This is a genomic window from Streptomyces sp. NBC_01012, assembly GCF_045162755.1.
Classification (GTDB): Bacteria; Actinomycetota; Actinomycetes; order Streptomycetales; family Streptomycetaceae; genus Streptomyces.
In genome coordinates, this window is the sequence record NZ_CP108688.1 from 6,799,229 (window position 1) to 6,856,899 (window position 57,671).

Below are 57,671 nucleotides of genomic sequence, written 5' to 3' on the forward strand. Positions count from 1 at the left end.
CGCAGGTCACCCACGGTCAGCGTGGCAGGACGCCCGACGTTTCCGAGCACGGTCAACGCGCCGAGAGCAGGGGGCGGGTGCGGGGATCCGTGCTGTGCACTGAGTCGGTCCACGAATCCCCCCGGTCGGACGGCCCCGCGGGGCGGCTGTCAGAAGGTATGCCCAGCAGCCGCCCCGCGGAACCGTGACTGCGAGGCAATACCCCTTCCGCGCCTGGCTCCTGGGAGCCCGAGCGGGGGATCAGGTCACTTTCGGCGGTCCAGGGCGAGCCAGACGCGGTCGCGGGTCAGGGGGAGTTCGGTGAACCGGATCCCGGTGGCGTCCCTGAGGGCGTTCGCGAAGGCCGGCGCGACCGGGTTGAAGGGGCTCTCGCTCATCGACTTCGCCCCCAGCGGCCCGATCGCGTCGGAGGTCTCCATGAAGTGCACCTCGGTGCGGGGGATGTCCGCGTACTGCGGCAGCCGGTACTGCCGGAACGCCGCAGTGGTCACCTTCCCCCGGCCGTCCAGGCGTACGTTCTCGAAGAGCGTGGCACCCAGGGCCTGCGCGATGCCGCCCTCGACCTGGCCGCGGCACTGCATCGGGTTCATGACCTTGCCCGCGTCCGCCGCGTGCACACTGCGCAGCACCCTGATCTCGCCGGTCCCGGGATCGACGGCCAGCCGGAACCACTGCGCGTTGAACGCGACCGAACGCGGCGTCCCTCCGAAATGGCCGTCAGCCACGAGGTCCTGACCCGCCGCCTTCGACGCCGCGTACAACTCCTTCAGCGGCACACGCCCGCCCCGGTGCTCGACGGCACCCTCCACGAGCCGGCAGTCCTCACGTCCCGCGCCCAGATGCGCCGCCGCGAAGCCCGTGATGCGCTTCGCGAGGGCCTGGGAGGCGCGCAGGGTCGCCTTGCCCGCCACCACCGTGCCCGTGGAGCCGAAGGCCCCGGTGTCGTGCTTGACGACATCCGTGTCCGACTGGCGCACGCTGATCAGGTCCACGGTCGTGCCCAGCTCACCGGCGGCGATCTGGCGGTGCACCGTGGTGGTGCCGTTGCCGAACTCCGCCGTCCCCACGGCCAGATCGTAGGTGCCGTCGGGTTTGAGCCCGATCCTGGCATCCGCGATGTGCCCGCCCGGCGGCCCCGTAGCGATCATGGACAGGGCCGTTCCCTCACCCACGAGCCAGCCACGCGGCGCCGCCTCGGCGGGCTCCCGCTGTGCGGTGCGCACGATGCCCAGGCACTGGTCGAGCCCGTAGCTGGCGATGTGCAGGTCCTCCTCCTCGCCGCCGGGGCCGACCATCGCTTCACCGGGGCCGATGATGTTCCGCTCCCGGAAGGTCAGCGGGTCCATGCCGAGCAGACGCGCCAGCTCGTCCATCACCGACTCCATCGCGAAGACGACCTGTCCGAGGCCGTATCCACGGAAGGCACCCGCAGGCACGGCATGGGTGTAGACGGAGTAGCCGTCGGCCTTCTTGTGCGGAGCGCGGTAGACGGCCATCGACTCACCGACGCTGTGGAACATCACCGCGGGGCCGTGATTGCCGTACGCCCCGGTGTTGGACACCACGCGCAACTCGATCGCGGACAGGGTGCCGTCCTTGCGCGCACCCGCCTTCACCCGGACGGTGAACGGATGCCTGGTGGTGGCGCCGAAGAACTGCTCCGCCCGGGTGTACTCGAGCTTCACCGGCTGCTTCAGGCGCATCGCGGCGAGGACCACGATGTCCTCGACGATCATTTCCTGCTTGCCGCCGAAACCGCCGCCCACGCGCCCCGCCAGGACGCGCACCTTCTCCATCGGCAGGTCGAACAGCGCGCACAGGGCCCGTCGGGTGAGGAAGGGCGTCTGGGTGCTGGAACGCACGACGATGCGCTCGGTCCCCTCCTCCGTCTCCTCGAACCAGGCGACGGCGCCGTGCGTCTCCAGGCTCGCGTGCTGGACACGCTGGGTACGGAAGGTCTCCTCGTACACCACATCGGCCTCGGCGAAGCCGGCCGCCACGGAGCCGATCTCCCCGTGGACCTCGCCCACCACATTGTCCTGGGGCCGCGAGATCCGCGCCGTACGCGCGTCCTTGGCGTGCACGACCGGTGCACCGGGAAGCATCGCCTCCTCCGGGTCCAGGACCGCGGGCAGCACCTCGTACGTCACTTCCAGGCGACGGCAGCCCTCCTCGGCCGCGGCCTCGCTGTCGGCGACCACCGCCGCCACCCGCTGGCCGACGTAGCGCACGGTGCTGTCGAGGAGCCGGGTGTCGTCGGGGTCCTCGGTGGGATGCTCGTGCCGGGCGCTCGAGTAGTGCCGTTCGGGGGCGTCGTGGTGCGTGAGGACCAGGCGCACCCCGGGTACGCGCAGCGCGGCGGCCGTGTCGACGGCGGTGATACGGGCGTGCGCGTGCGGGGAGCGCAGCAGCTTCATGTGCAGCAGTCCTGGCACCTCGATGTCGAAGGTGTACCGGGCGCGCCCGGTGACCACGTCGGGGCCCGCCGGCGCGGGAAGGTTACGGCCCACCGCGGCGCCCGCGCACGGCTCTTCGACGTTCTTCACACCCCGGACGGCGTCCTCGATGGCGCGGTATCCGGTGCAGCGGCACAGATTGCCCTTGAAGGCGCGCGGCAGGTCGGTCAGCTGATCGTCGTCGAGAGCCGCGGTCGTCATCAGGTAGCCGGCGGTGCAGAAGCCGCACTGGAAACCCTGGGCGTCGAGGAACTTCTGTTGCACCGGGTGGAGTTCGCCGTCGGTCGCCAGTCCCTCGACGGTGGTCACCGAGCGTCCCGCGGCCCGCACGGCGGGGTAGAGGCAGCTGTGCACCGGCTTCCCGTCCACATGAACCGTGCAGGCCCCGCAGTCACCCGCGTCGCACCCCTTCTTCACGCCGAACCACCCGCGCTCGCGCAGATAGGTCCGCAGACACTGTCCGGGTCGTGGCGCGGCGTCGAACTGCTGCTCGTTGACATGGATCTCGAAGCTCATCGGGCACCGTCCGTGGTCAGTTCGTGGCGGATCTCCTCGGCCAGCCGCAGGGCCATGTGGCGCCGCCAGGCGGGCAGTCCGTGGATGTCGTCGAACCAGTCGGCGTCGCCGACGGCCCCGTCGAGCGCGTCCCTCAGCTCCTGGGCGCCGGGTGGCAGCGGGAACCAGAGGCGGAAGGGGCGGACCGTGGCCGCTGTCACCGTCACGGCGAGTGAGCCGTCCTGCGGGTCGAGCACCCCGATGACCAGGGCGCCGGAGCGGCCGAGACCGTAGAGGGAGGCCTGACGGAAAGCCGTGCGGCAGGCCAGGGACCGGGCGGGCAGCGTGACGGAACGCAGCAACTCGCCCTCGGCCAGGTCCTTGAGGCCGGCGCCGATGACGAAGTCGGCCACTCGTATACGGCGGAGCGAGCCGTCCTGCGCCTGGAGCAGGCACACCCCGTCGAGGGCGGCCGTCAGGGAGATCATGGGTCCTGCGGGCAGGCCGTTGCAGAGGTTCCCGCCGACCGTGGCCATGTTCCAGATCTTGAACGACGCCAGGAAGGCCCGGCAGCACTGCTCGAACAACGGTGCCGCCCGCGCCGCGCTCCGCCGGCCGTGGCCGGACAGCTCGGCGATGGTGCAGGTCGCGGCGATCTCCAGCGAACCGTCGGCCCTCTGCGTGACCGGCTCCCAGCCCATTCTGCTCAGGTCGAACAGTCGCCGCAGCCGTGGCTGGGGCTCGGAGAACAGAAAGGTGCCGCCCCCGAGCCAGGCGTCACCGGGCTGCCAGGGCGTGCGGACGCGGGCATCGCGTACCTCCCGCACGGTGTTGAGATCCATGTCGCACTCCGCTCCGGCCGCTGTGTCGGGCCACCGACGAGCTCAGTGAAGCAAGGGCGCGGCCCCGCGCACGACTGGTGCGCCACACGAAAAAGCACGAGGCCCCCACGCGCATGTCGGAGGATCAACCAAGGGCTGAACCGTTCACTTAACCTGGCATTTACGATGTCCTGACTCGTATTCGCCTCGTGAATGTGAGATGGCGGGATCCGGGCCGTCAGCCGCGCAAGGAGCAAGACCATGCACGTCGCACACCTCCTCCAGCTCGACGCTCTCGACCTCAGCCTGTTGTGGGGCGACGACCGGCTGCTGGCCCGGGAGATCAGCGGGGTCACGGCCACCGATCTGGAGGACCCCAGCCGATTCCTCCAGCGGGGCGAGGTCGTCCTCAGCGGCCTGGTCTGGTGGAAGACGACCGACCGCCCCGAGAAGGCGGACCGGTTCGTCGCCGCGCTCCAGTCGACCGGCGCGGTCGCCCTCCTCGCGGGCGAGGAGACGCACGGCGCCGTGCCCGACGCCCTCGTGGACTCCTGTCGCGCACGCGGGATCGCCCTCATAGCCGTGCCCGCGCACACCACCTTCCGGGCCGTCACCGAGGCCGTCTACCTCAGGCAGTGGGGCGACCTCAGCCGCGGCCCCGCCAGGCACCACGCACTGCCCGAGAACGTACGCAACGAGCTCAGCACCCTGCTGGCGGGCGACGCGGACCTCGGGTGGCTGCTCGACCGCGCCTTCGCCCACCTCGGGACCCCCGCCGCCTATGTGCTCGGCGCGACCGGCCGGACCCTCGCACGTACGTCGACGGCGCCGCCCCTGACGGCGGAACAGGGCGAGAAGCGGCTGCGGGGCTCCGCCGGGGTCACCTTGCGCGTCGAGTCGGACGCCTCCCCCTACGGGGTCCGCCACCTCCACATGCCGGACACCGCCGGCGCCCCGCCGCGGGTGCTGCACGAGATCGCCGACGTACTCGCCCAGCACCGGTACCGGAGCCTGCGCGGCGAGACGGCGGCACAGGACAGGGCGCGCGCCCTCGTCGCGCTGATCGACTCCCCGGGTACGGACGGGACGGCGCTCGGCCCCGCCCTCCGCGACTGCGGTCTGCCCGGCCCCGGCCCGTACCAGGTCGTCACCGCGAGGGCGGCCCACCACGACGCACGGGCCGCGGTGGACGCCCTGACCGAGGCGCTGTGCCACACGCCCGGCCGCCCCTTCGCCGTGGCCGGTCTGGAGGGAGGCGAGGCCGTCGCCGTCGTCCAGGGCGAACCCGGCGGCGACGGCGACCCCCTCCGGGCCGTCTGGCCGGTCCTGGGATCGTGCGACCCGACGGGCTCACTCCACGGCGGCACGGGGGCCGTTGCCGCGGAGCCCGGGGATCTCCGCGACAGCCTCGCGGGAGCACGCCACGCACAGGCCGCGGCGCGCACGAGCGCACCGGAACGGACCCGGCTGAGCTCCGTGGACGAGCTCACCACCCTTCCCGCCCTGCTCGCCGGGGTGCCCAGGGCCGTACGTGAGGTCTACAGCGTCCGGTCCCTGGGCCCCCTGCTCGACGCCGAGAGCCCCTCGCAGCGGATGCTCCTGGAAACCCTCGAGGTCTTCCTCGCGCACAACGGCTCCTGGGCGCGCACCGCCGAAGCCCTTCATCTGCACGTCAACACGGTCCACTACCGCGTCCGGCGCATCGAGACGCTCACCGGCCGCGACCTGTCCCGCCTCGAACACAAACTCGACCTCTGGGCGGCGCTGCTGTGCCGCTGACCGCGTCGGGAGCGTTCAGCCTCAGGGCCGCGGCCGGTCGATGTGCACGTTCGTCGACTTGACCCGTGCCGTCGCCAGGACCCCCACCTCGAGGCCGAGTTCGTCCACGGACTCGCGGCTGACGAGCGACACCAGCCGGTGGGGTCCCGACTGGATCTCCACCTGGGCCACGACGTCGTCGGCCGTCACGGCGGTGACGATGCCGGCGAAGGAATTGCGCACCGAGGTCAGGATCTCGCCGGGCACGGGGTGCAGACCCTCGGCCCGCTCCGTGGCGAAGCCCGCCAGGCTGACCCCGTCGATCATCCGGTTCCCCGACCCGCCGCGGTCCATCGTGAGGTGACCACCGTCCGCCCAGCGGCGAACGGTTTCCGGACTCACGGCCAGCAGCTCCGCGGCCTGGCCAATGCTGTACGAGGGCACGCCCGGAACTCTAGCGCCGAGCGGTCACCAGGTGACGGGCAGGGAGTGCAGCCCGTAGATGATGGCGTCGTACTTGAAGGCGATCGTGTCGAGCTCCTCCACGGGGCGGAGGGTCGGGATACGGCGGAAGAGGGTGGGATAGAGGACCTGGAGTTCCATGCGGGCCAGGGGCTGGCCGACGCAGTGATGGGCCCCGGCGCCGAACGCCTGGTGGTGACGGGCGTTACGGGTGATGTCGAGCCGGTCGGGCTCGGGGAAGACCGAGGGGTCCCGGTTGGCGAGTTCGCCGAGAAGGATGACGCCCTCACCGGCACGGATGGTGCGACCGGCGACCTCGATGTCCTCCGTCGCGGTGCGGCGGCGGCCCAGATGGACGATGGAGAGATAGCGCAGGAGTTCCTCGACGGCGCCACGGATGACGGCGGGGTCGTCCGTGTCGCGGATCACGGCGAGCTGCTCCGGGTGCTGAAGGAGCAGGAGCGTGCCCAGGCTGATCATGTTCGCGGTGGTCTCGTGACCGCCGAGGAGGAGCAGCACACCCATCGTGGCGGCCTCGCGGCGGGTGAGCTCGCCGGCCTCGATCTGGGTGCAGAGGCTGGAGAGCAGATCGTCGCCCGGCTCGGTGAGCTTGCGGCCGACCAGCTCGTCGAGGTAGGTGGCGAGGTTGGTGTGGGCGGTGGCGCGCTCCTCGGAGGTAGCGACCGCGGAGACGATGACCTTGCTGTTGGTCTGGAAGAACGCGTGGTCCTCGTAAGGGACTCCGAGCATCTCGGAGATGACCAGGGAGGGGATCGGCAGGGCGAGATCCTGGACGAGGTCGGCCTGCCCCGGCCCCGCGAGCATCGCGTCGATGAAGTCGTCGGCCATCTCCTGCACCCGGGGGCGCATGGCCTCGACCCGCTTGATGGTGAAGGCGCCGCTGATCATGCGGCGCAGCCGGGCGTGCTCGGGGTCGTCCATGCCGACGAAGCTCAGATCCGTGCTGCCGGCATGGGCGTGCGTCGGGTCCACGGGGCTGGGGAAGCCGGGACGGGTGAACTCCACGCTCAGCCGCGGGTCGGACAGCAGTGCCTTCTGCTCGGCGTGGCCGGTCACGGCCCAGGGAGTGCTGTCGCCCCAGGAACGGACCTGGGTGAGCGGGCCGTGCTCGGTCAGGGCCCGCATCTCGGGGGAGGGGGCGAAGGGGCACTGCGAGGAGCGCGCCGGGGGGAAGTCGGGGATGTCGGCGATGCCGGGGGTGCTCGTACCGGTGGCGGGGGATGTGCTCGTCATGCTCGTCTCCAGTGGGGGTGGGGTGATGCGAGGATCAGCCGGTCACGGGGGTGACGACCGCGGACTCCGGCCGGGGCGCGGCGGTGTACCGGGCGAGCAGGTCCCCGCGGTGCTGACGGGCCTGTTTGGGCATGTTCCAGCCGAGGACCGCGACGGGGCCGTCGTCGTCGGTGTACCGGGCGACGAAACGGCCCTGCTCCGGGCCGCCTTCGACGATGTGCGCGGTGGCGGTGGGCGTGGGCACCCCGTACACCTGGATCTTCACGCCGAGCTGGTCGGTCCAGAAGTAGGGGAGCGGGCTGTAGGGGCGGTCGTCGCCCAGGATGTTCGCCGCGACCAGCATGGCCTGCTCGGTGGCGTTCGTACGGTTCTCCAGACGCACCGACCGCCCCAGTGCCTCGTGGTCGAAGCGGGCCACGTCTCCCGTGGCGTAGACACCGTCGGCGGCGCGGCAGCGGGAGTCGCACACCACACCGTCGTCGAGCACCAGGCCGCTGCCCTGCAGCCACTCGGTGGCCGGAGTGCTGCCGACCGCCGAGACGACCAGATCGGCGGGTACGGTCCCCGAGCCGGCCGCGCGGACACCGGTGACGCGCCCGTCGGCCGTCTCAAGACCGTCCACCAGCGTGTCCGGGCGCAGCCGCACCCCGTGCTCGGTGTGCAGCGCGGCGAGCCGGTCCGCGACGTACCGGCCGAGCTGCGTCTCCATCGGCGCTGCCTGCGGCCCGGTGAGGGCCACATCGATGCCCATGAGGCGGGCCGTCGCGGCGATCTCGGCGCCGAGCACCCCGTCACCGACGACCACGGCACGCCTGGCCTCCAGGAGCTCCGTGCGCAGCCGCGCGGCGTCGTCGAGGGTCCGCAGCACATGCACGCCCGCCGGGCCCGACAGCCCCGGCAGTCTGCGCGGACGCAGTCCCGTGGCCAGGACGACGGCTTCCGCCCGCAGCTCGGTCCCGCTCGCGGTGCGCACCGCACGGCTCGCCGCGTCGAACGCCGACGCACGCTCACCGAGGACGAACTCGGCGTCCAGGGCGTCCAGTACGTCCCGGGTGCGCAGGTGCGTGCGCTCGGCCTCCCAGGTCCCCGCGAGCACCTGCTTGGACAGGGGCGGGCGGTCGTACGGTGCTCCGGTCTCCTCGCCGAGCAGCGTGACGCGCCCGCTGTAGCCCTTGCGGCGCAGGCTCTCGACGACGGCGAGACCCGCGGCACCGGCCCCGACGACGAGTACGTCCGACGGCGTACTCACGCGTCCTCGTGGAGCTGGATGGCGGCGGCCGGGCAGATGTCCGCGGACTCGCGGACCCCTTCGTGCCGCTCGGCGGGCGGCGCCGGGTCGAGGAGGACGACGATGCCGTCCTCGTCACGCTGGTCGAACACCTCGGGTGCGATCAGCACGCACTGCCCGGCGCCGCAGCACTTCTCCTCGTCCACAGTGATCTTCATATGCTCTCCCTGTTCATGCGTGGCGTGCTTTCGGTGGTCATCGGTGGTCATCGGCGGCGCGTGGTGGGCGCGGCGAGCAGCCCCACCAGGGCGTCCTCCAGCGCGTCGGCGGTGCGCTTCCAGGCCGCGTCGGCACCGGCCGGCTCCTCGGCCAGGGCGCGCTCCTGCTCCGCGCAGGTGTGGGTGATCAGATGGCGGGCCATCTCGGCCCGCGCCGGGCGGATGTCCGGCGGCACGATGGGGTGCAGGCAGGTGCCGAGCCCCTTCAGGGTGCGGCGCAGGCTGTCGCGGGTGAGGGACTCGTCCGCCACCAGCGTCCGCATCAGCGGGTCGGTCATCACCTGTACGGAGAAACGCGCGTGCCAGGAGGGGGCGCCGACGGCGGCGTTGTGGTCGGTCACCGGGCGCAGCAGACAGCGCACCCAGTCCCGCAGGTCGGTGCTGTCGCCGGCGGCCTCGACGTATCGCGCGCGGATCAGGTCGACCTCGGTGCCGTGCCTGGTCATGATGGCCCGTACGAGCGTCGCCTTGCTCCCGAAGTGGTAACTGACGGCGGTGGTGTTGCCCTGGCCCGCCGCCTCGCCGATCTGCCGGTTGGAGACGCCCGAAAGACCGTGCTCCGCGTAGAGGCGCTCGGCCGCTTTCATGATGGCCTCGCGTGTGCCGGCGCCGCGGCCGGTGCGAGGCTCGGTTCTGTTCACGATGGCTTCCTCCTCGACGTCACGCTCTCTTGATCAGTCGCCTTCTCTTGATCACTAGAACACCGCCCCGCATTTGAGTCAACCGACTGACTTAATTGGGTGGGTGACCGGCCGGAATCATGCGCAGGGAGCCGGCCCGTCCGGATGCTCTAAACTGCATGCGCCTCGTGGGGGAAGTCCGGTCGAAGTCCGGCGCTGACCCGCAACGGTAGGCGGAGCCCGACAGGGTCCCGTAAGCCCGATCACCCGCGGTGGCGAAGCTCTGTCGATCGCCGTGGACTGCGAGAGGTGCTGCGCAAGGCGCCTCGCGCGCTCCGGGCCGCCCCTTGGATTACGTAGGCACGGCCCGAGGCGAAAGTGATCCGCCCGTGGCCACGCCCCCCGACCGAATACCGCCCCAGCGCGTCTCCCTACCCCTTCTCGTGACCGGCCTGTGCGTCGCGCTCCCGCTGTCCCTGGCCTGCGGGGCGGGAATCGGGGCGTCGGGGCTCACCTGGGGCGAGACGCTGCACCACCTGTGGGCCGGGCTGACGGGCGGGCGGATCACACCGGACGAGGTCTCCTCGTACACCATCGTCTGGGAGCTGCGCTTCCCGCGCTCCGTGCTCGCCGCCGTCGTCGGGGCCGGTCTGTCGGCCGTCGGCATCGCCGTGCAGGCCATGGTGCGCAACGCGCTCGCCGACCCGTTCGTCCTCGGCATCTCGTCGGGAGCGGCCGTCGGCGCCAACGCCGTGCTCATCTTCGGGGCCTTCGGCGCGTTCGGTGTCTGGGCGCTCTCCTCGGCGGCCTTCCTCTCCGCGCTGTTCGCCATGGTGCTGGTGTACGCGATCGCCAGGACCCCCCGGGGCCTCACACCGCTCAGACTCGTGCTGACCGGGACTGCGATGTACTACGGCTTCTCCGCCGTGACCACCTTCATGGTGTTCGCCGCCGAGCGGGGCGAGGCGGCACGGTCCGCGATGATGTGGCTGCTCGGCAGCCTGGGCGGGGCCACCTGGTCGTCGGTGCCGATCGCCGCGGGTGCCGTGCTCGGCGGCCTCGCCCACCTCGCCTGGTCGGCACGCCGGCTGAACGCCCTCGCCATGGGCGACGAGACCGCCGCCACGCTGGGGGTGGACCCCGGGCGCCTGCGCAAGGAGCTCTTCCTCGTCTCCGCCGCCGTCACCGGGGCCGTCGTCGCGGTCAGCGGCGCGATCGGCTTCGTGGGCCTGATGGTCCCGCACGCCGCGCGGATGCTGGTCGGCGCGGACCACCGCCGCCTGCTGGCCGTCGCACCCCTGGCCGGCGCCGTCCTGCTGATCTGGGTGGACATCCTGTCGCGGGTGGTGCTCGCACCCGCCGAACTGCCCGTGGGGGTGGTGACCGCGGCCATCGGCGTGCCGTGCTTCATCCTGCTGATGCGCCGCCGCACCTACACCTTCGGAGGCGCCTGATGCGCGTCGACATCGACACACTCACGGTGGAGCTCGCCGGCGCGCGGCTGGTGGAGGACGTCACGCTGCGCGCGGGCAGCGGGCAGCTCGTCGGCCTCGTCGGACCCAACGGCAGCGGCAAGTCGACCCTGCTGCGCTGCGTCTACCGGGCTCTGAGCCCCTCCGCGGGCACGGTCCGTATCGACGGGGAGGATCTGCGCTCCATGACGGCCAGGGAGAGCGCACGCAGGATCGCCGCGCTTCCGCAGGAGGTCGTCCCGGAGTTCGACTTCACCGTCGCCGAGATCGTGGCCATGGGCCGGCTGCCGCACCAGGGGCCGGTGGCCCGCACCACCGACGAGGACCGCAGGATGTGCGAGGCCGCGCTCAAGGGTGTCGGGGCCGCCCATCTGGCCGACCGCGGTTTCCTCACCCTCTCCGGAGGCGAGAAGCAACGGGTCCTGATCGCCCGCGCGTTCGCCCAGCAGCCTCAGGTGCTGGTGCTCGACGAACCCACCAACCACCTGGACATCGCCCAGCAGCTGGAGGTCCTGTCGCTGGTGCGGGGGAGCGGGCTGACCGTGCTCACCGCGCTGCACGACCTCAACCTCGCCGCACTCCACTGCGACGCCCTCCATGTCATCGACGGCGGGCGGATCGTCGCCTCGGGAGCACCGCACGACGTCCTCACACCCGAATTGCTGGCCGAGGTCTTCTGCGTACGGGCGCATCGCGTACCGCACCCCGAGACCGGCGCGGTGCAGCTGCTCTTCGACCGTCTCCCCTCCGTGTGACCCCTCCTCTCCGTGTGCCCCCCTCCGCCCGTCGACCGCCCCAAGGAGCCTCCACCGCCATGCGCCCCTCCGTACGCCCCGCCGCGCTCGCCCTCGCCGCCACTCTCGCCCTCGCCGGCTGCGGGGCGGAGGTCACCCCGGAGAACGGGAAGGAGGACGGCGCCCGGGCGGCCGGCGGCCACTACCCGGTGACCGTCACCAACTGCGGCGAGAAGAAGACGTACGACAAGGCCCCGCAGCATGTGGTCACCAACGATGTCGGCATCACCGAGATCATGTTCGCCCTTGGTCTCGAGGACCACATGGCCGGCTATGTGATGCCCGACGACAAGGGCGATCTGACGTCCGTGCCCTGGAAGGACGGCTACGCGAAGACCACCTGGCTGTCGAAGAAGCAGATCAACAAGGAGCTGGTCCTGGACGCAGGGGCCGATCTGGTCTTCGCGGGCTGGAACTACGGTTTCAGCGAGGGCGACGGCTTCACCCCCGCCGCGCTGCGGCGGGTCGGCATCGACTCGTATCTGCTCAGTGAGTCCTGCCGCAACGGACAGGGCAAGGCCCGCGGTGTGATGGCACCGCTCGACGCGCTGTACACCGACCTGGAGAACCTCGGCCGGATGTTCGACGTCGAGGACCGGGCCGACGCGCTCATCGCCTCGTTCCGCAAGCAGGTGGCCGACGCACAGGCGAAGGCACTCCAGGGCGCCGACCGGCCGCGTGTCTTCCTCTACGACGACGGGCAGGACAAGCCCCTGACCTCGGGCGCCTACGCCGGCCCCCACGACATCATCACCAAGGCCGGGGGCGACCACATCATGAAGGACCTCAAGGACAGCTGGACCACGGTCGGCTGGGAGACGGTCATCGCGCGCGACCCCGAGGTCATCGTGATCAACAACTACGGGGACACCACCGCGGAGCAGAAGCGGGCGTTCCTGAAGTCCTACAAGCCGCTCGCCGGCGTATCCGCGATCAAGAACGACCGGATCGTGGTCCTCGACTACGTGGACCTCGTCGAGAGCCCCCGCAACCCCGCGGCCATCAGCTCGCTCGCCGCCGACCTCAGGAGCACCGGCTCCTGATCCGGGGAGCCGTGGCGTGCCCGGCGGCGGTATGGCATGGAGCACATCGGGCTTGCCCGCGCCGCCGCCCGTCCGCCCGCCGATCCCCTGGGGGAGCCCGGATACGCGCCCTCCGCCGGGGGATCGGCCCGCCGGCGCTGTGACCCGGATCTCTACCGCGCGGCCCGCCCGCGCTGGCACTGTGGTCGGGTCACGGGGGACGACCAGTTGCCGAGCGAGCGAGCGAGATGCCATGACCGCGACCACAGCCGAGAACCGGACCCACGCCCGCACCGGCGGCCCCAAGGACGGGCCGAAGATCCTGGAGCACGTCCTGGGCTGGACGCTCGTCGTCGTCCTCGCCATGTTCGTCACCCAGGCCGGACTCATGTGACCCACGGCCACCCACCACGAGCGGTGGGGCCGCCCACGCCACGAAAGGTGGGGTGGGGCGCCCGCCCGGCACCCCACCCCTGACCCGCCCTGCGGGCCGTGTACCCCGTCCGCGCTAGTTGATGGCCTTGATGAGCTCACCATCCGTCGTGTCGCCGCTGAGCTCCCAGAAGAAGGTGCCTCCCAGGCCCTGCTCGTTCTTGTAGTCCATCTTCGTGCCGATGGTGGCCGGGGTGTCGTAGCTCCACCAGTCGGAGCCGCAGAGCGCGTACGCCGTACCCGCGACGGTGCTGGTGGCCGGGCAGCTGTTCTTCAGGACCTTGTAGTCCTCGATGCCCGCCTCGTAGGTACCCGCCGCCGCACCGGTCGCGGTGCCGCCCGGCTCCTCCTGGGTGACGCCCGTCCAGCCGCGGCCGTAGAAGCCGATGCCCAGCAGGAGCTTCTCCGAGGGGATGCCCAGGTCCTTGAGCTTGGTGATCGCCGCGTCGCTGTTGAAGCCCTCCGACGGGATGCCGTCGTAGGAGGTCAGCGGTGAGTGCGGAGCCGTCGGACCCTGCGCCTCGAACGCCCCGAAGAAGTCGTACGTCATCGGGTTGTACCAGTCCAGGTACTGCGCCGCCCCCGCGTAGTCCACCGCGTCGATCTTGCCGCCGTCGGACCCGTCTGCGGTGATCGCCGAGGTGATCAGATTGTCCGTGCCGAACTTCGACCGCAGCGCCGACAGAAGCTCACCGTAGGCGTCACGTCCGCTGGTGTCGCAGGTGAGACCGCAGGCGTTGGGGTACTCCCAGTCGATGTCGATGCCGTCGAAGACATCCGCCCAGCGGGGGTCCTCGACCAGGTCGTAGCAGGAGTCGGCGAAGGCGGCGGGGTTCTGCGCGGCCTCACCGAATCCGCCGGACCAGCTCCAGCCGCCGAACGACCAGAGGATCTTCAGGTCGGGGTGCAGCTTCTTCAGCTTGCGCAACTGGTTGAAATTGCCGCTGAGTTCCTGGTCCCAGGTGTCCGCGACCCCGTCGACCGACTGGTCGGCCGTGTAGGTCTTCTCGTAGTCCGCGTAACTGTCGCCGATCGTGCACTTGCCGCCCTCGACGTTCCCGAAGGCGTAGTTGATGTGCGTGAGCTTGTCGGCCGATCCCGACGTCTCGATGTTCTTGACATGGTAATCGCGGTCGTAGACGCCCCAGTTGGTGAAGTATCCGACGACCTTGTCGCCGGCCGCCGTGGTTGCGGCCTCGGCGGCCGCCGGGGCGGCGCCCGCCGACGAGGTGCCGGCGATGCCGAGCAGGGCGGCTCCGAGCGCGGCGGTACAGGCGGTGGCGACGAGCGCCCTGAGGCGGGCGCGAGGGCGGTGAAGTCCGGTCATTGTGGCTCCTCGTGGGGGAGGGCGGTGGCTGCCCGGTCCATCCGGAATTGGCATGGACGCGATGAGGCATGGGTGAGACCGTAGAAGGACTAGACCAGTTGGGTCAATGGTTCGGACCAATTTCCCTGAGCGTGGGCTCCTGCTACCCGGTGACGCCCGCGCTCCGATCGGGCATACTCGACGCGCCACAGCCGCTGGCCAGCGTCTCCCGTGATCCGGGAAGGCAGGATCGGCTGGGGAGCCGTAGATTTCCGGGCATCGCCCGGGACCACCCGGCGGTGCGCGCACACCCCGCGCGCGACCGTCGTCACGCCCGACAGGGAGGAGAGCGCCGTCATGTCCGACCGTGCCCCGCAGCCGGTGGAACGCCGTCTGCCCACCGAGGAGTCCCGGCAGCTCATCGAGCTCGTACGCGACATCGTGTCGAAGGAGATCACTCCCCGGGCGGCCGAGGAGGAGGAAGCGGGACACTTCCCGCGCCAGCTCTTCACCCTGCTCTCCGAGTCGGGCCTGCTCGGCCTGCCGTACGACTCCGCGTACGGCGGCGGCGACCAGCCGTACGAGGTCTACCTCCAGGTGCTCGAAGAGCTGGCGGCCGCCAGGCTCACCGTCGGCCTCGGCGTCAGTGTCCACTCGCTGGCCTGCCACGCGCTCGCCGGATACGGCACCGAGGAGCAGAAGGCCGCCCACCTCCCGGCGATGCTCACGGGCGGTCTGCTCGGCGCCTACTGCCTCTCCGAGCCCTCCTCCGGCTCCGACGCGGCCTCGCTCCGCACGAAGGCCGAGCGCGACGGTGACGACTGGGTGCTCACCGGGACCAAGGCCTGGATCACGCACGGAGGCATCGCCGACTTCTGCACGGTGCTCGCCCGCACCGGGGAGGACGGCCCGCGGGGCATCACCGCGTTTCTCGTGCCGGGTGACGCCGAGGGCCTCAACGCCGCCCTGCCCGAGAAGAAGATGGGCATGAAGGGCTCACCCACGGCCCAGCTGCACTTCGACGGCGTACGCATCCCGGGCGAGCGCCGCATCGGGGACGAGGGGCAGGGCTTCGCCATCGCCCTGTCCGCGCTCGACTCGGGGCGCCTCGGTATCGCCGCCTGTGCCGTCGGCGTCGCCCAGGCCGCGCTGGACGAAGCGGTCGGATACGCCACCGACCGGCGCCAGTTCGGCCGGCCCATCGCGGACTTCCAGGGGCTGCGCTTCATGCTCGCCGACATGGCCACCCAGGTCGAGGCCGGCCGGGCGCTCTACCTGGAGGCGGCGCGGCTCCGTGACGCGGGCCTGCCGTTCTCACGGCAGGCGGCGATGGCGAAGCTGTTCTGCACCGACGCGGCGATGCGGGTGACCACCGACGCGGTCCAGGTGCTCGGGGGCTACGGCTACACCCTCGACTTCCCGGTCGAGCGGCTGATGCGGGAGGCCAAGGTGCTCCAGATCGTCGAGGGCACCAATCAGATCCAGCGCATGGTCATCGCCCGTCACCTCGCGGGTCCCGAGACGCGCTGACCCGGACGGGCCGGTCCGACCAGACGGGCGTCGTCATGATCCGGTTCCACTCCTGGTCATGACGGCCCGGCAGGGTCCGCCCCGTGCCCTCCCAATGGCGCAGCATGGCCCGGTAGATGGGAGGGTCGGTGGAGTGCGGCGTGGACCGCACCACGGATTCCCGTTCCCGGGTCGGCGGTACGGGCCGAGGAACCGATTCTTCGGACACGGGTGCGGCGAGTCGGCGGCGTGCGGGGCCGGCCGTTGAATGCAGCGTGGTCATACAGAACCAACGCCGCCACGGGCCCCGGGTCACTGCCCGGCCGATTCGCGCGCCCGTTCCTCGCGCGTGGGCGCGCCCCCAGGGGCGCGCGGAGTCATTCAGGCGGCGCGCCGCCCGGCCTGCGGCACGTACGGCAGGGGACGGGAGCCGGGACCGCCGGCGTGCGAGAAGGGCTGCATCCGCCAGTCGAGCCCCTGAGGGAGCGTCAACAGCAGTGCGGTCTCCTGCTCCTGGGCCCGGAGGGACTCGTCCGCGGGGCGTGCCCGGGAGGCGTCACGGTTCGTACCGGGGCAGACGGTGAGGACGAACGGGTTCCACGGGGTGGAGCACAGCGCGTGCTCGGGGAGCACGTCCTCGTCCGCCAGCAATGCGATCGGCTGGGCACAGTCCGGGCAGATCACCCGGTACATCTCGAAGGTGTCGTACGCGTCGGGAACGGTGTCCTCGTCCGGAGCGGCGGATGTCGCGCTCCCGATGTGTTCCGGTTCGGTACGTCCGGTGAGCTTCAGGCTCTGCATGGATCTTTCCCCCTCGGATGGGCCGGCGAGGCGCCACGGCCTCGGCCACAGCAAGCACTTCCCGTCGGAAGTCGGCCGTAACCACGACGCCCATTGCTACCGACCCGTAAACCTGTGGCGTTCATCACAAGCCCCTCGAACGTGTCCTTCCGGGGGTCCCACGGCTGTGCCTGGAGGGCCAGGGGCCATAGGTTGATCCGCATGGAGGAGCTGGACCGTCAGATTGTGGAGTTGCTCGTCAAGGACGGGCGGATGAGCTACACCGACCTGGGCAAGGCCACCGGCCTGTCCACATCGGCCGTTCATCAGCGTGTCCGCCGGTTGGAGCAGCGCGGGGTGATCCGCGGCTACGCCGCGGTCGTCGACCCCGAGGCCGTCGGCCTGCCCCTCACCGCGTTCATCTCGGTGAAACCCTTCGACCCGAGCGCACCCGACGACATCGCGGAACGGCTCGCGGGTGTGCCGGAGCTGGAGGCCTGCCACAGCGTCGCCGGGGACGAGAACTACATCCTCAAGGTGCGGTGCTCCAGCCCCCTGGAGCTGGAGCACCTGCTCACCCGCGTCCGTACGCTGGCCGGCGTCTCCACCCGTACGACCGTCGTCCTGTCCACGCCCTACGAGGCGCGTCCGCCGCGCATCTGAGGGGGCCCGTCCGGCGTCGTGGAGGGGGCGGGGGATGAGCGGCTCCCGGCAGGCGCGAGACTGGTCCCATGACCGAGAGCGCCGCCCCCCAGAGCGAACACCGCACCGTGCTGCTGCGCGGTGGAGACGTCCACAGCCCCGCCGATCCGTTCGCCACCGCGATGGTCGTCGAACGCGGCCATGTCGCCTGGGTGGGCTCCGAGGGGGCGGCCGACGCCTTCGCGAGCGGCGTCGACGAGGTGATCGACCTGGAAGGTGCCCTGGTCACCCCGGCCTTCACCGACTCCCATGTGCACACCACATCGACCGGGCTCGCCCTGACGGGGCTGGACCTCTCCGGTGCGCGCACGCTCACCGAAGCCCTCGGCCTCGTGCGTGCGTTCGCGAACGACCGGGCGGAAACCGGGGTGATCCTCGGCCATGGATGGGACGCCGCCCGCTGGCCCGAGCAGCGGCCGCCGTCGCGCGCCGAGCTCGACGAGGCGGCGGGCGGCAGGGCCGTCTATCTGCCCCGTGTGGACGTCCACTCCGCCGTGGTGACCACGGCGCTCCTGGATCTCGTCCCGGACGTCACCGCGCTGGCCGGCTACCACCCCGACGCCCCGCTGACCGGCGACGCCCACCACGCGGTGCGGGCCGCCGCCCACAGTGCCGTCACCCCGGCGCAGCGGGCGCGGGCCCAGCGCGCGGCCCTCGCGCACGCGGCCTCGCTCGGCATCGGCACCGTGCACGAGTGCGCGGGCCCGGAGATCTCCGACGAGGAGGACTTCACCGGACTGCTGGCGCTCGCCGCCGAACAGCCGGGCCCCCGGGTCTTCGGATACTGGGCCGAGCAGGTCCAGGACGAGAAGGGCGCACGCCGTATCCGCGAGCTCGGCGCCATCGGCGCGGCCGGCGACCTCTTCGTCGACGGCTCACTCGGCTCGCACACCGCCCTCCTGCACGAGCCGTACGCCGACGCCCCGCACACCGGCACCGGCCGGCTCGACGCCGCGGGGATCGCCGCGCATGTGACGGCGTGCACCGAGGCGGGGCTCCAGGCCGGCTTCCACGCCATCGGCGACGCGGCGGTCTCCGCCGTGGTGGCCGGCGTCAGGGCCGCAGCCGAGACACTCGGGCTCGCCCGGATCCGGGCCGCCAGGCACCGCGTGGAGCACGCCGAGATGCTCACCCCGGAGACCGTCGCCGCCTTCGCCGAGCTCGGCCTCACCGCCTCCGTCCAGCCCGCCTTCGACGCGGCCTGGGGCGGCCCTGACGGCATGTATGCCCGACGCCTGGGCCCGGACCGCGCCGCGACCCTCAACCCGTACGCCGCCCTGCTGCGCGCGGGCGTGCCCCTCGCCTTCGGCTCGGACAGCCCGGTCACCCCCCTGGACCCCTGGGGAACGGTGCGCGCCGCGGCCCACCACCGCACACCCGGGCACCGTGTCTCCGTACGCGCCGGCTTCACCGCCCACACGCGGGGCGGCTGGCGCGCCGTCGGGCGGGACGACGGCGGCGTACTGGTCCCGGGAGCACCGGCCGACTACGCCGTCTGGCGTACCGGTGACCTGCTGGTCCAGGCCCCGGACGACCGGGTGGCGCGGTGGTCGACCGATCCCCGTTCCGGCACCCCCGGCCTGCCCGATCTCACTCCCGGTGCGGAGCTTCCGGTCTGCCTGCGGACGGTGGTACTCGGACACACTGTCTACGTGCGGCCGAACGAGTGACGTCGAGAAATTCCGTACCGCCGATCGATGGCGCCAGGACTCCGCGACGACCTGCCAAGCCTCGGCGCTGACCTGGCGTTTTTGATAGAAACCGCAGGTCGAAGGGGTGTTGACAGAAAGTGGTCACGGGCCGGTAGGTTCGGCCGGGTCCACCACTGGACGTCCGACCGGTCAAACCTCCACGCAGTCGTCGAACGCCGCTGGGTCATGGGGTGGTGTGCCGCACCGGCGCACCACCACTGACAGCCAGGTTCAGCGCCCGCGCCTCGGGGGCGAGGGAAGGTTCAGTCCGGACGGCAGGTGTGACCCGGGTGGGGCCCGGATGTTCAGTAGACAACGGCTCTCGGTCGACCCGCAGCCAGCGGGTCCCAGGTCGGCCCGAAGGACACCGGGCCCCGATCCGCAGTGCTGCGCCCTTCTGTCCGCAGTTCCGTGCTTCTGTCCGGGGCGCCACGCGCCACCTCGTGACCGCGTCGGAGTCCAGCCGCCCGGTGCTGGATATGGTGTGCGTCTGCGTACGGACTTTAAGGGGCAGTAGTGAACGACGGCGGTCAGAGGCAGTTCGGCCCGCTCGGCACGGTCTTGGTGATCATTCCGACCTACAACGAGGCCGAGAACATCAAGCTGATCGTCGCCCGGGTGCGTGCCGCCGTCCCGGAAGCGGACATCCTCGTCGCCGACGACAACAGCCCCGACGGCACCGGGAAGGTCGCCGACGAGCTCGCGGCCGGCGACAGTCATGTGCACGTCCTGCACCGCAAGGGCAAGGAAGGGCTCGGCGCCGCCTATCTGGCGGGTTTCCGCTGGGGCTCCGAGCACGGCTACGGCGTCCTGGTCGAGATGGACGCGGACGGCTCGCACCAGCCCGAGGAACTGCCCCGGCTCCTCACCGCGCTGAAGGGCGCCGACCTGGTCCTCGGCTCACGCTGGGTGCCCGGCGGCCGGGTGGTCAACTGGCCCAGGCACCGCGAGATGATCTCGCGCGGCGGCAGCCTCTACTCCCGGATGCTGCTGGGTCTCTCGGTGCGGGACGTCACGGGCGGTTACCGCGCCTTCCGCACCGGGACCCTGGACGGTCTCGGACTCGACGAGGTCGCCTCCCAGGGCTACTGCTTCCAGGTCGATCTCGCCCGCCGCGCCGTCGAGGCCGGCTACCACGTCGTGGAGGTGCCGATCACCTTCATGGAGCGGGAGATCGGCGACTCCAAGATGAGCCGCGACATCCTCGTCGAGGCCCTGTGGCGGGTCACCGGCTGGGGCATCACCGGCCGGGCGAACAAGGTCCTGGGCCGCAAGGCCCCCTGACCGGTCCCGCCGGGGCCTCATGATCACCCCCTTATGCCGCTCGCACCGGCTTACAGGCACACTGGGGGTATGACGACCGGCACACCGCCTCCGAACCGTCCACGGCGCTCACGCGCCCGTACACTCCTGCCGCTGGGCATCGCCGCCTGGCTGGTGCTGGAGATCTGGCTGCTGACCGTGGTGGCCGGTGCGGCGAACGGCTTCACCGTGCTGCTGATCCTGGTCGCCGGCATCGTGCTCGGTGCCGCGGTGATCAAGCGGGCCGGCCGCCGGGCCTTCCGCAACCTCAGCGAGACCCTCCAGCAGATGCCGGGCGGCCCCGGCGCTCCCGCCACCCCGCCCGCGGCCCCCTCGGGCAGCAAGGGGAACGGCTTCCTGATGCTGGGCGGCCTGCTCCTCATGATCCCCGGCGTGATCTCCGACGCCGCCGGACTCCTGCTCCTGCTGCCCCCGGTGCGCTCCGTGCTCGGGCGCTACGCCGAACGCTCCCTGGAGCGCCGGATGAGCGCGGCGACGCCGGGAGGCTTCTCCGACGCCTTCCAGCAGGCCCGGATCCACCGGCCGGACGGCAAGGTGGTCCAGGGCGAGGTCATCCGCGACGACGGCACACCCGGACGGCCCCGCCCCGACGACGACGGAGGCCCGGAGGACCGCCCGCCGCTGATCCCCTGAAGGACTCCCGCCCCGCCCCGGCGGCGGGGCAGGGGAGCACGACAAAGAGCCGCGGGCCGCGACACATGTTCTGTGTCGCGGCCCGCGGCTCTCTGTCGGTGCGGTGGTACGCGGTCAGGCAGACTTCCTGCTGTCCCGCGGGTGCACGGCAATGTTCATGGCGCCGGAGCGCAGGACCGCCAGCCTCTCGGCCAGCACTTCCTCCAGCTCCTCGCGGGTGCGCCGCTCCATGAGCATGTCCCAGTGCGTACGCGCAGGCTTGCCCTTCTTCTCTTCGGGGCCGTCCCCGTCCACCAGAAGTGCCGTGGCGCCGCACGCCTTGCACTCCCACTCCGCCGGAATTTCCGCCTCTACCGAGAACGGCATCTCAAAACGATGTCCGTTCGGGCATGCGTACTCCACCGCCTGGCGCGGGGCCAGATCGATGCCGCGGTCCGTCTCGTAGCTGGTAACCACGAGTCGCGTACCGCGGAGAGCTCGCTCACTCATGAATCGTGCCTCCCGGGCTTGTCGCCCACAGGACAGGTGTCGCTGTCGTCGTCATCCGGTCAACGTCCGGTCGGCGGAAAAGATTCCCGTTGCCGGTCATGCGTCGCCCGTCGTGCCGCTGCTTGGTCTGGGCTTATTACCCACCGGTGCCCGGTTTGTCACCTGCTGGCCGAAGTTACCACCCAACGGTTCGGCTTCTTCCACTCGCGGTAACACTCCTCCGGGCAGACCAAAGGCGTACACTACCGGCCTTTCACTTCAACGTCTAAATCCGGTCCGGCACGGGATTGCCCGCGGCGGCCACAGCGGCCCGTACGGGAACCCTCGCCAGCAGGACCGAGCCGAGCGCGAAGAAGAGCACCAGGGACAGGATCGCGTCACGGTAACTGCCGGTGAGCTGGTACCCGAGACCGAAGACCAGGGGCCCCAGCCAGCTGAGGCCCCGGTCGCTCATCTCGTAGGCGGAGAAGTACTCGGCCTCCTTGCCGCGCGGGACCAGATGCGAGAACAGGGACCGGGAGAGGGCCTGACTGCCGCCCATCACCAGGCCGATCGCGGCCGCCAGGACGTAGAAGAACACCGGAGCGTCCGCGGGCAGCACGTACGCCGAGGCGAGGATCAGCGTCCAGATGACCAGCGAGCCGAGAATCGTGCGCTTCGCCCCGTACAGCCGGGCGAGTCGCCCCATCCCCAGCGCCCCCGCCACCGCGAGCACCTGGACGACCAGCACCGCGGTGATCAGCGTCGTCTGGTCCAGGCCGAGCTCCTCGGAGCCGTACAGCGAGGCCTGGGAGATCACCGTCTGGATGCCGTCGTTGTAGACCAGGTAGGCGAGCAGGAAGGACAGCGTGAGCGGGTGGCGGCGCATGTCGCGCAGCGTCGCCCGCAGCTGGCGCCAGCCCGAGCCGACCGCGCCGTCCCCGCCTGGCTCCACCCGCCGGTCACGCAGTCTCCGCAGGGGCACGAGCGCGAAGGCACCCCACCACACGCCCGCCGACGCGATACAGATCCGGACCGCGTCGGACTCGCTGAGACCGAAGGAGTCGTGGCCCGTGTAGAGGACCAGATTCAGGACGAGGACGAACGCGCCCGACGTGTATCCGAAGGCCCAGCCGCGCGAGGAGACCGCGTCGCGCTCCTCGGGGGTGGCGATCTGGGGCAGATAGGCGTTGTACAGGGCCATCGACACGGAGATCGAGGCGTTGGCCACGATCAGCAGGAAGGCCCCCAGCAGATAGCGGTCGCCGTCCAGGAAGAACATGCAGGCCGTCGCCCCGGCCCCGGTGTACGCGGCCGCCGCCAGCAGCGGCTTCTTGCGCCCGGTGCGGTCCGCCGCCGCTCCCACGGCCGGCATGACGATCACGGCCACGACGATGGACACCGACACGGAGTACGCGAACAGCGAACCGGCCCGCACGGGTATGCCCAGCGGATGTACGAATCCGTCCGCGTCGGCCGCCGCCTTGGCTATGGACGTCAGATAGGGGCCGAGGAACACCGTGAGGACGCTGGTGGAATACACGGAGCACGCGAAGTCGTAGAAGTACCAGCCGCGTTGTTCCCGTCTGCGTCCTGCGGCCTCGGCCGGTGATCCGGCCGGATCCTCCGTGCCCGCGATACCGGTGCTCACGCCGCGCCCCCTCGTCCGTCCTGCGCCGACGCGGCGGGTCCAGGCGTCAGGACCAGGCCCCTCGCTCGCTCAGCACCGTGCGCAGCGTCTCGATGTGATCGGTCATGATGCCATCCACCCCGAGGTCCAGGAGCGCCGCCATCCGTTCCGCCTCGTTGACCGTCCAGACATGGACCTGCAGACCGCGCGCGTGCGCCGCACGGACGAAGCGGCGGTCCACGACGCGCACACCGTTCTGGCTCTCCGGGACCTGCGCGCAGACCGCGCCCGCCCGCAGCGGCGCCGGTACGCCGTACGAGCGCAGCTTCAGGCCGAGCACTCCGCGTACCCCGTAGGAGGTGGCAAGCCGCGGGCCGGCGAGGCGGTGTGCCCTGGCCACGCGTGCCTCGGAGAACGACCCCACGCACACCCGGTCCCAGGCGTCGGTCCTGCGGATGAGGTCCACCAGCGGGGCGAGGGCGGGCTCCGCCTTGATGTCCACGTTCCAGCGGGCGTCGGGGAACTCGTCGAGCAGCTCCTCGAAGAGCGGCAGCGGCTCGCTGCCCGCCACCCTGGCCCGGCGCACCTCGCTCCAGGGCAGCCCGGCTATCGGTCCCCGGGAGTCCGTCACCCGGTCCAGGGTCGGATCGTGGAAGGCGACCAGCCGGCCGTCCGCCGTGGCGTGCACATCGGTCTCGAAGTAGCGGTAGCCGACGGAGGCCGCGCGGCGGAAGGCGGCTGCGGTGTTCTCCAAGCCGTCCGCCGCCCCGCCGCGGTGGGCGAAGGGGATCGTCGAGGGATGGTCCAGATAGGGGTGGCGCCCCGAGGTCGCTGCGGTCACCGCCGAAGTATCGCCCTTCGCGGTGACCGCCCGGCAACGACCACCGTTCCCGCGTCCGGCGCGGGAAGGTCGAACAGGCGCAGGAAGAACTGCGCGAGCGGGCCGATGGCGAGGGCGTAGAGCACCGTGCCCACGCCGAGGGAGCCGCCGAGCAGGAAGCCGGTCACGACCACGACCACCTCGATCGCCGTACGCACCAGCCTGATGGAACGGCCGGTGAGCCGGTTCAGACCCGTCATCAGGCCGTCGCGCGGCCCCGGGCCGAAGCGTGCGGAGATGTACAGGCCCGTGGCGACACCGTTGAGCACGATGCCCGCGGCCATCAACGGGATCCGCGCCCCGAGACCGTGCACATCCGGTACGAGGGCCAGGGTGCCGTCCATCGCTATCCCGACGACGAAGACGTTGGAGACGGTGCCGAGCCCGGGACGCTGCCTGATCGGGATCCACAGGAGCAGGACGACCGCTCCGACGATGATCGAGACGACCCCGATGGAGATGCCGGTACGCCCGGCCAGCCCCTGATGCAGCACGCCCCACGGTTCGAGTCCGAGTCCGGCGCGGACCAGGAGCGCCGAACTCGCCCCGTACAGGGCCAGGCCCCCGTAGAGACAGGTCAGCCGCCGGGTGATCCGGGAGCCTCTCCGGGAGGTGGTGTCGGACAAGTGGTGCCCCCTGTGTGGTGGTCGTGGACTGCTGCGTGTCACTCTGTGGCGGGGGATTGGCTGCCAACTATGGCCAATCCGAGGAAGGTGGACTGATTTACATGGCGCAGTGGACTTCGACCGTCAGTGCGGCGCAGCTCGCCCGTCAGCTCAGGAGCCAGCAGCCGCGCCCCCTGCCGCCCGGTGCCCGTAAGCCGCCCGCCTACCGCGCCCTCGCCGACGGTGTGCGCCTGCTCGTCCTCGAGGGCCGCGTCCCCGTCGCCGCGCGTCTTCCCGCCGAGCGTGAACTCGCGCTCGCCCTGTCGCTCAGCCGGACCACCGTCGCCGCGGCCTACGAGGCGCTGCGGGCGGAGGGCTTCCTGGAGTCCCGCCGCGGGGCCGGCAGCTGGACCGCCGTCCCGGCGGGAAACCCGCTGCCCGCCCGAGGCCTCGAACCGCTGCCCCCCGAGTCGCTCGGCTCGATGATCGACCTGGGCTGCGCCTCGCTGCCCGCCCCCGAGCCGTGGCTGACCCGGGCGGTCCAGGGAGCACTGGAGGAACTGCCGCCGTACGCCCACACGCACGGCGACTACCCGGCCGGACTTCCCGCGCTGCGGCAGATGATCGCGGACCGCTACACCGGGCACGGCATCCCCACCATGCCCGAGCAGATCATGGTCACCACCGGGGCGATGGGCGCCATCGACGCCATCCGTCATCTCTTCGCCGGGCGCGGCGAGCGCATCGCCGTGGAGTCCCCGAGCTACGCCAACATCCTCCAGCTGATGCGGGAGGCGGGAGCCAGGCTGGTCCCCGTGGCGATGGCGGAGGGCCTCGGCGGCTGGGACATGAACCGCTGGCGCCAGGTCCTGCGGGACGCCGCGCCGAGACTCGCCTACGTCGTGGCCGACTTCCACAACCCCACCGGCGCCCTGGTCGACGAGCAGCAGCGCCGCGCCCTGGTGGAGGCGGCCCGGTCGGCGGGCACGGTCCTGGTGGTCGACGAGACCATGCAGGAGCTGTGTCTCGACCCGGACGTCGAGATGCCCCGCAAGGTCTGCGCGTTCGACCCGGCGGGCAGCACCGTCCTGACCGTCGGCTCCGCGAGCAAGGCCTTCTGGGCCGGCATGCGGATCGGCTGGGTGCGGGCGGCGCCCGACGTCATCCGCAGCCTGGTCGCGGCGCGCGCGTACGCCGACATGGGGACCCCGGTGCTGGAGCAGCTCGCCATCAACTGGCTGATGCGGACCGGCGGCTGGGAGCAGGCCGTGGCGATCCGGCGTGAGCAGGCGCGGGAGAACAGGGACGACCTGGTGCGTGCCCTGCGCCGGGAGCTCCCCGGGTGGGATTTCGAGGTACCGGCCGGCGGTCTCACCCTGTGGGTGCGCACCGGTGGGCTCTCCGGCTCCCGGCTGGCCGTGGCGGGTGAACGGGCCGGTGTCCGGGTCCCTTCGGGGCCCAGATTCGGGGTGGACGGAGCCTTCGAGGGCTATGTGCGGCTGCCCTTCACGGTGGGCGGTCCGGTCGCGGAGGAGGCCGCGGTGCGGCTCGCCGCGGCTGCCGCGCTGGTCGGCTCCGGCACGGGCGCGGGAGCCGAGGCGCCCCGGACCTTCGTGGCCTGAGCGCCCCGGAGTCACCCTTCGGCGGCCGCCGGCGCCGCGATCAGCTGTTCGGTGTGCTCCTTGCGCATGGACACGGTCTCCGGCGCGGCCTGCTCCTGCTGCTCGGCCCCCTGCCCCATCTGCTCCACGTGCCCCACCTGTTCGACCTGCTCCGACGCCGGGGCCCCGCCGGGCAGCAGGTCGAGCACCGCCTGACGGTGCGCCTCGCTCGTGGCCTCGTCGTACGGATCGGGGGTGGCCGGCACCTGGAGCCGCAGGACGGGTCCCGAGCCCAGCCGGGTGTAGCCCCGGCCCGGCGGGACGTCGGATGTGGGTGTGGTGTGCGGCCGGGTGCCCAGGACCGCCTCGACCTCCGCCAGGTCGGCGGGGCCGAGCACGGCGCGTGCCCTGGTGTGGTTCAGCACGGCCCCGGTGAGGGCGTCCAGGCTGTCGAACTGGTCCGCGACCACGACGGTCACCCCGGCGGCGCGGCCGTGCCGCAGCGGCACCTGGAGGAGTTCCTGCGGATCCTGTCTGCCGTCGGCTGCCGCCAGGTGCCCCAGCGCGCTCGGGCGGTCCAGCAGGATCCAGAGTGGCCGCTTGATGTCGTCCGGCTCGGGGTGCCCGGACTGACGGGCCCGGTTGGCGGCGATGAGCCTGCGCTCGGTCTCGTGCGCCGCCCATTCGAGCGTCGCGAGGGCGCCGCCGAGACCGCATTCCACGGCCAGCACGCCGGCCCGGCCGGTCAGGAAGCCGTACTCGCCGGTGCCGCCGCCCTCCACGACGAGGATGTCGCCGTGCTGGAGCGCCTGGAGAGCCAGCGAGCGCATCAGGGTCGTGGTGCCGCTGCCGGGGTGCCCGGCGATCAGCAGATGGGGTTCCGTCGAGCGCGCACCGGTCCGCCAGATCACCGGGGAGGCGTCCCGGGTCGTGTCCCCGTCCTGGACGGGAACGGTGCGGGGCACCGCGTCGGCGTCGGTGAACCCCAGTACGGCCTCACCGGGCGCGGTGACGAACCGCTGGGCGGCGATGGTGGTGGGGAGCGCGGCCAGCACGGTCATGAGGAGGTGGTTGCCCTCCTCGTCCCAGGTGAAGTGGTACTCCCTGCCCCGGCCCGACTTGGCGTGGAGCACCTGCTCGACGCGGGCGCGGGCCGTGGGATCGCCGTCGGTGAAGTACGCGGGGTAGTTCACCCGGAGCCGGGTGAGGCGCCCGTTGCCGTCGAACTCGTACGACGTGCCGAAGGCCTTCTCCCAGTCGCCGCCGTGGGAGAACAGCGGACCGGGGTCGTCGGCCGCGGAGAAGTGCGGCACCAGCGCCTCGTACAGCGCCTGGAGCCGTGCGGTCTCCGCCTCGTCGGGGCCGGTCTTCGCGGGGGTGCGGTCGCGCCCCCGCCATGCGGCGGCGCCCATCACCGAGACGAGGGCCAGCAGCGGCCCGTAGGGGATGAGCGCCACCATCACCACGCAGGCCGCGACGAGGAACAGCACGTGTCCGCGCCGGTCCCTGGGTGTCGCGGCCCACTTCTGCCGCCCCGCTCCCGCCAGCAGCCGCAGCCCGCGGGTGACCGTGATCAGTGGATGGAGGACGTCCGTGGCGCTGTCGGCGGCCGTGCGCGCGATCTCGCGACTGCGGGTGATCGAAGCGCTGCCGCGCTGAAGAATGCGGGGGAGTGGTCGCCGGGCCACATCGGTCTCCTGGAGAGGTGGGAGCGGTTGTCGGAGCGTCAGAACTTGATCCCGCCCAGCATGCTGGCGAGGCTCGCCCCGCCGGCCGTGATGCTCGGGGCGATGGCCGTGCCGGCCAGGTAGAAGCCGAACAGGGCGCAGATGAGGCCGTGGGACGCCTTGAGTCCGTCCTTCTTGAAGAACAGGAAGGCGATGACGCCGAGCAGTACCACGCCGGAGATGGAGAGGATCATGAGTGGTTCTCCTGGTTGAGGGGGACAGTCACCATGAGTACTTCCAGGATCACAAGATGTATCTATACGATAAAAGGTGCAACTGGGTGAATATCCTTTGATTTCACTCGACCGGCGGGTGGGAAGTGGCCGCCCGGAAGCTCCGCGAACCGCGCACACCTCGGAGCAGTACTCTGTCGATTCACTCGTACGGCCCTCACCGTCGTACGCCCCACCAGGTCAGCAACCGTGACCAAGGCATTGGAAGGCGGCCCGTCCCATGAGCGAAACCCCCGACCCCGAGGTGGTCGAGCTGGCGACCAAGGTCTTCGACCTGGCCCGCAGCGGCGAGAGCGACGCGCTCGCCGCCTATGTCGACGCAGGTGTCCCGGCGAACCTCACCAACGACCGGGGCGACTCCCTGCTCATGCTCGCCGCCTACCACGGGCACGCCTCCGCCGTCGCCGCGCTCGCGGGCCGGGGTGCCGACCCGGACCGGGCCAACGACCGCGGACAGACCCCGTTGGCCGGAGCCGTCTTCAAGGGGGAGCGCGAAGTGATCGACGCGCTGCTCTCCGCCGGGGCCGATCCGTCCGCCGGGACCCCCTCCGCCGTGGACACCGCGCGCATGTTCGGCAAGGACGACCTGCTGGAACTCTTCGGTGCGCGCTGAGGCAGCCGGTGACCGCTGCGTCGTAAATGTGGTCGCGTCGGCGAAATGGCTGGGTCATCATGACGTCGCGGGCCCGTCCCGGGCCACCGACGAGAGGCAGAGGAAGATGAGCACCAGGCAGAAGACGGCGGTCGGCCGATCATGTTGCTGCGCGGCCTAGTGCCACGGCACCCGTGCCACGGCACGTGGAACAGCACAGTCCCCGGTTGCGTCGACAGCTTGATGTGAGGCTCTCCCCATGTTCGATCCGTTCATAGCGCCGAGCGGCACACTGCTCGGCCTGCTGCAGCGGGGCCGCGGCGACGGCACGCTCCACGCGCTCGCCGCCCCGCGTCCCGAGGCCCTCGAGGCTCTCAACCACTGCGTCCTGAGCGACCCGCGTCATGACTGGCAGGTCGAGAACCGCTCCCTCTACTACGCCCGCCTCTACCTCGATCTCGACGGTGGCACCGAGGAGATCGAGCGGCACCTGTGGGACCCCGAGGACCACCTCGACACCGACGACTCACGCACGGGCCTCTCCCTCGCCGTGCTCGGGCACCTCGCCTCCTACGGGCGCGCCGACGCCCTCACCCTCCTGCGCCGGTACGCGGCGACCGGGGCGAACTGGGCCTGGGCACTCGACGAGCTGGCCCTGCGCGACGATGACGCGGGGCTGCGCTCCCTCGCGGGTCCTGTGCTCGCCCGCTTCCCCGCCACCGCGCAGGGCACCGCCGAACTGGCCGCGGCCGTACGGGACGCCTTCGAGCCCCGGCCCTGGCGGCTCTGGGCCGACGACCCGCGCGCGTCGGTCGGCGCCCGGGTCAGGGCGGCGACGGAGCAGGGCTCCTTCGACCGGTGGCAGCGCCAGATGCGACCGGGCGGACCGCGCCCCGGCTGGAGCGTCCAGGCCGTCTTCGACTGGGCCCAGGAAGGACTCGAACGCGGCAGCGTGCTCCATGTCCCCGCCGCCCGCTGCCTCTCGGCCGTCGCAGGGGCCGAGGACCGGCCCCTGATCGTCGAGGCCGCCCGCAGCGGCCCGGACGGCGCGCGCTGTGCCGCCCTGCACTATCTGGCCGAGGCCCAGGATCCCGCCGTGCTCGACCTCGTCGAACAGGCCGTCGTCGGCCCTTCCCCCACCGTCGCCGACGCGGCCGTCGCCGCCTTCGAGCGGATGTGCGGAGACGCCGCGGTCGGCCGGGCACGGCGCTGGGCCCACCGCCCGGACGCCCTCGGGGCGTCGGCGGCCGGGGTGCTGGCCTGCCGCGGCGCGGCGCAGGACGCCCAGCTCGTCCTCGGCGCACTGCGCGAGGCGGTCAGGGGCGAAGGCCCCGACACCCCTCGGCTGTGGACCCTCGTGGACGGCGCGGGGCGCCTGGGCATCGCCTGCGCCGCACCCGTCCTGCGCCATGTGTACCGGGAGACGTCCTCATCGCACCTGCGCGGCCGTGCCGCCGACGCGCTCGCCGCCACCGATCCGTCCTTCGCCAGCGGGTTCGCCGTCGAATGCCTCTGGGACTGCGAGGAGACCACCCGTGAGCTGGCCGCACACCACGCGGAGACCGGAGACATCCGGGTCGCCGAACGGCTGAGGCGGCTCGCCGCCGACCCGGCCGAGGAGGCCGAGGTCCAGACCGCCGTACGCAGCAGGATCGGACCCGACGCACCCGCCGTCTGAGCCCGCGCTCCGCCGGTACGACGGGGGACGGATGCCGCGCGCCGGGGGCGCGCGGCGCAAACGCTCATGGGACGTTCCCCGGGCGGAAAGATCCAAGTCGGCGGGGGCACGCCCGGCGCGGTGACAACAGCCGTATGCGTGTCGTCATCGTCACCGAGTCCTTCCCTCCCGACATCAACGGTGTGGCCCACTGCACCCTGCAGACCGCCCGGCACCTCGCCGCCCGCGGCCACCACCCGCTCGTCATCACCCCGGCCGGCGCCACGGCCACAGCCGGCTCCGCGTCCACCGGCGACCCCTGTCCCGTGGTGCGCGTCCCCTCACTCCCGCTGCCCGGCTATCCGCAGGTCCGCGTGGCGCTCCCCGGCCGGCGGCTCGCCGCGGCGCTCACCGGGCACCGCGCCGAACTCGTCCACCTGGCCGGACCGTTCGTACTCGGCGCACGGGGCATGGCGGTCGCCACCCGTCTCGGCCTGCCCGCCGTGGCCGTCTACCAGACCGACCTGGCCGGTTACGCCCGCACCTATCTGGGCACGGGGGAGAGCGCCGCCTGGCGCCGTATGCGCGCCGTGCACAGCGCCGCCGACCTCACCCTCGCCCCCTCGTCCGCAGCGCTGCGCGACCTCACCCGGCACGGGGTGCCCCGGGTGAAGCTGTGGCCGCGCGGAGTCGACACCGCCCGGTTCCACCCCGGTCAGCGCGACGAGGCCCTGCGCCGGGCACTCGCCCCCGGAGGCGAGAAGATCATCGGATACGCGGGACGGCTCGCCCCCGAGAAACACGTCGAACTCCTCGCAGGCGCCTGCTCACTGCCCGGCGTGCGCGTGGTGGTCGTCGGCGACGGACCGAGCGAGTCCTCGCTGCGCCCCGCGCTGCCCGGCGCGGTCTTCCTGGGGCGGCGTACGGGCGACGAACTCGCCCGCTTCTTCGCGTCCCTGGACGTCTTCGTGCACACCGGCCCGTACGAGACCTTCTGCCAGACCGTCCAGGAGGCCATGGCCTCCGGGGTCCCGGTCGTCGCTCCGGCGGCCGGCGGTCCGCTCGACCTCGTCGCCCACGGGAGCACCGGGCTGCTGGTGCCGCCCCACGACGCGGAGGCGATCAGGGACGCGGTCGCCGCGCTCGTCGCGGACACCCCGCGCGCCGAGGCCTTCGGCAGGACCGCGCGGGCCACGGTCGAGGGCCGCACCTGGGAAGCCGTCGGCGACCAGCTGCTCGGCCACTACGACGAGGTCCTCGGCGGCCGGACGGCGGTGGCCGCGTGAACGCGCCCGGCCGCCACGGCCTCAGGATCGTACGGCTGGCGAACTTCGTCACGCCCGCGTCGGGCGGCCTGCGCACCGCACTGGACGAGCTCGGGCGCCGCTATCGCGCGGCGGGGCACGAGCCGGTCCTGATCGTTCCCGGCGCCGGGACGAGCGATGTGACGACCCCGCAGGGCAGGGTCCTCACCCTGCCCGGCCCCGTGGTGCCGGGCAGCGGCGGCTACCGGTTGCTGATGAACCGGGGAAGACTGCGCGGCCTCCTGGAGGAACTGCGCCCCGACCGGCTCGAGGTCTCCGACCGGACCACCCTGCGCTGGACGGGGGAATGGGCACGCCGCGCCCGCGTGCCCGCCGTGATGGTGTCCCACGAGACCGCCGACGGGGTGCTCCGCACCTGGGGTGTGCCCACGGGCACGGCTGCACGGACCGCCGACCGGCTGAACGCGCGCAGCGCCCACGCCTACGCCCGGATCGTGTGCACCACCGAATGGGCGGAGCGCGAATTCGTACGGATCGGTGTGCGCAACGTGGTCCGCGCCCCGCTCGGAGTGGACCTGGAGCGCTTTCACCCCGGCCTGCGCAGTACGGTGTCGCGCGCCCGCCTGCTGCGCGGTGAGGAGGTCCTGCTGCTGCTCGGCTCACGGCTCTCCGTGGAGAAGCGGCCCGGCAGGGCGCTGGACGCGCTGGCGGCCCTTCGCCACCTCGGTGTGCGTGCGGTATTGGTGGTGGCGGGGGACGGGCCTCTGCGTGCCGAGCTGGAGAGGAGGGCGAGGTCCGAGCGGCTGCCCGTCGAATTCCTGGGGCATGTGGGCGACCGTGCGCGGCTGGCCGGTCTCCAGGCGAGCGCGGACCTGTGCCTCGCACCGGGGCCTGCCGAGACCTTCGGGCTGTCCGCTCTGGAGGCGCTGGCCTGCGGCACACCGGTGGTGGCGAGTGCCACGTCCGCCCTTCCGGAAGTGATCGGCTCCGCCGGTCTGGCCGCCGCGGACACCGGCCTCGCGTTCGCCGCCGCGCTCCGGGAACTGCTGGGAAGGCCGGAGCGGGAGCGCAGGGCCGCCGCCCGTGCACGGGCGGCACTCTTCGGCTGGGACCGCTCGGCGGCGGCGTTCCTGGCCGCCCACGACGCCCCGACGCAGCGCGACGCGGTGGAGGTGCGGCCGTGACCGGTGCGGCGATACCCCGCGTGCCGGACGCCACGGGCGGCGGCAGTGTCACATCGGTGGGCGGCACCGCCACTTCCGGGGGCGCCGCTCCTTCCGGCGGGGCCGCCCGCGCCCCCGTACGCTTCGCCGCGCTCGGGGACTCACTGACCGAAGGCGTCGGAGACCCCGTCCCGGGTGGCCGGCGTGGCTGGGCGGCCCTGCTCGCCGAGGGCCTCGGGGGCGCGGAGCGGGACGTGGAGTTCCGTAACCTCGCCGTCGCCGGTGCGCAGTCCGCGGACGTCCACGAGCTGCAGGCCTGGGCCGCGGCGGACTTCCGGCCCGACATCGCCTCGGTCGTCGTCGGGGTCAACGACACCCTGCGCAGCTCCTTCGACATCCGCCGCATCGCCGCACGGCTCGACGAGGTCTTCGCCCTGCTGACCGGCGGCGGCGCCGTGATCCTGACGGCCTGTCTGCCGGACCCCGGCACCGCGCTCGGGCTCCCGGGCCCGCTGCGCCGCCCCCTGGTGCGGCGCCAGCGAGCGGTCAACGCCGTGGTGCACGCCCTGTCCGCCCGCTACGACACCGTCCATCTGCACGTGTCGGACAGATCCTGGACCGAGGACCGTTCGCTGTGGAGCGTGGACCGGCTGCACCCCGGCGAGCGGGGCCACCGAAGACTCGCCGCCGGCTTCCACCGGCTGCTCGCCGAACGGGGGATCGCCCTCGGTGACCGGCCGGGCCACGAACCGCGGCAGCCGCCCCCCACCCGCGCGGCCGGCCTCCTCTGGCTGGCCACCGAGGGCACCGGCTGGCTGGCACGCCGCAGCACGGACCTGCTGCCCCAGCTGCTGGGACTCGCGGCGGCCGAGGTCGGTCACCGGGCGCGTGGCACGAGCCGACAGCTCGACGCACGCGCCGAGCAGGCGCTGGCCGAGGCACTGGCCGACCTGCCCCGTACGCCGTTTCTGCGAGGGTTCGTCCCGCACGCCAGAATGGAGGGATGACCGGACGCTGGGAGTTCTGGATCGACCGCGGCGGCACCTTCACGGACGTAGTGGGACGTGACCCCGGCGGCCGGCTGATCACCCGCAAACTGCTGTCGCACGACCCCGGCCGCTACCGTGACGCGGCCGTCGCGGGAATCCGGCTGCTGCTCGGTCTCGGCCCCCGCGACCCGGTCCCCGCCGACCGGGTCGCGGGCGTCAAGATGGGCACGACGGTCGCGACCAACGCCCTCCTGGAGCGACGGGGCGAGCCCACCGTCCTGGTCATCACCGAGGGCTTCCGCGACGCCCTGCGGATCGCGTACCAGAACCGGCCCCATCTCTTCGACCGCCGCATCCTGCTCCCCGAGGCCGTGTACGACCGGGTCGTCGAGGTCCCCGAACGCATCGACGCCCATGGGCGGACCGTGAAGGCACTCGACCGTGCCGCCGTGGCCGGGAGCCTCGCGGCCGCCGCGCGGGGCGGGATGCGCAGCGCGGCCGTCGTCCTCATGCACGGCTACCGCCACCCGGACCACGAGAGAGCCGTCGCGGACGAGGCCAGGGCGGCGGGCTTCACCCAGGTCAGCTGTTCGCACGAGGTCAGTCCGCTGATCAGGCTCGTGCCGCGCGGCGACACCACCGTCGTCGACGCCTACCTCTCGCCGATCCTGCGCCGCTACGTCGAGGAGGTCGCGGCCGAACTCCCCGGCATCCGGCTGATGTTCATGCAGTCCAACGGCGGGCTGCGCGAGGCCGCGCACTTCCGGGGCAAGGACGCCGTGCTGTCAGGACCGGCCGGCGGGGTCGTCGGCATGGTCCGCACGTCGGGGCAGGCGGGCCACGACCGCGTCATCGGCTTCGACATGGGCGGCACCTCCACCGATGTCTCGCACTACGCGGGCGAGTTCGAGCGGGAGCTCGGCACCCAGGTGGCCGGGGTGCGGATGAGCGCGCCCATGATGAGCATCCACACCGTCGCGGCAGGCGGTGGATCCGTCCTGCACTTCGACGGCAGGCGCTACCGCGTCGGCCCCGACTCGGCCGGCGCCGACCCGGGCCCCGCCTGCTACCGGCGGGGCGGGCCGCTCACCGTCACCGACGCCAACGTGATGCTCGGCCGGATCCGCCCGGAGCACTTCCCCGCGGTGTTCGGCCCGGACGGCGACCAGCGGCTCGACACCGGTCTCGTACGGGAGCGCTTCGCCGCACTGGCCGACGAGGTGTCGGCGGCCACCGGAGACACACGTACGGCCGCCGAGGTGGCCGCGGGCTTCCTGGACATCGCCGTCCTCAACATGGCGAACGCCGTCAAGAAGATCTCCGTCCAGCGGGGCCACGACATCACCCGCTACGCGCTCACCGGCTTCGGCGGCGCCGGCGGACAGCACGTCTGCGCCGTCGCCGACGCCCTGGGCATCGCCACGGTCCTCGTACCGCCGCTGGCCGGCGTGCTGTCCGCGTACGGGATCGGGCTCGCCGACGCCACCGCGATGCGTGAACAGACCGTCGAGGCCGCACTGGACGAGGCGACCGCGGGCAGGGTGCGCGGCGTCCGCGACAGCCTGGCGGTGCGCAGCCGGGACGATCTGCGCTCCGACGGCATCCCCGACAGCTCCATCGGTACCCGGGCGCGCATCCTCCTGCGCTACGCGGGCACGGATGCGGCCCTGCCCGTCGCCCACGGCACCGTCGCCGCCATGGCGGAGGAGTTCGCCGAGGTCCACCGGGCACGCTACGGGTTCACCATGGACAAGCCCCTGGTGGTCGATGCCGTCTCCGTCGAAGCCACCGGCACGGCCGGACCGCACACCCCTCCCCGCGTCGGCGCGGGAACGGGAGAGGGACCGCTCCGTGCCCTCGGAACCGTGTCGATGTTCACCGGGGACGGATGGCGGGACGCCGCTCTGTACCGCCGCGCGACCCTGCGCGCCGAGGACAGCGTGACCGGCCCGGCCGTCATCACGGAGGACGACGCCACCACCGTCGTGGACCCCGGCTGGCAGGCCACGGCCGGACCGGCGGGACACCTCGTGCTGCGCCGGGTGGAGCCCCTCCCCGAACGGACCGCTGTCGGCACCCGGGTCGATCCGGTCATGCTCGAAGTGTTCAACAGCCTTTTCATGTCGATCGCCGAACAGATGGGTGTGCGGCTGGAGAACACGGCGCATTCCGTCAACATCAAGGAACGGCTCGACTTCTCGTGCGCGCTGTTCGACGCACAGGGCAACCTGGTCGCGAACGCCCCGCACATCCCGGTGCACCTGGGGTCGATGGGGGAGTCCATCAAGGAGGTGCTGCGGCGCAACGAGGGCACCCTCAGGCCCGGTGATGTGTACGCCGTCAATGACCCGTACCACGGGGGCACCCACCTGCCGGACGTGACCGTCGTGACACCCGTGTTCGACGAGCCCTCGGACGGACAGGGCGGTCATGCGGAGGGGAAGGAGCGCGCATTGCGCTTCCTGGTCGCCTCACGCGGCCACCACGCGGAGATCGGCGGCATCACCCCGGGCTCCATGCCCGCCTTCAGCCGTACGGTCGACGAGGAGGGAGTCCTCTTCGACAACTGGCTGCTCGTGCGCGACGGAACCCTCCGCGAGGAGGCGACCCGGGAGCACCTCACCACCGCCGTACACCCCTCGCGCGACCCGGACTCCAACCTCGCCGACCTGCGCGCGCAGATCGCTGCCAACGAGAAGGGCATCACGGAACTGCGCCGCACGATCCGACAGTTCGGCCAGGACGTCGTCGAGGCGTACATGGGTCACGTCCAGGACAACGCCGAGGAGTCCGTACGCCGGATCGTGGCAGGGCTGCACGACGGCTCCTGCCGCTACGAGACCGACAACGGTTCCGTCATCGCCGTGGACGTGAGGGTGGACCGCGACGCCCGCCGGGCCGTCCTCGACTTCGACGGCACATCCCCGCAGCAGACCGGCAACTTCAACGCCCCCACATCCGTGGTCATGGCCGCGGTCCTCTACGTCTTCCGGACGCTCGTCGAGGAGGACATCCCGCTCAACAGCGGCTGTCTGAAGCCCCTGGAGATCCGTGTCCCGGAAGGATCGATGCTCGCTCCCGTCCACCCCGCCGCGACCGTCGCGGGCAACGTCGAGACGTCCCAGGCCGTCACCGGCGCTCTCTACGCCGCCCTGGGCGTCCAGGCCGAGGGATCCGGCACCATGAACAACCTCACGTTCGGCAACGACCGGGTCCAGTACTACGAGACCGTCGCGAGCGGTTCCGGCGCGGGAGAGGGCTTCGACGGGGCCGACGCCGTGCAGACCCATATGACCAACTCCCGGCTCACCGACCCGGAGATCCTCGAATGGCGCTACCCGGTGCTGCTGGAGAGCTTCGGCGTACGCGCGGACAGCGCGGGCCCCGGCCGGTGGCACGGCGGCCGCGGGGTGGAACGCAGGATCCGCTTCCTCGAACCCGTCACCGTGGCCCTGCTGTCGGGCCACCGCAGGGTGCCGCCGTACGGCATGGCGGGCGGCGGGACGGGAGCCCTCGGCGAGCAGTACGTCGAGCGGGCCGACGGTGGGGGCACGACCCCGCTCGAGGGGTGCGACACCGCCGAGCTGGCCGCCGGGGACGTCCTGGTGCTGCGGACCCCCGGAGGGGGCGGCTACGGGCGTCCTTGACCGGTCGCTTCTGCGCCGTTTCGACCGTTGTCGGTGCGAGGACCTAATCTGTGCAACGTGACTTCGCCTGCCGACACCCACACCGCTGCGCCCCAGCTCAGCGCGGGACCGAGGCCCGCCCCGGGGCCCGCCGCCGATGAGGGGCTCTCGCGTCGGCTGCGCGCGCTCGCCTGCACCGCCCCGCTGCACGATCTCGACGTGCGCAAGGCCAATCTGGCCGGCGCGTACACGGTGTACGCGATGGCCGAGGTCGCGCTCGCCGCGATCGACCTGGTCACCCTCAACATGGACTTCGACACGGGTGCCGACCACGACCAGATAGTGGCCAGACTCCTCCCGCGGGTCGCGGCCCAGGCGCCGGGCAGACCCGTCACCGAGCACGAGCGGGTCGCGCGCTGGGTCCTGGAGAACCTGATCAACGTCGGGAGCGTGGACCGCGGCTTCCGCGCCGTGTACGGCACCTTCGGACCCGACGGCGCCTATGTCCGCAGGGACTACGACTTCAAGCTCGTCGAAGAGGTACCTGGCCAAGGCGGCAGCGTCTACCTCCGCGCCACCGACGAGGCGGTCAACGTCCTGGTCGGCGCCCTGGACACGGACGTCACCAGCGCCCAGATCGCCGCCGAGGTGAAGCTGGAGGTCCTCATCAGCAGGGGCCGCCTCGCCGACGCCCAGCTCGCCGCCGAACAGGCCCGCTACCGCACCGTGCAGTACGCCGAGACGCTCCGCAGGACGCTGGAGGCGACCCGGCGCAACGTCCGCGCCGTCGACTGGCTCAACGCCGTACCCGACATGATCACCGAGGCGCTGGACCACGTCGCCGACCGCTACCGCCACGAGAACGCGATCCTCACCAACATCCGCAAGGCCAGGGACGAGGCCGAGGAACCCGAGCACAAGCGCCGTGCCGCCGAGCTTGTCGACATCGTCAAGGACTGCATCCGCCGCCACACCCAGCTCCAGTCCAGACTGCTGGAGGCCGGACCGCTGTTCCGCGCCGAGCAGGACCGGCAGGCGTTCGCCACCCCCACCGCGCGGGCGGGCCTCGACCTCTACGGACAGCTCGTCGTACCCCTGCTGCCGCTCCCCGTCGAACAGGCCACCCGGGCCACCGACGCGTTCTTCGCGCACGGCACCGGGCTGCGCACCCCCACATCGGTCCGGGTCGGCGATCTCGTCGAGCTGCTGCTCATGCCGCCGGTGGAGCGGGAACACCTGGGCGCCGAGATGCCCGAGCCCGATCTCATCGCCACCCCCGACGACAGCCGCTTCAGCGAGGAGCAGCTGGGATCCGCCATGGAGCTCCTCGACCTGGAGCACGACGCCCCCCGACGGCTCTCCGGACTCCTCGCCGAGGCCCGGTTGCGCGACCCCGAGCTGCCCTACCTGGTCGCGCTGCTCGCCGTCCACGCCGCGAGCCCCCCGGTCGGCACGGCCTACCGCCAGGGCGAGCGCCGGCTGCTGTTCGCGGTCGACGACGGCACCCCGCTGGAGGACCACGAATTCGGCGGGGCCGACCTGATAGTGGGCACGGCCCTGCTGGACGCGGCGGGCATGGCCGCGGACCGCAAGGACGCCTCATGAGCGTCCACGGATGCGTCAACCGTCCGCTGCCGCCCGGCGGCGGCACCCGTACCGAGGAGTCACCGAGTTGAGCGAGCAGCACGCCGAGCACACCGACGGGTGGGGCGACCAGTCCCTCACGCACGCGGCCGACGCCGCACGGCCGGCCGCTCCCGCCGCTGTCACGCCCGCGGACGCGGCCGACGCCGCCCGGCTGGTCTCCTTCGGGCTGCAGCCCAAGCTGATGCCCGCCCGCGACGCCGAATACACCGACCTGCTCCGCAGGTATCGCGAGGAGCCCGCCTTCGCCCGGCTCGCCGACGCCGTCGCCACCGGCCTCGGCCTCGTCGTCCTGGAGGTCTCCACCCGCGCCGGGATGGCAGTGACCGCGGACGAGGACTCCGTCTTCGCCGTACGCATGGGCGACTACGCCCGGCGCGCCTCACCCGACTCCGCCGACCGCTTCCTGCACGGCCTCGCCCACCTCGCCGTCGCCGCCCTGGCGTTCCCCCGCCCCGAGGACCTCGCCGACGACTCCTACATCGGCCGCATCACCGTCAACGGCGTGGACGCCTTCGTCCGCCAGGCCTGCCGGCGTCTGGAGGAGCGCGCCGAGGAACAGGGCGACAACACCGACCCGGCCACCGACGCGCCAGGGCTGGAGTCCGGGTGGCGGGTCTACTCCCGCCGCAGCTCCACCGGAGCCACCAAGGACGCCCGCAGGCTCGCCGGTTCCACCACCGGGATCATCGGCAAGGCCGTCGCCTTCCTCACCGACTCGGGCTTCCTCCAGCGCACCGGGGACGACGCGGGCGGCGCCTACCGCACCACCGCCCGCTACCAGCTCCAGGTGCGCGACATGGCCGGCAGCGCCGCCATGGCCGAACTGCTGGAACTCGGCGTCGTCCCGGTCACCGACGGCTCGGCCACCCTGCTGCCCCCGCCCGACGCCGAAGGCCTGGAGCTGGCCGCCGACGCGGGACTCCCCTTCCACTCCTGAACCCCGCCCCGCCGGAGCCGCCCCGTGCGACTCCGGCCACCCGCCGCCTGAACGACGAGAGTCCGCCGCCATGTACGAGTTGTCCCGGGTCCGCCTCTACTCCATCGGACCCGCCGGTGCGCGCTACGCCGACACCGTGCTCGACCTGCGCGGAGTCGGTGAGCCCGTCCCCAGGCCGGCGCCGGCCCAGGCGGAGTTCTTCGAGGACGAGCCCGTCGGCCCCCCACGCCGCCCCGCACCCGCCGGAGTGCTCTTCCTGGAGAACGGCGGCGGCAAGTCCGTCCTGCTCAAGCTGATCTTCTCGGTGATGCTGCCGGGCCACCGCAACACCCTGGGCGGCGCCAGCTCCGGCGTCCTGCGCAAGTTCCTGCTGGCCGACGACTGCGGGCACGTCGCCCTGGAGTGGCAGCACACCCTCACAGGCGAGTGCGTCGTCGTCGGCAAGGTCAGCGAATGGCGGGGCCGCCAGGTCTCCAACGACCCCCGTAAGTTCGCCGAGGCCTGGTACTCCTTCCGCCCGGGGCCCGGTCTCAGCCTCGACAGCCTCCCCGTCGCCGAGGCCGGCGCGGTGGGACGCCCCGCCGAAGGCGTCTCGGGCGCCCGCGGCAGGCGCCGCACCATGAAGGGCTTCCGCGACGCCCTCATGGACGCCGGGAAGTTCTACCCGCATCTCGACGTCCACTGGGAAGAGATCCACGACCGGTGGAACGAACACCTCGGTGACCTCGGACTCGACCCCGAACTCTTCCGCTACCAGCGCGAGATGAACGCCGACGAGGGTGAGGCCGCCGGCCTCTTCGCCGTGAAGAAGGACTCCGACTTCACCGACCTTCTGCTCCGCGCCGTCACCGACACCCGCGACACGGACGGCCTCGCCGACCTCGTCAGCGGCTTCGGCAACAAGCTCGGCCGCCGGGCCGAACTCACCGCCGAACGCGACTTCACCGCGGGTTCGGTCGACCTGCTGGGCCGGATCGTCGAGGCCACCACGACCAGGGCCCGCAGCCGTGACGTCCACGCCGGCGCCGAGCGGCGCACCCGCACCCTCGCCCGCAGGCTCTCCGGCCGCGCCGGCGAGGAACGGGGCCGCACCACCGAGCTCGCCCAGCAGGTCACGGTCGCCGCCCGCACCGTCACCCAGGCCGAGGAGACCCGTGGCCGCCGTGACCTGATCGCGGCCGAACTCGCCTACCGGCACGCCTCCCTGGCCCTGACCGCCGCCGAGAGGAGCGCGGCGGCCCAGCGCCGTGAGCTGGGTGAGGCGCGTACGCTGCACGCCGCCTGGCAGGCCGCCGAAGCCGTCCTGCGCCACCGCGCCGCCGCCGACCGCTCGGCCCGTGTCGCCGTCGCCATCCGGGAGGCCGAGCGCGACGCCGCCCCCGCCCTGGCCGCACGCGCCACGGCCGCCGCCGACCTCGTACGCGCCCTGCACACCGCCGCGGAGGCGGGGGAGCGGGTGGCCGACGAGGAGGAGGAGCGCTCCGCGACCCTCCAGTCCACCGGCGAGACGGCGCACCGGGACGCCACCACGGCCGCCACCGAGGCCCAGCGCGCGCGGAGCGAGGCAGGACATCTGCGCCAGCGCCTGGCCGAGGTCGAGCAGGAGACCGCCGAAGCCGTGCGGGCCGGCTGGCTCGACGACACCGCGCCCGACGCCGACCCGGCCCGCGCCGCCCTCGCCGCGAACGACGCCGAACAAGCCGCGGTCGCCGCCTGGGACACCGCGAGGGAGGCCGCCAGGACCACCGCGGACCAGGCGAGGGAAGCGGCGGCGGCGGAGAGCCGCACCGAGCTCGCCGCGGCCCGCGCCGCCGACGGCGCGCAGGCCGCCGAACAGTCCTACGAGGCCGAGCGCAGGGCCGCGGAATCGATCGCGGCCGAACCGCGCCTCGCCGACCTGCTGAGCCTCCCGACGGCGACCGGCTCCGGCGTCCCGCGTCCCCGCAATGCCGCCGCCACGACGGACGGGACCGCCACGGCCGACGGGACCGCCACGACCGACGGGAACGACGAGGCCGCCGGGGGAGACGCGCAGTCCTCGGCCCAGTCCCTCACGGCGCAGTCCCTCACGGCCGAGGAGTTCGACGCCGGCGCCGACGAGCTGAGGGACCTCCTCGACCAGGGCGTAGCCGCCGCCGAGCGCCGGCTCTTCGATCTGCGCACCGCGGCCGCCGACGACTCCCGCATCCTCGGCGCCCTCGGCGACGGCGGGCTGCTGCCGCCTGGCCCCGACGTCCTCGCCACCGTCGAATACCTCGGCGAGCACGGCATCCCGGCACTGCCCGGCTGGCGCTACCTCGCCCAGGCCGTGGACCCCGCCGACCACGCGGCGGTCCTGGCCGCACGGCCCGAGCTCGTCGACGGCGTCGTCATCACCGACCCGGACGCGCACACCCGGGCCCGTGAGGTCCTGGCCGCAGCGGCCCTGCTCCCCCGGTCGGCCGTGGCCGTGGGCACCACCGCTGCCCTCCTCGCCCCCGTACCCGCCCCGGGCGGAGCCGGTGCCGGCACCGACGGAGTGTTCCTCGTCCCGCCGAACCCCGCGATGCACGACGAACACGCCGCCGACGAGGAGCGCCAGGCACTCAGGGCCAGGGCCGCGGCCCGCGACGAGGACATCAGGTCGCTGGCGGCCCGGCTCACCGCCGACCGCTCACTCGCCGCGCGCATCGGCTCCTGGCGCGCCGACTGCCCGCCCGGGATGCTCGCCGAGCTGGGCGAGGCCGCGCGCACCGCCCGTGCCGCCGCGGAAACCGCGGAGGCCGCACTCGCCGAGGCCCGTACCGTGCGCGCCGAGGCCGACGAGGCCGCCGCCGACGCCGCGCGCGTCCGCGACGAGCGCCAGGAGGCGGCCCAGCACGCCCGCCGCGCCGCCGACGCACTGGCCGGACTCGCCCACCGGCTCCGCGACCGGGCGGGCTGGCAGGCGCGCCTGCGTGAACTGACCGACGAGGCAGCGGAATCCGAGGCGCGGGCCACGGCGTTCCTGGAGCGGGCACGCGCCGCCGACGAGGACCGCAGGGCCGCCCAGCGCGCCGCGGACGACGCCCACCGCACCGCCCGTGCGCTGCGCGCCGAGCGCGCCGAGATCGCGGGCGTCCCTGAGACGCTCCCGGAGCCCGGCCCCTCCTCCGCACGTACCTCGCTGCCCGCCCTGCGCGAGGCGTACAGGGCGGCATCCCAGCTGTACGAGAAGGTGGGCGTCGGGGCGGACCTGCGCGCCGAGCAGGCACGCGCGGAGAGCGACGAGAGCGCCGCCCTGGCCGAACTCGACCGCCTCACCAACAAGGTCCGCACCCGCGCCGCCCAGCTCCTCGAAGGCACCGACGGAGCCGACGGCCCCTCCCGGCAGGCCGCCGCCGCCCGAGCCGAGTCCCTCGTCCAGCTCCTGGAGACCCGGGCGTCCACGGCGAGCGAGCAGCTCGGCCGGCTGCGTGGCGAGGCCGAACGCCTCGCCCCCGCCGACGAGGCACCCCATCACACCGAGCTGCCCGCCGACCTGGCCCCGGCAGACGCCGACCAGGCCCAGACCCTGCTCCGCACGGCCACGGCCGAACTCGCCTCCGCCACCGAGGCACTGGACACCGCCCGCGCGGCCCACGCCGAACTGCTGCGCGCCCACCGCACCGCCGAGGACTCGGCGAGCGGCTTCGACGAGACCGCCGCGCTCCTGCGCGACCTCCTGCGGGACCACGGGGCTGAGGACGAGACCGAGGCCCCCGAGCCGTACCCGGGCACCCTGGAGGAGGCCCGGCAGTCCGCCGCCGAGGCGCGCCGCTCACTGCGCGGCTGCGCCACCGACCTGTCGGCCGCGGAGAGTTCCGTCCGGGAGGCGAGCGACGTCCTCGTACGGCACGCCAACTCCACCCGCTACGAACAGGTCCGCACCCCGGCCAGGCAGCAGATCCGGGAGCTCCCGGCGGTCGCCCTGCCCGACCACGCCGAGAAGTGGGCCGCCGCGTTCGCGCCGAGGCTGCGCGTGCTCACCGACGAGCTGGCCCAGCTGGAGCGCAACCGCGACTCCATCGTCGACCGGCTCCGCGGCCTCGTGGAGTCGGCCCTCACCACACTCCGCTCCGCCCAGCGGCTCTCCCAGCTGCCCGAGGGGCTGGGGGAGTGGTCGGGCCAGGAATTCCTCCGGATCCGCTTCGAGGAACCCGACCAGGCCACGCTGACCGAGCGGCTCGGCGAGGTCATCGACGAGGCCACGCACGCCGCCCTCAAGAAGAACTCCGACCTGCGCAGGGACGGCATGTCCCTCCTGCTGCGCGGTGTCCAGGCCGCGTTGCAGCCCAAGGGCATCGCCGTGGAGATCCTCAAACCGGACGCTGTCCTGCGCGCCGAGCGTGTGCCGGTCGGACAGATGGGCGACGTCTTCTCAGGCGGCCAGCTGCTCACCGCCGCCATCGCGCTGTACTGCACGATGGCGGCCCTGCGCAGCAACGACAGGGGCCGCGACCGGCACCGGCACGCGGGCACGCTCTTCCTCGACAACCCCATCGGGCGCGCCAATGCCACCTATCTGCTGGAGCTTCAGCGCGCGGTCTCCGACGCGCTGGGGGTGCAGCTGCTGTACACGACCGGGCTGTTCGACACGACGGCGCTCGCCGAATTCCCGCTCGTCATCCGCCTCCGCAACGACGCGGACCTGCGGGCGGGGCTGAAGTACATCAGCGTCGAGGAGCACCTGAGGCCGGGACTGCCCCAGCAGGACCCCGCGGGCGAGACCGTCCACGGTGAGATCACCGCGACCCGTATGTACAAGCGGACCGCGGAGGCGACGGGCGCCGCGTCCGGTCCCGCCGTCCCCGAGATGCGTACGGAGATGGCGGACACGCCCGCGGAGCCGGCCCGAAGGGCCACCGACAACGGGCAGCTCCTGGACGGGCCGGGGTGACAGCTCCATGGGCGCCGGGGCGCAGGCCGTCAGGCCCGTGAGCGCGGGGGCGCGCGCAGGCCGTCAGGCCCGGGAGAGCCGGCCGTCGCCCCGGCGGCGTATCCGGGCCTCCCCGCGCGCCCGGGCGCGGGCCGCACGCCTGGCCGCACGCCGCTCCCTGCGCATCCGGCGCGCCGTGCTGCTGGGGACCGACACCACGCCGTGGCGCTGGTTCCACACCTGCCGGGTCACCCAGACGTCCAGCACCGACCAGGTCGCCACCACCGTGCACGCGACACCGCTCAGCACCATCGGGAAGGCGAGCCAGGACCCGGCCAGGGTGCACAGGAAGGCGACCATGGCCAGGATGATGGTCAGCGACATGATCAGGACCGCGCGCACGGCGGCCGTCCGCACCGGGTCCGGCATCCTGCGCCGTATCGCGGGTTCCTCCACCCACAGCTGCTGCCGCGGGATGCGGGCACCGACCGGCGCAGCCGCCGTGCCCCGGCGCTCATACGTGTCCAACGACCTTCAACTCCCCACCACTGTCCGTCTCAAGGGTGGATGCCCGGCTTGTGTTCCTTCTACGCGACCGGAGCCGCTTGCCCACCGCATGTACCCCCCTGAGGTTCTTCTCCCCCGTACATGTGGACGAACGCCGGGTTGTGAAGATTCCCGCCGGAGCCCGCAACCGGCCCCAAAAACCCCAGGAACGAAGAATTCCAGCCAACTGCCGTGTGTGGACGCATCATGTTCTGCCAGGGCTTCTCTGTCGCTTTCGTGAATTTCATCGTGGGGAATACCAGGACAACTGGTGAGCAACTCGGGAAAGAGCGGCCTGAAATCGACCGGACACCTCTTCGAGTTACCGGTAGGTCAGTAGTAGGCTCACGCCGTTTGTTGACGGAACTCCTGCCGGCACCCGGCGGGCTGCGGCAGAACCGACACGACCACCCCCGCGGAGCGGGGCCGAGCTGGGGGAGGCCATGCGCTTTCGCGGGAAGTCCATCCGCAGGAAGATCGTGGCGTTGCTCCTGGTGCCGCTCATCTCCCTCACGGGCCTCTGGATCTTCGCCACCTACGTCACCGGCCGCGAGGCGAGCCAGCTGATGGGCGCCAGCGCCATCGTGGAGCAGGTCGGCCACCCGCTGGAAGACACCATCCGCGCCGTGCAGGGCGAACGCCGCCAGACACTCGTCTTCCTCGCCGACCCCCGCGCATCGGACGCCCTGCCCCTGCTGCGCCGCCAGCGCGCCAGGACCGACCAGGTCGTGGCCGAGGTCAGGCGGAGCGCGAAGGACGAGGACGTACGGGACAAGCTCAGCCCCGAGTCGAAGGGCCAGCTCGACTCGATCCTCAGCGAGGTCGACGGCCTGGACGCGCTGCGCGGGTCCGTCGAGAAGCGCACGGTCGACCGGACCAGGGCACTCGACTTCTACAACGGCCTCGTCGACCCCTGCTACCGCTTCCTGAACGGCCTCCAGTCGATGGAGAACGTGTCCATGGACAAGCAGGTCAGGGCCCTGGTCGGCATCTCACGGGCCCGCGAGATGCTCTCGCGCGAGGACGCCCTGGTCGCATCGGGCCTCATCGCCGGACGGCTCGGCGCCCCCGAACTCCGCGTCGTCTCCGACCTCGCCGCCAGCCGCTCCCTCCTGTACGAGGTCAACCTCGAGCTCCTGCCGAGCAGCGAGCGCGGGCGCATGGAGCAGTACTGGCGCAGCCCCGACACCGAGCCGCTGCGCACGTCCGAGCGGAAGCTCATCGCGGCCGGTCCGTTCACGAAGCCGGGCACCGTCGACGCCGCGCGCTGGGAGGAAGTGGCCCCGCCGGTCCTGGCTGACCTGGCCGACGACGGCACCGAGATGACCAACCGCTTCCAGGACCGCGCCGAGCCCGCCGGATATCGCGTGATGATCCTGGCCGGTGTCGCGGGCGTCCTCGGATTCGTCGCCCTGCTCATATCCGTCTTCGTCTCCGTACGTGTGGGACGCGAACTCGTCCGCGACCTCTCCCGGCTGCGCAAGGACGCGCACGAGGTGTCCGGGGTGCGGCTCCCCAGCGTGATGCGGCGGCTGGCGGCCGGTGAGCAGGTCGACGTGGAGACCGAAGCGCCCAACCTCAGTTACGAGCGCGACGAGATCGGCCAGGTCGGGCAGGCACTCAACACCCTTCAGCGGGCCGCCGTCGAGGCCGCGGTCAAGCAGGCGGACATGCGCCGCGGGGTGTCCGACGTCTTCGTCAACCTCGCGCGCCGCAACCAGGTGCTCCTGCACCGCCAGCTGACGCTCCTGGACACCATGGAGCGACGTACCGAGAACGACGACGAGCTCGCCGACCTCTTCCGCCTCGACCACCTCACCACCCGCATGCGCCGCCACGCGGAAGGCCTCGTGATCCTCTCCGGGGCGGCACCGTCCCGGCAGTGGCGCAAGCCGATCCAGCTGATGGACGTGGTGCGCGCGGCGGTCGCCGAGGTGGAGGACTACGAGCGGATCGAGGTCCGCCGGCTGCCCCGCATCGGCGTGGGCGGCCCGGCCGTCGCCGACCTCACCCACCTGATCGCGGAACTCCTGGAGAACGCCACGGTGTTCTCGCCCCCGCACACCGCGGTCCAGGTGCACGGCGAACGCGTCGCCAACGGCTTCACCCTGGAGATCCACGACCGCGGCCTCGGCATGGCGCCCGAGATCCTCCTGGACGCCAATCTGAGGCTCGCCGAGACCCCCGACTTCGAACTCTCCGACACCGACCGGCTCGGCCTCTTCGTCGTCAGCCGGCTCGCCCAGCGGCAGAACGTCAGGGTGTCGCTGCAGACCTCACCGTACGGAGGGACGACCGCGGTCGTCTTCATCCCCGGACAGCTCCTCACCGAGGCCCCCGACACCCACGGCACCGGCTTCCGCCTCGACCGGCGTGCCGAGAGGGCGATCGGCCGCGGCCGGCCGGGCGACGACGTACCGGGAAGCGACAAGACCCGCAGGGACGGTGCCGCGGGCCAGAGCATCCCGGGCAGACCGGCCGGGCTCTCCCCGGTCCCCACGGGCCTCACCGACCCGTCCGTGCTCGACGGCCCCGTCGAACTCGAAGGCCCGGTGGGCACACTCGGGTTCACCGACCCCGCTCTCGACCGTGAGCTCGACCCGGCACTCGCACCGGTCCTCGACGGGGTGTCCGACCTCGACGACACCGAGAGCGAACGCGGAGGCATCTTCCGGGCCCGCGACCTGCGCAGGGAAGCCGACAGGGAACAGCACCAGCAGGCCTTCGACGCGACGGACGACGAACGCTCGGCGGACGTCAGGCCGATGCGCCCCACGGGCCCCGTCCCGCTGCCACGCCGCAGGACGGGGGCGCAGATCACCGGCCAGAGCCGCCGGATCGGCGAAGGAGGCCGTTCCCACCCCGGCACGGCGGAGGCCTCCCCGGCCGCTCCCGGCGCCGAAGGCGGCACGGTGGAGTCCGGCCGGGACACGGCCGCGGCCGATGAGGCGCCGTCGCGGCCCGGGCCCGCCGCCCGGCCGCCGGCGCCGGACACGGTGGGCGGTCTCCCGCGCAGGGTCCGGCAGGCGAACCTCGCCCCACAGCTCCGGGAGGACTCCGCTGTGCGGACTTCCGGTCACGCCTCCGCGGACACCGTCGACGACCTCGAACGTGACGCGGACGAAGTACGCAATCGCATGGCCTCGCTTCAACGCGGCTGGCAGCGGGGCCGTCGGCAGAACGCCGAGGACGACGCGGCCGGTCCCGGCGAGACAGCACCAGGAACCACTCCGGGAGGGGACGGTCCATGACCGCACCGAACGCCGCAGCACACAACGCATCACGCCAGGGCTCCGGCGAACTCAACTGGCTCCTCGACGAACTGGTCGAGCGCGTCGCGAGCATCCGCAAGGCGCTGGTGCTCTCCAGCGACGGTCTCGCCACCGGTATGTCCCAGGACCTGACCCGCGAGGACAGCGAGCACCTGGCGGCGGTCGCCTCCGGGTTCCACAGCCTCGCCAAGGGCGTCGGCCGGCACTTCGACGCGGGCCGCGTCCGGCAGACGGTGGTCGAACTCGACGAGGCCTTCCTCTTCGTCACGGCGGCAGGTGACGGCAGCTGCCTCGCCGTGCTCGCCGACTCGGACTCGGACGTCGGGCAGGTGGCGTACGAGATGACGCTCATGGTCAAGCGCGTGGGAGTGCACCTGGCCAACGCCCCCAGGGCCACCGGTCTGTCCGCCGGAGGGTGAGGTGAGGGGATGAGCGCAGACTCCTTCCGGGACACCGCGCCCGGATCACCGCCCGCTCCCGGCGCAGCGGGCTCCTCGCGCTGGTACGACGCCGAGGCGGGGCCGGTGGTCCGGCCCTACGCGATGACCCGGGGGCGTACCAGCAGCGCGTCCCGTCACCGTCTCGACCTGATCGCGATCGTCATCCCCGAACCGGCGGCGGACGATCCAGGCCGGAACCAGACGCTCTCCCCGGAACACGTGGAGATCGTCGAACTGTGCAGCGACCTGCCCCAGTCGATCGCCGAGCTCGCCTCGGGACTGGACCTCCCCGTCGGGGTGGTCCGTGTCCTGGTCGGTGACCTCGTCGAGGACGAGCTGGTGCACGTCACCCGTCCCGTTCCGCCGGCCGAGCTGCCGGACGAGAGCATTCTTCGCGAGGTGATCAATGGCCTTCGGGCGCTCTAGCCGCAAAAGGCGGCCCGTCGAGCCCGTTACCCTGAAAATCCTGGTGGCGGGCGGCTTCGGTGTGGGCAAGACGACCCTGGTGGGTGCGGTCAGCGAGATCAGACCGCTGCGTACGGAGGAGACGCTGAGCGAGGCGGGACGACCCGTCGACGACGTGGCGGGGGTCGAGGGCAAGAGCACCACCACGGTGGCCATGGACTTCGGCCGGATCACCCTGCGCGAGGACCTGGTCCTCTATCTGTTCGGGACCCCGGGGCAGGACCGTTTCTGGTTCCTCTGGGACGAGCTGGCCCAGGGTGCCCTCGGCGCGGTGGTACTCGCGGACACCCGGCGCCTGGAGGACTGCTTCGCGGCGGTCGACTACTTCGAGCGCCGGGCGATCCCGTTCACGGTCGCCGTCAACCTCTTCGAAGGCGCGGAGCAGTTCCCCACCGACACGGTCAGGAACGCACTCGACCTCGACCCCGAGGTGCCGGTGCTGGTCTGTGACGCGCGCGACCGTGCCTCCGTACGGGATGTGCTCGTCGCTGTCGTGGAGCACGCCATGACGCGGGCCGGACGGTTACGGGAGCCCGCCGCGACCTGACGCCCCACCGCACACGACACGGCCCGTACCCCCGCCGACCGGGGTACGGGCCGCGCGAACCGTGTGGCGCGTGGAAGGAGTCTTCACCCGGGGTGACGGGCCGTCAACCCTGTGCGCACAGCCGGTTCACCGGTTCTCGGCGAGCCACTCGGCGGCGGTCCTGGCCAGTTCGTCGTCCTGCCCCGCGAGCATCATCCGAATCATCTGCACATCGCCGCGCAGGGACCACGCGGGATGCCCGAACGTGGCCGGGTTGTTCCTCTCGATGAGGAAGTGCGCGGGCCACGCGGTGCCGTATCCGATCAGGGGCAACGCCAGGGCGTACCCCTTCCGGCCGCGCGCCAGCCCGTACGCCGTCACGGCGAGGCCGGTCAGGGTCCCGGTCAGATGGACCCATCGCGTCGCCGCTCTGGAGTGCATGGCGACGTAGTAGGGCCAGAACTCTTCATACGAACCGAACGTCTGCTGAGACATGAATGCACCGTAATGGCTCGGTCGGCAACCGGACACGGCGCTGTCGCGTCCCGATAAGGGGAACGGGCGGTCGGAGCCCACGGGGGTGGTCCCGGTCGCCCGTTCCCCCTTGCTCTCCGCCCGTTCTCCGCCCGTTCCTGCCGTTCCACGCGCTCCTGCTGTGCGGGGTCAGTGCCCCGCGACGGAGCGCCTGGCCACCGGGAAGTCGAAGTACGTGTCGGGGAAGAGCTCGGGCTGGTAGGTGAAGTGCCACCACTCCTCGGCCAGATTCACGAAACCGAGATCGGTGAGCGTCTTCTTGAGGAACTGCCGGTTGGCGCGCTGGACGCCCTGGACCCGCGGGTCATCCGTGTGCGACAGGGTGTCGAAACAGTCGAAACCGGTCCCCATGTCCACGGAACTATCCGGGAAGCGCTCACTCTGCGGTGCGAAACACGGAGCCAGTTCCTCACCGGGCTGGTACGGCCTGGTGGGCAGCGCGGGCAGCTTCACCAGGGTGAGATCGACCGTGCTGCCCCGGCTGTGCCCGGAATTCTCCGCGATGTAACCGTCCTCGAACAGCCGCGTCTTGTCGACAGCCGGATAGAACTCCGCCTTCATGGTCTGGTCGTCGAGATCCTGCGCCCAGCGGACGAAGTGGTCCACGGCGCGCTGCGGCCGGTAGCAGTCGTACACCTTGAGCGAGTAGCCCTGCCGCAGAAGGCTCCGCTGGGCCGTACGCAGCGCGAGGGCGGCGGGCCGGGTGAGGATGCAGACGGGTTGCCGGTAGCCGTCGACGGGCTCGCCCATGAAGTTGTGCGCGGTGGGGTAATGCATCTCCGTGATGATCGTCGGATCGACGGAGCGGAGGTCGACGAACTCCCGCGGAGCCTTGGTCTCGGAACCGTGCCCGGTCCTGGGTACGGTTCCGGGCCCGGCCACCGCCACCGGGGCGGTGGCGGACATGGCGAGCAGGGTGGCGCCGGCGACGGCCAGGGCGCGGAGAAGACGAGCGATTCCTGTCATGGGCACATCGTCTATCAGCTCCGGGGCCGCAGGAGAAGAGTGATCGGATACAGTCCGGCCGTGAACGACTCCCACTGCGGCAACTGCGGGGCCCTGTACGTCACCGACGCCTGGCCCCGCACCTGCACGGCCTGTGGTCGCACCGCCTACCGCAACCCGCTGCCCGTGGCCGTCGCCCTGCTGCCCGTCACCGGACCGCACCACACCGGCCTCGTCGTCATCACCCGCACCATCCACCCCCACCGGGGCGGGACGGCGCTGCCCGGCGGCTACATCGACGAGGCCGAGGACTGGCGCCACGCCGTCGTACGCGAACTGCGCGAGGAGACCGGCATCCGGGCCGACGAGACGGACGTACGTCTCGCCGACGCCCTGAGCTCCCCCGACGGCCACCTGCTGCTCTTCGGGCTGTTCCCACCGCGCCCCGCCGCCGGACTCCCGCGCTCCGCACCGACCGACGAGACCTCGGGATACGACGTGCTGCACACCCCGGACGAACTCGCCTTCCCGCTGCACACCCGGGCGGTACGCTCCTGGTTCGCCGGCGCCTACCGCTGAGCCGGTGCCTATGGTTGGGCCGTTGCCTATGGCTGAGCCGGCAGCCCCCGCACCCGGACCGGATACGGCACCAGCTCCTCCTCGCCCTCCCGCTCGACCACCACGCGCCCGCCCCTGAGACGCGACGTGTAGCGCTCCACCTCCGCGCGCGCCCACCCGTCGCCCATGTCCCGCACCACCATCCCGCCGCCGGTACGCCCGGCGGGCGGCGCCCACACCTCCAGTTCGAGGGCCCCCTCCGCGCCCCGCACGGGGATCACGGCACCGGCCCGCGCCAGCACCGGAATCCGTGACACCGGCGCGTCCACCACCACCTGGCCGGGCCCCTCGTACACCTGCCCCGTCGCCGTGTCGTACCACCGCCCGCGCGGCAGCCGCACCGCCCTGCGGACCGCACCCTCCTCCAGCACCGGGGCGACCAGCAGCGCGTCACCCAGCAGGAACGCGTCCTCGCAGTCCCGCAACTCACGGTCCTGGGACGCGGCCCACCACACCGGCCGCACATACGGCGCACCGGTCAGCCGGGCCAACTGCGCCAGCGTCACGAAGTACGGACGCAGCCGCTCCCGCTCCTCCAGCGCCCGCCCCGCGTGGGCGAGCACCTCGGGCCCGAACTCCCACGGCTCCCTGCGCCCCGCGTCGATCGCCGCGTGGGTACGGAACAACGGCATGTACGCGCCCAGCTGGAACCAGCGCAGATACAGCTCCCGCGACGGCGACCCGTCGAACCCACCGACATCGGGCCCCGAATACGGCACCCCGCAGAGCCCGAGCCCCAGCACCAGGGCCAGCGACGCCCGGAGACCCGGCCAGCCCGTGGCCACATCACCGGACCAGGTCCCGCCGTACCGCTGCATCCCCGCCCAGCCCGAACGGGAGAACAGGAACGGCCGCTCATCCGGGCGCAGCCGGCGCAGCCCTTCGTACCCGGCCCTCGCCATCGCCAGCGCGTACACGTTGTGGGCCTCCCGGTGGTCCCCGCCACGGCCCTCCAGGGCATGCCGTGACGAACGGGGCAGCGACGGGTCCCCGAAGGCCGAGAACGCCACCGGCTCGTTCATGTCGTGCCACACCCCGGCGAACCCCTGGCCGAGCCGCTCCTCGTACAGCGCACCCCACCACTCGCGCACCGCCGGATCGGTGAAGTCCGGATAGACGCACTCACCCGGCCACACCTCACCCCGCACCGGCGCGCCCTGCGGATCCAGGACGAACGCGCCCCGGGCGCCCACCCCGAGACCGCTGTCGAACACCGCGTTGCCCGCCGACGCCTTCACCGCGGGATCGACGATCGACACCAGCCGGACACCGTCCGCGCGGAGCTCCTTCGCCAGCCGGGGGAGATCGGGGAACCGCTCCGGGTCGACCGTGAACACCTGATGCGCGTCGTAGTGGTCGATGTCCAGATGCAGCACCGAAAGCGGCAGCCCCCGCTCCCGGTACCCCGCCACGACCCGCCGCACCTCCTGCTCACTGCCGAACCCCCAGCGCGCGTGCTGCGGACCCAGCGCCCACGACGGCGGCAGCGCCGGCGCGCCCGTCAGCGCCGTCCACCCCCGCAGCACCCTGGCCGGCGTACCCACGACCACCCAGCAGCGGAGCGGACCCCCCTCCATCCGTACCTCGCACGAGCCCGGCCGGTCGTGCCCTGACCCCGCGCCCTCCTCGCCCTCCCGCAGTGTGACCCTGCCCGCCCAGGAGTTGTCATGGAACGCCAGATGCGTCCCCGCGTCCGACACCACCATCTGCACCGGCATCGTCAGATACAGCGGGTCGTCACCCGGACCGAAACGACCACCGGGATCGGTGTTCCACAGCCGGTACGTCCCCTCCCTCAGCCGAGGCCCTCCGGCGCGCCCGCCCAGCCCGAAGAACCGGGCATCGGCGGGCACCTCGGAGCGCTGCACCCACCGCGCCGCACCGCCTGCCACCGGCTCCCACCAGCGCGGCGGAAGCTCCCGCCGCAGCACCACCCCGCCCGGGGTACGCAGCTCCACCGCGCCGTGCCGGGACACGGTGACCGTCAGCCGCTCCGACACCACCTGCCAGCCGCCGTTCTTGTCCGGCTCCAGCCGCGCCCGCGTGTCGGCCTCGGGGCCGGTCCCCGTCAGGGCGTACGAGGGCAGCGGCTCGGCGTCGTCCCAGGACCAGAACACCGCACCGCCCACCGCCACCCGCACCCGCAGCCGCGAACGCGCGAACCGCACGACCCCACCGCCAGGACCTGGCTCGGCACCGACCAGAAGACCGGGCACCCGCGCCCGCTCCGCACCGCGCGGCGCGAGCGCCCGCGCATCCGCACGCCGACGCCGCCAGGCGGAGCGCACCGTACGCATCCCCTTCACGGAACCGACCATTCTCACCGAGCGCACCAGGTCACGACCATCCATGAGGGCCACCCTGCCATCCACCAGGACCGAAGCGTGCTCCGTTCAGCTTCCGTTCACCTGCGGTCGGCCGTGGGTCGCCTGCCGTCGCCTGTGGCCGCACCACACAGCCGGACACGCGGCCATGGCAGGAGGACCCTGGTGCGCAAGACGATCACATGGCATCGTCCGTGACAGCCGTTCACGCGCACACCCCAGCCCGTGCGCGCGACGCACGCACATCCCCGCGTACACACCGAAAGGCCAGGGAGCCTCCATGACCTCAGCAGCCGGCGAAGCCCCCCTCTGGCAGCCCGCGCCCGAGCGCGTCGAGACGGCTGCCATGACCCGCTTCCAGCGATGGGCGGCCGGACGGTACGGGGCTCCCGCGGACGGCGGATACGCGGCACTGCACCGGTGGTCGGTCGACGAGCTCGACACCTTCTGGGCAGCCGTAGCCGACTGGTTCGACGTACGCTTCTCCACCCCGTACGAGACCGTCATCGGCGACCGCACCATGCCCGGCGCCCAGTGGTTCCCCGGCGCCACCCTCAACTACGCCGAGCACGCCCTGCGCATGGCCGACGAACCGCTCCGCCGGGACGCCCCCGCCCTGCTGTACGTCGACGAGACCCACACCCAGGTCTCCATCAGCTGGACCGAACTCCGGCGCCAGACGGCCTCACTGGCCGCAGAACTCCGCGCACTCGGCGTCAGCCCGGGCGACCGGGTCAGCGGATACCTCCCCAACATCCCCCAGGCGGTCGTCGCCTTCCTCGCCACCGCAGCGGTCGGCGCGGTCTGGACGTCGAGCGCCCCCGACTTCGGCGCCCGCAGCGTCCTCGACCGCTTCCAGCAGGTCGAGCCCGTCGTCCTGTTCACCGTCGACGGCTACCGCTACGGCGGCAAGGAGCACGACCGCACCGCCACCGTGGCCGAGCTCCGCCGCGAACTCCCCACCCTGCGCGCGGTCGTCCACATCCCGCTCCTCGGCACCGACGCGCCCGAAGGCGCACTCGAATGGTCGACGCTCACCGCATCCGACGCCGAACCGGTCTATGAGCAGGTCCCGTTCGAACACCCGCTGTGGGTGCTGTACTCCTCCGGCACGACCGGGCTCCCGAAGGCCATCGTCCAGTCCCAGGGCGGGATCCTCCTCGAACACCTCAAACAGCTCGGGCTGCACTGCGACCTCGGCATCGACGACCGGTTCTTCTGGTACACCTCAACCGGCTGGATGATGTGGAACTTCCTCGTCTCCGGCCTGCTCACCGGCACCACGATCGTGCTGTACGACGGCAGCCCCGGCTATCCGGACGTCCAGGCCCAGTGGCGCGTCGCCGAACAGACGGGCGCCACCTTCTTCGGCACATCGGCCGCCTACGTCATGGCCTGCCGGAAGGCGGACGTCCACCCGGGCCGCGACCACGACCTCAGCCGCGTCCAGTGCGTCGCCACCACCGGATCCCCGCTCCCGCCCGACGGCTTCCGCTGGCTCCACGACGCGGTCGCCGATGACCTGTGGATCGCCTCCGTCAGCGGCGGGACGGACGTCTGCAGCTGCTTCGCGGGAGCGGTCCCCACCCTGCCGGTCCACATCGGTGAGCTCCAGGCACCCTGTCTGGGCACCGACCTCCAGGCCTGGGACCCCGCCGGCGAACCGCTCGTCGGCGAGGTCGGCGAACTCGTCGTGACCGCGCCGATGCCCTCCATGCCGGTCCGCTTCTGGAACGACCCCGACGGCAGCCGCTACCACGACAGCTACTTCGACGTGTACCCCGGCGTCTGGCGCCACGGTGACTGGATCACCCTCACCGAGCGCGGCTCGGTCATCATCCACGGCCGCTCCGACTCCACCCTCAACAGGCAGGGCGTCAGGATGGGGTCGGCCGACATCTACGAGGCGGTCGAGAGGCTTCCCGAGATCCGCGAGTCCCTCGTCATCGGCATCGAGGAGCCGGACGGCGGCTACTGGATGCCCCTCTTCGTCCACCTCGCCGAAGGCGCCACGCTCGACGACGAACTCCGCGACAGCATCAAGCGGACCATCCGCGCGAACCTCTCCCCGCGCCACGTACCCGACGAGGTCATCGAGGTCCCCGCCATCCCGCACACCCTCACCGGCAAGCGCATCGAGGTTCCGGTCAAGCGGCTCCTCCAGGGCGCAGCCCTTTCCGAGGCGGTCAACCCGGGCTCCATCGACAACCTCGAACTCCTCCGCTTCTACGAGGACCTCGCCCGCACCCGCCACTGACCCGACCGACGCGGAGGCCGTTGTCAGTCCCTCTGATTACGCTGAGTGAGCATCGATCGACAGTGCACAGGGGGACTCATGGCGCACATCAAGCAGAGCCGACGCGGCAGGCCGCGCACCGGAACATCCATGCGGCGCGCCCTGCGCCGCGAAGCACCCAGCACCGTCGGCCTCCTGGCCGACGCCGAGGACTTCGCGGCCATGCGGCACTACCGGAGCTTCACCTTCGAGGACCACACGGTCTACCTCCAGCAGGTCGAGGGCCTGCTCCAGACACTGGCCGCGCAGGGGACGCACACCACCGTCGCCCTCTTCGACCCGGAGGAGTACGCGGAGTTCTGCGTGGAGTCCGGCCTGGAACCCGACGCGGGCACGAGCCGCAGCCGCTTCACCGCCGAGCTCGCAGCCGGCGGTGCCACCGTGGCCTACACAGGCCAGCCCATCGCCGAACTGATCCCGCAGCTCGTCTCAGGAGCGGTCCGGCGCGCGACATGGGAGTACGCCACGATGCTGCTGGCGGGCCTCGGCGACTGCGCCGAGTGCGGTCAGGACATCGGCAGGGCCGCCTTCGACCGGGCATCCCACCTGCTGATGCGACTGCTGGAGACGGCGGGCCCCGGCACCCACCACATCGTCTGCAGCACACCCACGGAGAGCGAACAACTCCTCGCAGTCCTGCACACCGCACGGGACGCGGACGGTCCCGCCCGCCTCGCGTCGTCGGAAGGCGCGGAGTTCGCGACCGTGCTCGCCGTGGGGGTGGCGCTCGAGACCCAGGGAGGTGTCGTCCTGCGCACCACCGCTCCGGACAC

The 57,671-nt window shown here is 72.2% G+C and carries 47 protein-coding genes and 1 riboswitch (2 of these 48 running past the window's edge); of the genes, 27 read left to right on the forward strand and 20 right to left on the reverse strand.

Features of this window, described 5'->3' with window-relative positions; translation table 11 throughout:
* From OG623_RS30410 to OG623_RS30420, 3 genes are all read right to left on the reverse strand, one after another.
* Positions 1 to 56, reverse strand: the beginning of a protein-coding gene (locus OG623_RS30410) for a molybdopterin-dependent oxidoreductase (protein ID WP_406150795.1). 367 nt of this gene lie to the left of the window's left edge; 56 of the gene's 423 nt are visible here — the first part of the coding sequence; the start codon lies at positions 54 to 56; its stop codon lies off the left edge, out of view.
* Between the two features lie 189 nt (positions 57 to 245).
* On the reverse strand, positions 246 to 2,972 hold the full coding sequence (locus tag OG623_RS30415) for a molybdopterin-dependent oxidoreductase (RefSeq protein ID WP_406150796.1): 2,727 nt from the start codon (positions 2,970 to 2,972) through the stop codon (positions 246 to 248).
* Complete coding sequence (locus OG623_RS30420; protein WP_406150797.1) at positions 2,969 to 3,793, reverse strand: FAD binding domain-containing protein; 825 nt, start codon at positions 3,791 to 3,793, stop codon at positions 2,969 to 2,971. Before OG623_RS30420 ends, OG623_RS30415 begins: the two co-directional genes overlap by 4 nt.
* A gap of 240 nt (positions 3,794 to 4,033) precedes the next feature.
* Here OG623_RS30420 and OG623_RS30425 point away from each other — a divergent pair, with 240 nt between their 5' ends.
* Positions 4,034 to 5,551, forward strand: coding sequence for a PucR family transcriptional regulator (locus OG623_RS30425; RefSeq protein ID WP_406150798.1), 1,518 nt, complete (start codon positions 4,034 to 4,036; stop codon positions 5,549 to 5,551).
* A gap of 21 nt (positions 5,552 to 5,572) precedes the next feature.
* On the opposite strand, the gene OG623_RS30430 is transcribed toward OG623_RS30425, so the two are convergent.
* The 5 genes from OG623_RS30430 to OG623_RS30450 are packed head-to-tail and all read right to left on the reverse strand — an operon-like array spanning position 5,573 to position 9,393.
* Complete coding sequence (locus OG623_RS30430; RefSeq protein ID WP_406150799.1) at positions 5,573 to 5,974, reverse strand: molybdopterin-binding protein; 402 nt, start codon at positions 5,972 to 5,974, stop codon at positions 5,573 to 5,575.
* 24 nt (positions 5,975 to 5,998) lie between these two features.
* On the reverse strand, positions 5,999 to 7,246 hold the full coding sequence (locus OG623_RS30435) for a cytochrome P450 (protein ID WP_406150800.1): 1,248 nt from the start codon (positions 7,244 to 7,246) through the stop codon (positions 5,999 to 6,001).
* Positions 7,247 to 7,280: 34 nt separating this feature from the next.
* Complete coding sequence (locus OG623_RS30440) at positions 7,281 to 8,495, reverse strand: NAD(P)/FAD-dependent oxidoreductase (RefSeq protein WP_406150801.1); 1,215 nt, start codon at positions 8,493 to 8,495, stop codon at positions 7,281 to 7,283.
* Positions 8,492 to 8,692, reverse strand: coding sequence for a ferredoxin (locus tag OG623_RS30445; protein ID WP_406150802.1), 201 nt, complete (start codon positions 8,690 to 8,692; stop codon positions 8,492 to 8,494). Before OG623_RS30445 ends, OG623_RS30440 begins: the two co-directional genes overlap by 4 nt.
* A 47-nt stretch (positions 8,693 to 8,739) precedes the next feature.
* Entirely contained in the window at positions 8,740 to 9,393 is a 654-nt protein-coding gene (locus tag OG623_RS30450; protein ID WP_406150803.1) for a TetR/AcrR family transcriptional regulator, read from the reverse strand.
* Between the two features lie 137 nt (positions 9,394 to 9,530).
* Positions 9,531 to 9,662: riboswitch (cobalamin riboswitch) on the forward strand.
* A gap of 99 nt (positions 9,663 to 9,761) precedes the next feature.
* Between OG623_RS30450 and OG623_RS30455 the strand changes: the two genes are divergently transcribed.
* From OG623_RS30455 to OG623_RS30470, 4 genes are all read left to right on the forward strand, one after another.
* Complete coding sequence (locus OG623_RS30455) at positions 9,762 to 10,826, forward strand: FecCD family ABC transporter permease (RefSeq protein WP_406150804.1); 1,065 nt, start codon at positions 9,762 to 9,764, stop codon at positions 10,824 to 10,826.
* Positions 10,826 to 11,599 carry an ABC transporter ATP-binding protein gene (locus OG623_RS30460; protein WP_406150805.1) on the forward strand — a complete coding sequence of 258 codons (774 nt, stop codon included), beginning with the start codon at positions 10,826 to 10,828 and terminating at the stop codon, positions 11,597 to 11,599. The genes OG623_RS30455 and OG623_RS30460 overlap by 1 nt, the downstream gene beginning before the upstream one ends.
* Positions 11,600 to 11,658: 59 nt before the next feature.
* Complete coding sequence (locus OG623_RS30465) at positions 11,659 to 12,681, forward strand: ABC transporter substrate-binding protein (protein WP_406150806.1); 1,023 nt, start codon at positions 11,659 to 11,661, stop codon at positions 12,679 to 12,681.
* Between the two features lie 232 nt (positions 12,682 to 12,913).
* Positions 12,914 to 13,054, forward strand: a complete 141-nt coding sequence (locus tag OG623_RS30470) for an SCO1431 family membrane protein (RefSeq protein WP_362890115.1) — start codon at positions 12,914 to 12,916, stop codon at positions 13,052 to 13,054.
* 114 nt (positions 13,055 to 13,168) lie between these two features.
* Here OG623_RS30470 and OG623_RS30475 read toward each other — a convergent pair whose 3' ends face one another.
* Positions 13,169 to 14,419, reverse strand: a complete 1,251-nt coding sequence (locus OG623_RS30475) for a glycoside hydrolase family 18 protein (RefSeq protein WP_406150807.1) — start codon at positions 14,417 to 14,419, stop codon at positions 13,169 to 13,171.
* Positions 14,420 to 14,755: 336 nt separating this feature from the next.
* On the opposite strand from OG623_RS30475, the gene OG623_RS30480 reads away from it, so the two are divergent.
* Positions 14,756 to 15,928: an acyl-CoA dehydrogenase family protein gene (locus OG623_RS30480; protein WP_406150808.1), complete on the forward strand. Its 1,173-nt coding sequence runs from the start codon at positions 14,756 to 14,758 to the stop codon at positions 15,926 to 15,928.
* Between the two features lie 360 nt (positions 15,929 to 16,288).
* Here OG623_RS30480 and OG623_RS30485 read toward each other — a convergent pair whose 3' ends face one another.
* Entirely contained in the window at positions 16,289 to 16,708 is a 420-nt protein-coding gene (locus OG623_RS30485; protein WP_406150809.1) for a hypothetical protein, read from the reverse strand.
* A 201-nt stretch (positions 16,709 to 16,909) separates the two neighbouring features.
* Between OG623_RS30485 and OG623_RS30490 the strand changes: the two genes are divergently transcribed.
* The 4 genes from OG623_RS30490 (at position 16,910) to fxsA (ending at position 21,036) form a co-directional block, all read left to right on the forward strand.
* A complete protein-coding gene (locus tag OG623_RS30490; RefSeq protein ID WP_362890107.1) occupies positions 16,910 to 17,350 on the forward strand; it encodes an Lrp/AsnC family transcriptional regulator in 441 nt (146 codons plus the stop codon).
* A gap of 68 nt (positions 17,351 to 17,418) precedes the next feature.
* A complete protein-coding gene (locus OG623_RS30495; protein ID WP_406150810.1) occupies positions 17,419 to 19,059 on the forward strand; it encodes an amidohydrolase in 1,641 nt (546 codons plus the stop codon).
* A gap of 537 nt (positions 19,060 to 19,596) precedes the next feature.
* Positions 19,597 to 20,364 (forward strand): polyprenol monophosphomannose synthase, encoded by a 768-nt coding sequence (locus OG623_RS30500; protein ID WP_406150811.1) that lies wholly within the window; start codon positions 19,597 to 19,599, stop codon positions 20,362 to 20,364.
* A 69-nt stretch (positions 20,365 to 20,433) separates the two neighbouring features.
* Entirely contained in the window at positions 20,434 to 21,036 is a 603-nt protein-coding gene (gene fxsA, locus OG623_RS30505) for an FxsA family membrane protein (RefSeq protein ID WP_406150812.1), read from the forward strand.
* Between the two features lie 114 nt (positions 21,037 to 21,150).
* Here the strand turns inward: fxsA and OG623_RS30510 are convergent, their stop codons facing one another.
* The 4 genes from OG623_RS30510 to OG623_RS30525 all read right to left on the reverse strand — a co-directional run bounded on the left by OG623_RS30510 (position 21,151) and on the right by OG623_RS30525 (position 24,640).
* Positions 21,151 to 21,525: an RNA polymerase-binding protein RbpA gene (locus OG623_RS30510; protein WP_078598328.1), complete on the reverse strand. Its 375-nt coding sequence runs from the start codon at positions 21,523 to 21,525 to the stop codon at positions 21,151 to 21,153.
* 265 nt (positions 21,526 to 21,790) lie between these two features.
* Positions 21,791 to 23,155, reverse strand: coding sequence for an MFS transporter (locus OG623_RS30515; RefSeq protein ID WP_406150813.1), 1,365 nt, complete (start codon positions 23,153 to 23,155; stop codon positions 21,791 to 21,793).
* A 46-nt stretch (positions 23,156 to 23,201) separates the two neighbouring features.
* On the reverse strand, positions 23,202 to 23,975 hold the full coding sequence (locus tag OG623_RS30520) for a glycerophosphodiester phosphodiesterase (RefSeq protein WP_406150814.1): 774 nt from the start codon (positions 23,973 to 23,975) through the stop codon (positions 23,202 to 23,204).
* Positions 23,972 to 24,640 carry a YitT family protein gene (locus OG623_RS30525; protein WP_406150815.1) on the reverse strand — a complete coding sequence of 223 codons (669 nt, stop codon included), beginning with the start codon at positions 24,638 to 24,640 and terminating at the stop codon, positions 23,972 to 23,974. The genes OG623_RS30520 and OG623_RS30525 overlap by 4 nt, the downstream gene beginning before the upstream one ends.
* Positions 24,641 to 24,741: 101 nt before the next feature.
* On the opposite strand from OG623_RS30525, the gene OG623_RS30530 reads away from it, so the two are divergent.
* Positions 24,742 to 26,241 (forward strand): PLP-dependent aminotransferase family protein, encoded by a 1,500-nt coding sequence (locus OG623_RS30530; RefSeq protein WP_406150816.1) that lies wholly within the window; start codon positions 24,742 to 24,744, stop codon positions 26,239 to 26,241.
* A gap of 11 nt (positions 26,242 to 26,252) precedes the next feature.
* Here the strand turns inward: OG623_RS30530 and OG623_RS30535 are convergent, their stop codons facing one another.
* Entirely contained in the window at positions 26,253 to 27,908 is a 1,656-nt protein-coding gene (locus OG623_RS30535; protein ID WP_406150817.1) for a hypothetical protein, read from the reverse strand.
* Between the two features lie 38 nt (positions 27,909 to 27,946).
* Positions 27,947 to 28,141, reverse strand: a complete 195-nt coding sequence (locus OG623_RS30540; RefSeq protein ID WP_362896352.1) for a hypothetical protein — start codon at positions 28,139 to 28,141, stop codon at positions 27,947 to 27,949.
* Between the two features lie 259 nt (positions 28,142 to 28,400).
* On the opposite strand from OG623_RS30540, the gene OG623_RS30545 reads away from it, so the two are divergent.
* The 9 genes from OG623_RS30545 (at position 28,401) to OG623_RS30585 (ending at position 44,953) form a co-directional block, all read left to right on the forward strand.
* Positions 28,401 to 28,793: an ankyrin repeat domain-containing protein gene (locus tag OG623_RS30545; protein WP_406150818.1), complete on the forward strand. Its 393-nt coding sequence runs from the start codon at positions 28,401 to 28,403 to the stop codon at positions 28,791 to 28,793.
* Between the two features lie 238 nt (positions 28,794 to 29,031).
* Positions 29,032 to 30,450, forward strand: coding sequence for a HEAT repeat domain-containing protein (locus OG623_RS30550; protein ID WP_406150819.1), 1,419 nt, complete (start codon positions 29,032 to 29,034; stop codon positions 30,448 to 30,450).
* Between the two features lie 134 nt (positions 30,451 to 30,584).
* The gene (locus OG623_RS30555; protein WP_406150820.1) at positions 30,585 to 31,715 is read left to right on the forward strand and encodes a glycosyltransferase family 4 protein; all 1,131 of its coding nucleotides are present in this window, start codon (positions 30,585 to 30,587) and stop codon (positions 31,713 to 31,715) included.
* The gene (locus tag OG623_RS30560) at positions 31,712 to 32,878 is read left to right on the forward strand and encodes a glycosyltransferase (RefSeq protein ID WP_406150821.1); all 1,167 of its coding nucleotides are present in this window, start codon (positions 31,712 to 31,714) and stop codon (positions 32,876 to 32,878) included. Before OG623_RS30555 ends, OG623_RS30560 begins: the two co-directional genes overlap by 4 nt.
* A gap of 56 nt (positions 32,879 to 32,934) precedes the next feature.
* Positions 32,935 to 33,864 (forward strand): SGNH/GDSL hydrolase family protein, encoded by a 930-nt coding sequence (locus OG623_RS30565; RefSeq protein ID WP_406152079.1) that lies wholly within the window; start codon positions 32,935 to 32,937, stop codon positions 33,862 to 33,864.
* Positions 33,861 to 37,493: a hydantoinase B/oxoprolinase family protein gene (locus OG623_RS30570; protein WP_406150822.1), complete on the forward strand. Its 3,633-nt coding sequence runs from the start codon at positions 33,861 to 33,863 to the stop codon at positions 37,491 to 37,493. The genes OG623_RS30565 and OG623_RS30570 overlap by 4 nt, the downstream gene beginning before the upstream one ends.
* 57 nt (positions 37,494 to 37,550) lie before the next feature.
* Positions 37,551 to 39,077 (forward strand): hypothetical protein, encoded by a 1,527-nt coding sequence (locus OG623_RS30575; protein ID WP_406150823.1) that lies wholly within the window; start codon positions 37,551 to 37,553, stop codon positions 39,075 to 39,077.
* Between the two features lie 67 nt (positions 39,078 to 39,144).
* Entirely contained in the window at positions 39,145 to 40,056 is a 912-nt protein-coding gene (locus tag OG623_RS30580; protein ID WP_406150824.1) for a hypothetical protein, read from the forward strand.
* Positions 40,057 to 40,126: 70 nt separating this feature from the next.
* Positions 40,127 to 44,953 (forward strand): hypothetical protein, encoded by a 4,827-nt coding sequence (locus tag OG623_RS30585; protein WP_406150825.1) that lies wholly within the window; start codon positions 40,127 to 40,129, stop codon positions 44,951 to 44,953.
* Between the two features lie 63 nt (positions 44,954 to 45,016).
* Here the strand turns inward: OG623_RS30585 and OG623_RS30590 are convergent, their stop codons facing one another.
* Positions 45,017 to 45,460 (reverse strand): hypothetical protein, encoded by a 444-nt coding sequence (locus OG623_RS30590; RefSeq protein WP_406150826.1) that lies wholly within the window; start codon positions 45,458 to 45,460, stop codon positions 45,017 to 45,019.
* Positions 45,461 to 45,921: 461 nt separating this feature from the next.
* Between OG623_RS30590 and OG623_RS30595 the strand changes: the two genes are divergently transcribed.
* The 4 genes from OG623_RS30595 to OG623_RS30610 are packed head-to-tail and all read left to right on the forward strand — an operon-like array spanning position 45,922 to position 50,202.
* Entirely contained in the window at positions 45,922 to 48,729 is a 2,808-nt protein-coding gene (locus OG623_RS30595) for a nitrate- and nitrite sensing domain-containing protein (RefSeq protein ID WP_406150827.1), read from the forward strand.
* Positions 48,726 to 49,169, forward strand: a complete 444-nt coding sequence (locus tag OG623_RS30600; RefSeq protein ID WP_406150828.1) for a roadblock/LC7 domain-containing protein — start codon at positions 48,726 to 48,728, stop codon at positions 49,167 to 49,169. The genes OG623_RS30595 and OG623_RS30600 overlap by 4 nt, the downstream gene beginning before the upstream one ends.
* Before the next feature lie 9 nt (positions 49,170 to 49,178).
* Positions 49,179 to 49,616: a DUF742 domain-containing protein gene (locus OG623_RS30605; protein WP_406150829.1), complete on the forward strand. Its 438-nt coding sequence runs from the start codon at positions 49,179 to 49,181 to the stop codon at positions 49,614 to 49,616.
* Positions 49,597 to 50,202 carry a GTP-binding protein gene (locus OG623_RS30610; protein ID WP_406150830.1) on the forward strand — a complete coding sequence of 202 codons (606 nt, stop codon included), beginning with the start codon at positions 49,597 to 49,599 and terminating at the stop codon, positions 50,200 to 50,202. Before OG623_RS30605 ends, OG623_RS30610 begins: the two co-directional genes overlap by 20 nt.
* Positions 50,203 to 50,328: 126 nt before the next feature.
* On the opposite strand, the gene OG623_RS30615 is transcribed toward OG623_RS30610, so the two are convergent.
* Both OG623_RS30615 and OG623_RS30620 read right to left on the reverse strand, forming a co-directional pair.
* On the reverse strand, positions 50,329 to 50,676 hold the full coding sequence (locus tag OG623_RS30615; protein WP_406150831.1) for an Mpo1-like protein: 348 nt from the start codon (positions 50,674 to 50,676) through the stop codon (positions 50,329 to 50,331).
* Positions 50,677 to 50,844: 168 nt separating this feature from the next.
* The gene (locus OG623_RS30620; RefSeq protein WP_406150832.1) at positions 50,845 to 51,681 is read right to left on the reverse strand and encodes a M15 family metallopeptidase; all 837 of its coding nucleotides are present in this window, start codon (positions 51,679 to 51,681) and stop codon (positions 50,845 to 50,847) included.
* A gap of 60 nt (positions 51,682 to 51,741) precedes the next feature.
* Between OG623_RS30620 and OG623_RS30625 the strand changes: the two genes are divergently transcribed.
* Positions 51,742 to 52,239, forward strand: coding sequence for an NUDIX domain-containing protein (locus tag OG623_RS30625; protein ID WP_406150833.1), 498 nt, complete (start codon positions 51,742 to 51,744; stop codon positions 52,237 to 52,239).
* A gap of 26 nt (positions 52,240 to 52,265) precedes the next feature.
* Here OG623_RS30625 and OG623_RS30630 read toward each other — a convergent pair whose 3' ends face one another.
* A complete protein-coding gene (locus tag OG623_RS30630; protein ID WP_406150834.1) occupies positions 52,266 to 54,629 on the reverse strand; it encodes a glycoside hydrolase family 31 protein in 2,364 nt (787 codons plus the stop codon).
* Positions 54,630 to 54,882: 253 nt separating this feature from the next.
* On the opposite strand from OG623_RS30630, the gene OG623_RS30635 reads away from it, so the two are divergent.
* Both OG623_RS30635 and OG623_RS30640 read left to right on the forward strand, forming a co-directional pair.
* Positions 54,883 to 56,859, forward strand: coding sequence for an acetoacetate--CoA ligase (locus OG623_RS30635; RefSeq protein WP_406150835.1), 1,977 nt, complete (start codon positions 54,883 to 54,885; stop codon positions 56,857 to 56,859).
* A gap of 78 nt (positions 56,860 to 56,937) precedes the next feature.
* Positions 56,938 to 57,671, forward strand: the 5' portion of a protein-coding gene (locus OG623_RS30640) for a hypothetical protein (protein WP_406150836.1). Its footprint extends 181 nt past the window's final position; the window shows 734 of its 915 coding nt (coding positions 1–734); its start codon is at positions 56,938 to 56,940; the stop codon falls past the right edge of the window.

Bases quoted from the DNA above. Each gene is read 5' to 3' on its own strand.
- OG623_RS30510 (WP_078598328.1), bottom strand. From the start codon at position 21,525: ATGAGTGAGCGAGCTCTCCGCGGTACGCGACTCGTGGTTACCAGCTAC.
- OG623_RS30635 (WP_406150835.1), top strand. From the start codon at position 54,883: ATGACCTCAGCAGCCGGCGAAGCCCCCCTCTGGCAGCCCGCGCCCGAG.
- OG623_RS30475 (WP_406150807.1), bottom strand. From the start codon at position 14,419: ATGACCGGACTTCACCGCCCTCGCGCCCGCCTCAGGGCGCTCGTCGCC.
- OG623_RS30485 (WP_406150809.1), bottom strand. From the start codon at position 16,708: ATGCAGAGCCTGAAGCTCACCGGACGTACCGAACCGGAACACATCGGG.
- OG623_RS30600 (WP_406150828.1), top strand. From the start codon at position 48,726: ATGACCGCACCGAACGCCGCAGCACACAACGCATCACGCCAGGGCTCC.
- OG623_RS30445 (WP_406150802.1), bottom strand. From the start codon at position 8,692: ATGAAGATCACTGTGGACGAGGAGAAGTGCTGCGGCGCCGGGCAGTGC.
- OG623_RS30610 (WP_406150830.1), top strand. From the start codon at position 49,597: ATGGCCTTCGGGCGCTCTAGCCGCAAAAGGCGGCCCGTCGAGCCCGTT.
- OG623_RS30460 (WP_406150805.1), top strand. From the start codon at position 10,826: ATGCGCGTCGACATCGACACACTCACGGTGGAGCTCGCCGGCGCGCGG.
- OG623_RS30490 (WP_362890107.1), top strand. From the start codon at position 16,910: ATGGAGGAGCTGGACCGTCAGATTGTGGAGTTGCTCGTCAAGGACGGG.
- OG623_RS30465 (WP_406150806.1), top strand. From the start codon at position 11,659: ATGCGCCCCTCCGTACGCCCCGCCGCGCTCGCCCTCGCCGCCACTCTC.
- OG623_RS30585 (WP_406150825.1), top strand. From the start codon at position 40,127: ATGTACGAGTTGTCCCGGGTCCGCCTCTACTCCATCGGACCCGCCGGT.
- OG623_RS30630 (WP_406150834.1), bottom strand. From the start codon at position 54,629: ATGGATGGTCGTGACCTGGTGCGCTCGGTGAGAATGGTCGGTTCCGTG.
- OG623_RS30545 (WP_406150818.1), top strand. From the start codon at position 28,401: ATGAGCGAAACCCCCGACCCCGAGGTGGTCGAGCTGGCGACCAAGGTC.
- OG623_RS30595 (WP_406150827.1), top strand. From the start codon at position 45,922: ATGCGCTTTCGCGGGAAGTCCATCCGCAGGAAGATCGTGGCGTTGCTC.
- OG623_RS30620 (WP_406150832.1), bottom strand. From the start codon at position 51,681: ATGACAGGAATCGCTCGTCTTCTCCGCGCCCTGGCCGTCGCCGGCGCC.
- fxsA (WP_406150812.1), top strand. From the start codon at position 20,434: ATGACGACCGGCACACCGCCTCCGAACCGTCCACGGCGCTCACGCGCC.
- OG623_RS30550 (WP_406150819.1), top strand. From the start codon at position 29,032: ATGTTCGATCCGTTCATAGCGCCGAGCGGCACACTGCTCGGCCTGCTG.
- OG623_RS30415 (WP_406150796.1), bottom strand. From the start codon at position 2,972: ATGAGCTTCGAGATCCATGTCAACGAGCAGCAGTTCGACGCCGCGCCA.
- OG623_RS30530 (WP_406150816.1), top strand. From the start codon at position 24,742: ATGGCGCAGTGGACTTCGACCGTCAGTGCGGCGCAGCTCGCCCGTCAG.
- OG623_RS30615 (WP_406150831.1), bottom strand. From the start codon at position 50,676: ATGTCTCAGCAGACGTTCGGTTCGTATGAAGAGTTCTGGCCCTACTAC.
- OG623_RS30420 (WP_406150797.1), bottom strand. From the start codon at position 3,793: ATGGATCTCAACACCGTGCGGGAGGTACGCGATGCCCGCGTCCGCACG.
- OG623_RS30470 (WP_362890115.1), top strand. From the start codon at position 12,914: ATGACCGCGACCACAGCCGAGAACCGGACCCACGCCCGCACCGGCGGC.
- OG623_RS30540 (WP_362896352.1), bottom strand. From the start codon at position 28,141: ATGATCCTCTCCATCTCCGGCGTGGTACTGCTCGGCGTCATCGCCTTC.
- OG623_RS30425 (WP_406150798.1), top strand. From the start codon at position 4,034: ATGCACGTCGCACACCTCCTCCAGCTCGACGCTCTCGACCTCAGCCTG.
- OG623_RS30555 (WP_406150820.1), top strand. From the start codon at position 30,585: ATGCGTGTCGTCATCGTCACCGAGTCCTTCCCTCCCGACATCAACGGT.
- OG623_RS30570 (WP_406150822.1), top strand. From the start codon at position 33,861: ATGACCGGACGCTGGGAGTTCTGGATCGACCGCGGCGGCACCTTCACG.
- OG623_RS30605 (WP_406150829.1), top strand. From the start codon at position 49,179: ATGAGCGCAGACTCCTTCCGGGACACCGCGCCCGGATCACCGCCCGCT.
- OG623_RS30480 (WP_406150808.1), top strand. From the start codon at position 14,756: ATGTCCGACCGTGCCCCGCAGCCGGTGGAACGCCGTCTGCCCACCGAG.
- OG623_RS30495 (WP_406150810.1), top strand. From the start codon at position 17,419: ATGACCGAGAGCGCCGCCCCCCAGAGCGAACACCGCACCGTGCTGCTG.
- OG623_RS30435 (WP_406150800.1), bottom strand. From the start codon at position 7,246: ATGACGAGCACATCCCCCGCCACCGGTACGAGCACCCCCGGCATCGCC.